Genomic DNA, 57671 nt, shown 5'->3' on the forward strand with positions numbered 1-57671 from the left:
CATAACTATTGTTACTTGATAATTGCAGTGTCTAGTCTGATGTTCAAAAACTTGTCGTCAAAATATCTACTGTTCAACTAGTTGTTTTAAACGAAAGTATGCTTCTTCTGGTGTCAGCGCTTCTGATTGACTTTCATTAGGTATATAAAATATCCAGGTATCGGGAAAGTAATGCACTACAAAGCTGGGAATCAAACCTAAGCTTAGTGCTTGCTTTCCGAGTTTTTCTGTTTGTTCCTCTAAACTTAGTTGGTCATGAAATAGATGTTCAGCCATATTTTTTATCTCTCTGTACTTTTTTTGACTCTGAAAGAACCTTCAATACCAGCATTACACGAATCACCTAAAGGTGATTTACCATTTACTATGTTCCAGAATAAACTTGAGAATCTTTTGGTAGTAGACCTAAATAACTTCAAATATGCGTCTCATAAAAATCATAAAGCTATTTTGGATTTTAACGCTGAATTTGATAGTCGCAGGGGACAAGGAACAGGGTGCAACGTCACTTTCGCTACAGTTTACTAGTCAAAACCTTAATTGATAATTGAGAACCTCTGTCTTCTTGTAGTAGCTTTCCCTCTTTAGTGAGCTTTAATTGCTGCCCCCGCCACTCTATAGTGTTCCCAATAAAGCCAAAACACCAAATAATAAAGCTTAACAAGTCGTACCCAGGAATGAGCCAGAGAAACTTTTTGACAATTGGATCTTTCAGACTAATAGTACCAACGACCCAAGCCATTACCAATCTTGTTATCCAACAGATACATAGTCCTACCCATCCTAGTATTGAACCATCTGTAGCAATCAGCAGCAGCAAACTAGTAACGACACCGTAGGTAAAAATTAGTCCTAGATAACCCCAAGGACGAGAAACTCGTTTACCACGCGCCCAACGGATTTGACGCTTGATAGCATCAACTAAGTTGTTGCTTGTCTGTACATGTTCAACTACATAGTCAGAAAGTACAACCTTGTAACCTGCTTGAGCAGGTAGATAGCCAAGTTGGAAATCATCTGCTAGATAATCGGCAATTGCTTCAAATCCACCGATGGCTTCTAGTACTTTTTTAGAGATGGCAATGGTGGAACCAAAGGCGTATTTTATACCATTTTCCTGGATATTGCTGACTAAAACTCCCGCATGAAACTCAGTAGTAGTACCAATAGCCTCCAATGTTGATACCCATCCTTGAGCTAAGGATCGATACATACAGGTAACGACACCGACGCTTTTATCTTGCAACGGCTGGATAACTCTTTGCAAATAGTCTGTTCCAACTCGGATGTCACTATCAGCAAGGACTAAAATTTCGTATTTAGCTTTGGCTGAGGCATTTGCCAAGTTGCTAACTTTGAGGTTTGTACCGATGACGCGATCGCTTACTATTAGGAGAATATCCAAATCTGAATAATTATGGATGATTTTCTCTACAACCTCTATGCAAGGGTCTTGAGAATTTCGCACAGCAAAGATGATTTGATACTTTGGATAGTCCTGCTGACAAAATGAAGCTAGGTTTTCATAAGCATCGCTATCAACTCCGCAAAGAGGTTTGAGGATACTAACAGGTGGATGAAACTCTGAATCTGTTGGCTGGGAATGATTAAAAAAGGTTATTGCTGCATAAATTGCATAGCAATAAAAGCAAACAGAGAATATGCACAAAATTATGAGAGAGTCAATGGTAATCAAATGAAGAATTCTTAAAAAGTTAGATACAAACATGGTTATTAGACCTATCTTTTAAATAAGTTTTGTGGGAATATAAGTAGGTAGGTGCTAGTATATTAAGTTTTGTCGTATTCTATTTTTCCATAGTCAAGTTTGATAATTCGATCTGCTAAATGAAAATAGCGATCATCGTGGCTAATTACCAGTACTGTTTTACCCAGCGATCGCAGTTCTGGTAGAAGTTGAGTATAGAATATTTCTTTGAATACTGGATCTTGATCAGCAGCCCATTCATCAAATAGATAAATTGGTCGATCTTCCAAGTATGCTGTGAGTAAAGCTAGTCGTTTCCGTTGTCCTTGAGAAAGAGCAGTGGTAGAAAGTTGACCATTTTCAACTTTTACCTTATGGTCTAGTTGCAATTTTTGTAAATATTTTTTAGCTTGAGCATCCAAGTAAGAATTTTGTAATCCGAGAAGTTCTTCAAATAAATAAAAGTCGGAAAATACAACGGAAAAATGCTGACGATACCATTCTCGATTCGTTTCGTTAATTAAGTTGTCATCAAACCAAATCTCGCCGTTGTTAGGGATATAAAGTCCGGTAATTAGTTTGACTAATGTAGATTTACCGCTACCATTACCGCCGATAATAAAAACTAATTCTTGAGGATATAGTGTCAGGTCGATGGGGCCAAAAATAAAGCTATTGTCTTCTTCAACTGTATAGTAAGTGTGAGTAACATTTTTAAATGTTAAGCTGTGCCAATTAGATTTAATTGCAAGTGAAACAGTGGATATTTCAGTTCGGCTAGCTAGAGATAAACCCAATGACTCAATTTTTTTCCAGGCAATACTGGCTTGACTCAATAGGGGAAGTTTGCTGATGATGTTATCCATTGGTAACACCAAGTAAGTAAAGGTCAAAATGTAGCCAGAGAGGGTTTCGGCATTGATAGTGAGCAGATTAGGCAACACGAACATCACAAAACCGAGGGCAAAAAAGAATACGAGTTGTCCCCAACTAGAAGTTGTGGCAAATAGGGTTAGACCTTTAACATTGTGATGGCGGAACTTGTTAGCAGTTGGGTGAAGTTTTCCTTCTAAAAAATCTTCACGCCGCCTGTGGTTTAGTTTGAGTTCTTTAACTCCTTCGGTAATAGTGCGAAAATGTTTAAACAGTTGATCTTCATCTTCACGAGCTAAAGCCAGCAATTTCTCTCCTCTGTTGAGTAGCCATTGACAACTAGCGATCGCTACTATTGAAATACCACAAACTAGCACCAATACTAACCAAGAAAGCCAGGTTATATATGCTATGCACCCCAGGACGATGGCTAAATTAATAAAGATAAAAGGCATCTGATAAACAGCATTAGCAACCGCCTGAATATCTTCTGTGAGAGTTGCCAATAATCGAGGATTCCCTAACCCTTCTAAATGAGTTAACTCAGAAGTGAGAATTTGCCGACTCAAACGCATCCGTAATTGCAAAACTGCATTTTGGGAAAGGTGAATCAGCATCACTTGAGAAATAATACTAGTAATTAATACAACTATCGCCAGCCCCGCAAAACCCCAAATGATGGATGTGAGACGAGAACCACCACTGCTACTTGCAGCATGGCTAATTAAGGCAATCAAGCCAGCACTACTACCGCCACTCAAAAATCCAGTAGCGATCGCGATCGCTACCATCCCCCAAGAAGAACGCAAAAGAAAGTAAATCAAATTCATGATAGATGCCTATGCCCCATGCCCCATTTTCAAGATAGTTATTGCAAATCAATTTAGGTTGCGCTTCTAGGGTGAATTTTCCATCCTCACAGTTCAAAACTTCTGAAAGATCACGGTAAGCTAATTACAATTACACTGATAACGGATTCGCCCAGCGTCTCGTACACTGTGCGTAGAATTATATATTGAGGAAATATACTTGTGAAAAAAACTTTATTTCTCAGTCCTCCTTCCTTCGATGGATTTGATGGGGGAGCCGGTTCACGATACCAAGCCAAGCGCGAAATTACTTCCTTCTGGTATCCGACATGGCTGGCGCAACCAGCAGCACTTGTGCCTGGTAGCAAGCTAATAGATGCACCACCACACGATCAAACAGTAGAAGATGTAATCGAAATTGCTCAAGATTACGAGCTAATTATCATGCACACTAGCACGCCTTCGCTACCTAATGATGTGAAGTGCGCCGAGACAATCAAAGCTCAAAACCCTAATATCAAGATTGGCTTCATTGGAGCGCACGTAGCAGTGTTACCAGAGCAGACGCTGGCTGAAAACCCAATCATTGACTTTGTGTGTCGTCATGAATTCGACTATACCTGCAAAGAACTAGCAGAAGGGAAGTCTTGGCAAGAAATTACAGGTCTAAGTTACCGCGATCGCCAGGGTAATATACATCATAATGAAGACCGCCCCTTAATTCACGATTGGGATTCTCTGCCCAGTGTATTGCCGGTTTATCATCGTGATTTGGATATTACTAAATACTTTATTGGCTACTTACTGCATCCATACATTTCCTTTTACACTGGGAGGGGCTGTCCGGCAAAATGTACCTTCTGCCTTTGGCCACAAACAATTGGTGGACACCTATACCGCACTAAAAGCCCGGAAGCCGTCGGGCGCGAAATGGAAGAAGCTAAGGCGCTCTTTGGCGACAAGGTGCGAGAATATATGTTTGATGACGACACCTTTACCATTGACAAACATCGAGCGATCGCAATTAGCGAACACATGCGCCGACTCAAACTAACTTGGAGTTGCAACGCCCGCGCCAATCTCGACTATGACACCCTGAAAAAACTACGCGATAATGGCTTACGCCTACTTTTAGTCGGATTTGAATCTGGCAATCAGCAAATTTTGGATGGAATTAAGAAAGGAATCAAACTGGAAGTAGCGCGGAAGTTTATGGAAAATTGTCATAAACTTGGCATTACCGTACACGGTACATTTATCATTGGTTTACCCGATGAAACTCAACAAACAATCGAAGAAACAGTCCGCTTTGCTTGCGATATTAGTCCTCATACAATTCAAGTTTCCATCGCCGCGCCCTATCCTGGAACAGAACTTTATCGTCAAGCACAAGAAAATAATTGGTTTAGCAACAATTCCTTAGTTGCTAGTTCTGGAATTCAAATGTCTACACTGCAATATCCAAATCTTTCTAGTGCTGAGATTGAAGACGCTGTTGAGAAGATGTATCGGAAGTTCTACTTCCGTCCCAGAGCGATTATCCCAATTGTCACTGAAATGCTCACCGATCCCCAAATGTTAGTTCGTCGGCTACGTGAAGGGCGGGAATTTTTCTCTTACTTGAAAGATCGTCGCACCCAAGCAAGTGCAAAAGCAGCATCAGTCGTTGTTAGTTAATGATTGTAAATTCAAGGCTTTTAAACCATAAGCATTACATATAGCATCAGTTACCAATTTTGAATCTTGAATTGTTAATGGTTATTTTTGTGGAGGAATTGACGACAACCCAGCCAAATAAGTAAATGAACATAAATATTTACAGTAATTGCGATCGCAATTACATCATGTAATTAATTCTGTCCGAATACTTATCAAAAAAGTCAAAAATTTTTTCAGCCATGAAAATAGGAAGCAAAGAACACAAAGAACTTTTTTGCCGTAGCTTTATTGAAAGTCACTTAGAGTACGAGCCAGCACACCTCCCTTGGCCGACTCTAGACAGTGTAGCTCTCGAAAGCTTGCGTAATATTCCTTTTTGGAGAGAAGCACTAAATACAGAACAAGAAGCAGGAGTGATGGTGAACGCTTTCGCAGCAACAATTAGCGACCCTTTATTAAAAGACGCGATCGCTCTACAAGGTATGGAAGAAGTTCGTCATGGGAGACTCATTAAATTTATGATTGATCGGTACGATATTCAAATTTCTCCACCTCCTGCACCTGTACTTATTAGTAATATCAAAACAGCCTTCCTTGACTTTGGTTTTGGTGAATGTCTAGACTCTTTTTTAGCCTTTGGTCTGTTTGGACTTGCTCGCCGTCATGTCAACTACATCCCAGAAGCATTATTTGATATCTTCGATAAGGTTCTAGATGAAGAAGCCCGTCATATCATGTTCTTCATTAATTGGGTTACTTACTTGCAAATTCAGGAGGGTTTTACAGCTACCGGCGCTAGTAACTTTATAGATAATTTAACCCCAGAGTTATTGTTATCTACTTGCTTGAAAGAAAATAGCCGACGACTTGGGGTATTTGACAAAGAATTACTCCAACCGCAGCTTGTACCAAAACTGGCCAAAATGGCCTCGGCGTCAATCTCGCTCATTAGCTCAATTATCAGAACCTTAAAAATAGAAACTTATGCCAGCACAGCGATTCGCCATCATTAATGGTGATGACTTTGGTTTTTCTCAAGGAGTTAATCAAGCAATTATCAAAGCACACATACAAGGAGTGCTAACTAGCACCAGCCTGATGGTGAGCGCTGATGCTGCAAAAGAGGCTGTCGCCTTGGCAAATTCCCACCCTAACCTGGCTGTTGGGTTACATCTTGTCTTGATATGTGGACGTTCTGTGTTACCGCCAGACCAAATTCCTCATTTAGTTGACAAAGAAGGTAACTTTTCTAACAGTCCGTTCCTGGCTGGGTTGCGGTATCAATTTGTCAAGGAAACCCATCAAGAACTACGACAAGAAATTCGCGCCCAGTTAGAAAAATTCCGTTCTACTGGTTTGCCTCTTTCTCATGTAGATGGACATTTGCATTTGCATATCCATCCAATAGTTTTGCGTATTTTAGTTGAGCTAGCACCAGAATTTGATATTAAAGTAATTCGGCTGCCAAGTGAAGAACTGGGGTTGACCCTTAGAGTTAATCGCAGTAATTTACTCACAAAGCTAGTTTGGTCAGGAGTATTTGGCAGACTACGCCGCTATGGCGAAAGAATACTAGAGTCCGAAGGGATTAAATTTACCCAAAGAGTTTACGGTTTATTGCAAACTGGTGGTATTACAGAGGAATACTTACTTGGGTTGATACCCCAAATCCAGGCAGACTTAGTAGAGATTTACTCTCATCCAGCGATGCCTACGGCGGGCTACGCTAACGCTATTCCTGGCGATCCTTCAAATGAAACACTAGGAGCAGGTGAAGCAGAACTTGCTGCCTTGTTAAGCGATCGGGTACGCAAGGCACTCCTTAGTAACGGCTTTGAAATTACCAACCACCATTTCCTATCCCAGCGTAGCATCTAAATGGATTTATCCCCCGCTAAGACAACCGCTAGAATCGCCGTCAATTCAGCTTTCGAGGAACAGGGCCACGAGTGGTATCCAATCCCGACACACGAGGTAGAGCGATCGTTTTGCCTGTTTGTGCAGCTTCGTAAATCAACGCGATCAGTTTTTGGTCTTGCAAACCTTCTTCACCAGGCGTATGGGGTTGTTTATTCTGAATCACACAATCTGCCATGTGATCGATTTCTAAAGCGAACTGGTTCTTCTCACCTATCCGCACTTCGCTAATGTTTTCTGCCATGCTGTTTGTTGGTGATTTGCGTGAAACCATCATCCGCAAACCGTTGTAGGAGAACGCCGGATCGAGTTGTCCCCAAGCATCAGAGCCGAAGACGCGAAACCGACGCCCTTCGTGAAAACCGTAGCTAGTGGAGCAAATCCCTAGTATCCCACTGGGAAACCGCAGCTGGAAGGTGACACTTTCTTCTACTTCTTTGAAACGCGGATCGCCAGGAGTACTGAAGATTTGGGCGCTAATTGCGATCGGTTCCTCTCCTGTCAAATAGCGAGTTGCATTCAAGCAATAAATTCCGACATCTGGTAAAGATCCGCCTCCAGCTAAGGCGCGTTTCAATCGCCACTGGTTTAAGTCACCTCCCTGGTTTTGTCCGTTATCTGCCTGAATCACCTTCACAGTTCCTAATTCTTTACTGCGGATCATCCCAATCATGGCGCGATGGTGCGGCTCATATTGGCAACGATAAGCAATCATCAGCTTGCGGTTCGCTTGTTTGCAGGCATCAATCATCTGCTGACAATCTTCTACTGTGGTTGCCATTGGTTTTTCACACAGAATATGCTTTCCAGCTTTTGCACCACGTACTGTATATTCCCGATGCATACTGTTGGGCAGTACAATATAAATCACATCAACGTCAGGATTATTGCGAAGATTATCGTAATTCTGATAGTTGTAAACGTTCTGCGGTTTGATGCCGTACTGCTGTGCAACTTGATTGGCTTTGGCAGCATCACTACTAACTAATGCAGTTGGCTTTGCTAGTTTACATTCTGCAAACGCAGGCATAATTTCTTCCAATGCCAGTCTACCCAGTCCAACGATCGCAAATCCCAAGCGTCGCTCTGGTGGCAGTGCAGTCGGAGGCCCACCTGTATCGACCTCAGTCTTTTCTGAAATAGGCGGAAACTGAATCTGAGGCGGCAACTCACCTCCGCGTGGAGTGGCTTGCACAGTTGGCTCTTGAGCAGCAACTTCTTCGTCCATACTACCAAGTGCGGCAGATGAAATAGCTCCTAACCCAGCAGTAGTCAGTATCTGACGACGAAAAAATTTTCCTTTAAAGAATTCAGGCATTGTGGTTTATTAATAATGAAATGATCAAATTTCGGACTTAGTACAGCAATTTTTAGCAAATTAAATTTGGTAATACCCTGCAATGCCAATGCATTGGCTGACAATGCCAATGCATCGGCTAACAAAGACGTAAAACGACTTGCCGTAGGCTACCGCCAACTCTTAGAGATGCTAGCGTAGCTTGCTTTTTTGTAACAGTACGTGCCGTGGACGCAAAAGAAAAGAAGAAATGTTTAACTGAACTGTATTACCTACGGAGTACTAGTTGAAGTTGGAGTGCTGGTTGGAGTTGGGGTGCTGGTTGGAGTTGGGGTGCTAGTTGAACTGCCAGGATTAGCAATGGCACGAACCTGTTGCAGATGTTCTTGGAGGGTTGGTAGCGCTTGAGCCGCAAATGCTTTCACATCTGGATCTTGTCCTTTTTGAGCTTCATTCTGAAATGCGGAGACATCTTTTTCATGACCTTGAAGCATCTCTTTTATATATTCGCGATTAAATTTAGCACCAGAAAGTGCAGATAAGCGTCGCAGGGCTTTCTGATTTGTGCTACCGATAGTAGTTGGTAACGTGACATTTTTTTGAGCCGCTAACTGTTTGAGTTGATTATTTACCTGGGTATGATCTTGAACCATACGCTGTCCAAACTGTTTTACGGCATCAGTGGTTCCACGCTGTGATGCTAGTTGTCCTAGTTGGACTTCTGCTAAACCATCTTGAGCGGTTTCAATCATGAACTTTCTGTCTAAAGAACTGAGGTTATTTTGCCCTGATGGAGTTGGTGATGTAGTCGGCGATGCAGTTGGGGATGCAGTCTCAGTCCCTTGTACAGGCACAGCAGATGGAGCTTGCGATGTAGTTTGGTCATGGGGAGTAGTTGGTGTGCAACCAGTCGCCAGAGATAAGGCGATCGCAACTAAACCACTAGAGAGTATTTTGAAGTTGGACATAATTAATTTTTTCCTTAGATCAAGCTGTATATTAGAATGCAGAAGACTAGCGATCATTAATGCTGATGACGAGTTGAAATCACAAATTATAAACAAAGCTGATTAATGTGATCTAAATTCCGTCGGGATAAATTGTACAAACAGATTCAACATTTCCCGATTAAATGCAGAGATATCATCTGGTTGAAGCCTGTTAGTACCTCTCTAAAACATTAAGGTTTTGAAGATAAATACATCTTCCAATCGATAGACTCAGCAGTAATCAATAACTAGATTTTCCATAATTGTCTCCTACAAGCAACAACAGGAATAAGCCGTATACTATCACGGCAATCTGACACAGAGACTCTAACTAAGGTGTGTTTTGAAACCTACTCCGCAAGATGCATTCATAATGCAAGCTCAAGCGGTAAGAAGCATAATTTGTTCACCACGCTAACACAATACTTTTCGGATAAACCCAATAATCTCTCTTTTGGTCTGGGGAAAGGTAAATTCAAACCCTTTCCCTTTCCCCCTTAACCGAAAAGTATTGCACGCTAACACTCTTAGAAAAGATAGATTGAAACTATTGCTGCATAAGCTTTTTAGCTATTATTTTTTGATAACTTCTCAAACAAACAGTGGTGGCTTTCAGACAGTACTACTGTCTAATACCAATTCTGTATGAGGATGCACATAATAAGACTTCCCTGTAGTCCCCCCTTGATAAGGGGGGACGGCGTAGCCGGGGGGTAAATATATGCAGCTTCACAAAGAAACGGTATAAGGGTAGAAAGGATTGCTCCCAAATAAAACTGAAAATGCCATCAGAAGAATAAATTGCAAAGTATCAATGCATTTCCGGAAAAGAAATTGTGGCATGTGTAGTCAGAGAACAAATATAACTTGATGCAAAACTATAACTCAAGAGGGACTAATGATTGATCGCTTTGTGAACTTTATTTTTATCGATTCCTTTGCTCTAGCAATTAACCTGATGTTTGGTACATTGCTTCGCACTAAAATCTGTAACTATTCATGGGAGGGAATTGTAGATAGTGAGCTTTCAACACCAGAAAGTAGCGCTAGTTCTTTGGAATCGCCACCATCCTTAGATGAGGTAGATATAACGACTCCTATTTCATAAAGTTTACCTGTCCCAATTGTCGAGAGCGATCGCAATCGGGGGAGTGTCGTTATGCAAACTTAAACTGATAACTGCAAAAGCTTTAGGGTGTGAAGGAAGTAGCAAAAGTGGTTGGATTGAAGAGGGTTTTAGCCTCGTTCATTTTTGTTAACAAAGATGAACGAGGTTTGGTTTGATTATTTTTTGGCATGAACATAGTCTACAAAGTAAAATTTAGGGACAAGCCAAAATTTCAGCCAAGTGTAAGCTGCCAAACTTAATAGTGCCGTAATAATTAGTGTTAAACCAAGCTTGACTCGAAGCGTATCTGGAAGGATAGCAAGTCCTGAAATAGTAATAGCAGAGTATGCCAACAGTACTACTTGCAAACGCTGGATCGCTCTCAGCGCCCCTCGGCAGCTACTACAGTGCTGAGTATGTTGTTTGTAGCGATCGAGTATCACAGAGCGATCGTCATTAATTTTCGAGTTTTCTAAAGTACTAATTCCGACTTCACTCCACGGTAAATGCCCGTGACAATATTTATCAAACCAATTTCTAAACTCAATTACTAAACGATCTGCACTTGCAGGTAGCTTGTAAGCAGTTTTCCAAGTTTCAACAGATTGTCTCTGTTGAAGGAAATGCTCTTGCTGATGTAAAAGAATCATATCTCCATCAAGAACCGGATTACGCATCATGATGTGAACCCACCAACGAGGTATCAGATGATGAAATGTTTTAACAAAATTAATCGGAAACTGAGCTACAATTCTTGACTTACCTGGAGATACTGGAATACAGTAAGTAACAAGTCCTAACTGCTTTCCAGAGCTGCCAAAGCTAATTGCATACTCTAAGCGGCAAGGGGGTTGAAAAGTAATTATTGTTCTTCCCAAGTCTCTTTCAAGAAGTACTTCAATCATATCTATTGTTGATTTCTCAATAGTCATTGGAATGGGTACTGCTTGTTCTCGATTCCCCTGCAACCCATGATGAGCAAAAGGAACATGAGCAGGATCTGTCACGTTTTCAACAAGGGTTTGCCAATCATATTCTAAATCGCGCACAAAAGAATCCCAAACGAAACCTTTGTTAGCATCTATTTGGGGTGACAGAGGTAAAGGTGTAACAGATGCTAGTTCTGCTGACTTGGCATCAGGCCAAACCCAAAGTAAATCATTTTCCTGACGAACTGGAAATGTAACTGCACACAGATTTTTTTCATTCTTGGTAACAATTTCAGAATTCTCTATTTGAGGAATATGAGTACAGATTCCTTGAGGATCAAACTGCCAGCCATGATAACTACACATTAAATTATCTGTCTGCGTATCAACACGCCCTTCACTCAAAGGAGCAAGACGGTGTGGACATTGATCTAGAAATACTTGGTAAGTTGTAGATGACTTAGGCTTCCAGATAACTAAGCGCAGTCCTAGAATAGTTACTGAGGTGGGCTGCTTTGGATCAATATCTTGAACGGGAGAAAGAGGATACCAATGTTGAAAAAAGTTGAACTTAGATTGTATTTCTGTATTCATTTAAACAAAAAGTAATTCTACGTTTAGTTTCCTGTTGGTAAGAATGAAGAACTCGCCAAATATTCTGGACAGTGTTTTTTTTACTTTTTAGTATAATTTCTAACTTATAAAAGTAAAATTATTTTAACGTCTCACCGATGGTTTTTACGTAGGTTTCCGAAAGTTTACAATTTATTGAAATTTCCCCTCCAACTTACTTAATTATCATTGCACAGTTCGATAGCAGAGGGCGATAGTGAATGATGCCGCAGCCGCAAGCGCCGTCACTGTCCGAATATGATTCCATATTGTCCAGTTGGTAAGGTAGCTAGACCATAAAGAGAGTTCGATAGCGCTACCCGACTCGACTTTGGCCAGCGCATCGTTGAGTGGCACATTGAAAACAATAGTCACGCCTAAAGTGCCAACGAGATAAAGCAGGCTACCGACGAGCAAATAGACAGCACCAGGTTGATGCCACCTTAACAGTGAGAAGATAAATAGAAAAACGCAAGCCGCACCCGTTCCGAATAGCGCCGTCATAAACAACGGATTGATCGCCGCGATATTGATGGATTGCATGGCAATAATGCCCTGTGTTGGCGGTATTCGGGCAAGAGCGTTCATTACAAAGGTCGAAAAAGCGAAGAAGACTCCAGCAATCAACCCACAGCCGAGTGCGGCCAAAAGTTTCAATCCGAAAAGCGAGTAGTCAAATGTCAACAAATTTCTTTGGGAGTAAAGGTCTTGAATGAAAAGGTAAGACGAAAGGGGTCATTTCCCTCTCTCTCTTCGTTGAAGGTTTTGGAAAATTAGGGCAATATCCTTTTAGTGGAGCATTCAGTGTTGAGTTGGTGTACAACAATGATTGGCTTGGTAGGAGTGATTGTCAATCCCAACAGTCAAATCTGCTAGACTGGCTGTGGAAAATTAGTTTGGATTGAATACTTAATCCAATATTAAAAAAATTTTCACTTTTGACAGGCTAACTCAAAAATCTCTCCTTTGCTAGATCCCAATTAAATACTTAATTAATAAAGTAAATTATATTATATAATAGATAATAAGTAATAAATGAAAGTTGGCATCCAAAATACAATAGAAATCCTGGATAAAATTCACCAATTAGAGTCTACACAAGGTCTTAAAAATGAAGCCTGTCGTTCAAAATTTTTAATTCATCCTTTCTTAACGCCAAAAGTTTTTTTGTTTTTGCATGGTTTTACAGCAGGCCCTTACCAGTTCGAGCCACTGGGTAAAGCTTTCTTTAACAAAGGATATAACGTTCTGATTCCTTTACAGCCTGGTCATGGACGCTCAGGCAACTGGAATCGTAAAAATCCTCCACCACTACCAACAGATATTCAGATATATCAACAATTTCTGCTCAAATGGTTGGAGATTGCAAAAACACTAGGACAACAAGTTGTAATTGGTGGATTGTCAACAGGTGGAACTTTAGCTGCTTGGTTAGCTTTAGAGCATCCTCAAGAGATTGACCGCACTTTATTGTTTACGCCTTATTTAGCTAGCCGTTACTCACTATTAGATCAACTTATCAAAATCCTGCCAATTTACTTTGAGTGGTTCAACAAAGATGCATCTGGAAATTTTGGTTATAAAGGTTTTTGTCTCAAGGCATTACGGATATTTCTTCAATTGGCAGAGGAGGTTTTAGAAAAGGCTCAAGACTGTGTTTCTGCTCCTATTTTAATGGTATGTAGTGAAGGAGATCATGCTGTTAACCGCTCCAAGCAAAAGGATTTTTTCCGAAGGGTAGTTAATCAGCAACCAAAATCCTGGTATTACTGTTTCGATGATTCGCTTCACATTGAACACCGGATGATGACAAAACTGGAAGACAATGATTATGAGGAACTAGTAATCACCCTTGCTAAGGCTTTTGTTGAGAGTCATTTGACTTGGGTAGAGTTTGAGCAAATGGCAAAGCTGATAGCGCAGGGACAAGCTTATGACCAAATCATGCTCAAATTCAACCTCGATGGTCAATCTCAAGAGCTATCTGCAATGATGACTCAAGCTTTTGGCTGTGAGCATCTCAAGTGCATCAATCCATACGAATAATACATAATGTTTGATTACTAAGTACAAGATGCCCTGTCTCCTTTCCAATGTCTAAAATCTGATGAAGAGAACTACTGGAAATAGAATTATCAACCAGTGGGGGAAAATCGGTAATTCAATCTAGAGCGATCGCACTCAGATTTTTTGTCCACAGTTACACGCTATTTAAAGGTGTTAGGGCTAAAGTTTTCGTCAAATCACTAAGGAGAAAACGATCGCAGAGGTTAAACATTTCTACCTCGGTAGAAGTCTGTCGCATCAGTCGCAGAAAATCACCTTCAGTGTCAACACTTAGGGCAACGTAGTTAAGAAACATTTTAAGGTAGCCTATGCGCGATCGCTCTGGCATAGTTGTTGCTGTGGGGGTTTGCCATAAACGCTCAATATAGTTGCGTACTTCTACTAAAGGAACGGGCGCGATCGTCTCGAAGCGCAAAGCCTGCCGAATTTGATTAAAAAGCCAAGGATTGCCGATCGCCCAGCGTCCCACCATCACACCCGCCGCGCCCGTTTGAGAAAGCACTTTAAGGGCAGTTGCCGCAGAGTGGATATTGCCATTGGCAAGCACTGAACAATCAACCCGTTTCACCGCTTCAGCGATCAAATCATATTTCACTGCTCCGTGGTACATATCTTTTACTGTGCGACCATGCAAACTCAGCAAATCAATGCTGTGGCGATTGATCATATCTAGAATTTCGTAAAAGTTATCTGTATTTTCAAAGCCTAAGCGCATCTTGACTGTTAAAGGTCGATCGTTCACAGCAGAACGCAGTTCTCCTAAAATCCGATCCACTTTTTCTGGTAATAGCAGCAATCCACCCCCAACGTTTTTACGATAGATTCTAGGTGCTGGACAGCCCATATTTAAGTCAACTCCAGCAATATTATACTTGCAGAGTTCCTTCGCTGTTCTTACTAAATCTGGAATGCTTTCGCCAATCATTTGAGCAAAAACGGGGCGACCCGTGTCATTTTCGGTGATTGCTGCCAGAATGCTACGATTGAGCCTTGAGGTATCATTCACCCGGAAATACTCGGTGAAAAAGTAGTCAGGGCTACCGTAGTGGGCAATCACCTTCATAAACCAGAGGTTTGTTACATCCTGCATAGGCGCAAGAGCCGTGAAGGGTAGGTCTGGATGCAGCGATTGGGGGAGCGATACCTGGGATGACATAGAGATGAAGAGCGTTCGACAAAACTTCACTCTATCAAAAAATGCTTACCGAAGAAAGGCAGAGGGCAGAAGGCAAAAAATATAAGCCTAAGAAAGTTTTTGAGTTTTTTGAGCCAGGCAAAGAAGATTTAATGACCATAATGGGCTGCTGTGGGGTTAAAACCAACGGCGGCGATTTGGTATCCTAGAGGCGATCGCACTAATAATACCCACAAGAAAACGGCTAATATTAACGCAAGTATTATGCCTGCATGTGCATAAACTTTGGGATAAAATAAAAGGCAAGTGTGCGTTCTTTGGCAATTAATGGCGAATAAGGACTAGGTGCGCCTGGTGCTTTTAAGGGGTTCTGCACCAAGTAGCTAACTAAATTCACCGCGATGTAATTTAGTAATAGAGTAGTGATGACTTCATTTACTCCTCGAACAGCTTTTAGATAACCAGGTATCCAACCCCAAAGCACATCAAAGAGAAATCCAGCAACAAGTGCTAAGGGAATGTGTATGACAGCAGGTATTCCTTGCACATATAACCCGATTAAAGCACTACCCAACGCACCGAGGTAAATTTGTCCTTTACCATCGGTATTAAATTGACCAGCCCGCAATGCGACTAATATCCCTAAACTGGTGAATAATAGAGGTAGCAACTACCCAAATTACACCAACAACAGACTCAATACTATTAGTAAAAAGGATTGCCAATTGAAGAATTGCTACATAAAACCTTCTGAGACTGGGCTAGGTGTCGAATTGGAATTTTAATGACAAATTCTGCTCCCTGACCTGGATTAGAAATACAGGTTAATGAACCACCATGTTGTTCCTTGATGATTTGATAGCTAATTGACAGTCCTAAACCTGTACCTTTACCCGCAGGTTTAGTGGTGAAGAAAGGATCAAATAATCTTTTTTGAGCTTCTTCTGATATTCCTAAACCATTATCGATAATCCTAATCACAACATATTCTGCTTCCAAAACTTCCGTGTGAATTAAAATGGTAGGAAAAATAAAATATTTATCATTAATTATTAACTCTTCTAGAGCATCGATTGCATTACTAAGAATATTCATAAATACTTGGTTCATTTTTCCTGCACAGCACTCGACTTGTGGTAAAGTCCCATATTTTTTAACAATATTAATAGATTGATTATTTACTTTTTCTTTCAGACGATATTCAAGAATATTTAAGGTGCTATCAATGCCTTCATGAATATCTACTATTTTAAGTTCTGATTCATCATGGCGAGAAAAACTACGGAAAGATTTGACAATATTACTAATTCTTTGCGCTCCCATTTCCATTGAAGAAAGTAGTTTTGGTAAATCTTCAATCAGAAAATCTAAGTCAATTTCTTTGATATTATTTTCAATATCTTCAGTAGGATGAGGATACTGAACTAGATAAAGCTGTATTAGCTTTAGTAAGTCATGAATATACTGATTAGCATGATGGATATTGGCATAAATAAAATTGATTGGATTGTTAATTTCATGAGCAATACCTGCGACTAACTGACCTAAAGTAGCTAATTTTTCTGCCTGTACAAGCTGAACTTGAGCTTTTTGTAAAATTTGGAGAGTGTGAGCAAGTTCTTCAGTTCTTTCTACTACACGCTGCTCTAAATCCTGAGTCAGATGCTGTAAGGCAGTTTCTGCTGCAATACGCTGCTCATTTTCTTGTTTTAAATGGATATTTTGTTGCTCCATTGCTATGGTTGCATTTCGCAGCTGTACATGAACTTGAACACGAGCTAGTACTTCTGCTTGTTGAAATGGCTTGGTGATATAGTCTACAGCACCTAGTGATAACCCTCTGACTTTATCTACAGAATCACTAAGAGCTGTCATAAAAATAATGGGTGTATCTTTTGTGTTGGCATTAGCCTTTAATCGACGACAGGTTTCAAATCCGTCAATTCCTGGCATCATTACATCTAACAAAATTAATGTTGGTATATTGTATTCAACTTGTTTGAGGGCGCTTTCTCCATTAGTTGCCACTGCAACTTCAAATCCAGCATCTGTTAGAGCGTCGGAAAGCACTTCTAAATTAGCAGGAATATCATCAACAATTAAAACTACAGTTGTATCGTGGAGATGCATTATTAAGTCCTACCAGACAAATCCTTAATTAAATTTAAAAAAATCCATTTATAAAATATTAAAATTAGTCTATTTTAATAAATTCATGAATGAATTCTTGAATTTTTTCAATTTGAAATTCTTGAGATAATTGATAAATCATTTTTGAGAACAAAATAAACTCTTGATTATTTTTTGTTAACAAATCTAATTCTTTTTTAATAGATTGAATTCGTCCTTGTAAAGCTAACCTATATAATTTATACAGAACATCTTCAGGAGGAGCTACTATTTTACATTCCTGAAATGACAAATTATGTTTTTCAATCTCTAAAGTACAAATATCTGCTGTTTTATTTTCATCTTGTTGATCATAAATCCATTGCAGGTTTAAATGCTGTTGGAGTTTTTCTAGCAAATCAAATGCTTGTATAGGCTTGGCAAGAAAGTCATTCCCACCAGCATCTAAACTTTTCTGTATGTCAGTATTATAAACATTGGCTGATGAAACTATAATTGTTACGTTTTTTAAAGCTGGAGAACTACGCAAATTTTGTATTAATCTTAATCCGTCTGTTACAGGCATAAGAATATCAGTAATTATTAGGTCAGGTTTAAAATTAAATACTTTTGCTAAAGCTTCTTGAGAATCACTGCATTCTACAACATAAAATCCAAGATGTTCTATTAAATTAACGACTACTGAACGACTTTCCCAACGTTCATCTATGATTAAAATTTTTCGTTTTGATCCCTGGAAGCCAACAATAGTTCCTTGTGAAAATTTAGATTTTTCCGTCCATTCTTTGGCCTCAGGTAACTCTATATCAAACCAAAAAGTACTGCCTTTATTTAATTGCGTTTGCACTTTCAAATTGCCACCCATCATAGCGACAATTTTTTGACTAATCGTTAAGCCTAGTCCTGTTCCTTCCGATTGCTTTTTAATATCACCAACCTGCTCAAATGGTAGAAATATTTTTTCTAGTTCCTCACTCGTCATACCTACACCAGTATCTTCAACTTGAAAACGAATCCGATACAGTGGTGATTTTCCCTGATTGTTACTTCCCAAACTTTCTTGTTTAACCATAAATTTCACTGAACCTTTGTCGGTAAACTTGATAGCATTACCTAACAAATTAATTAATACCTGACGTAATCTTTTTTCATCAGCATGTATACCTAGAGGTAACTTATTATCAGCTTGATATATAAATTCAATATGTTTTTGTTCAGCCTTAATCAGAAAAATTTCAGAAACATCTTGCAGAAAAGAATAAAAATTAAAGCTCGTTGGATATAGTTCTATCTTCTGAGCTTCGATTTTAGCAATATCAAGAATATCATTGATTAAAGTTAATAGATGTGAGCCACTTTGATTAATAACACGTATCCCTTTTTGCTGTTTTTCAGTGAAATTATTGGAATTTTGGAGGATTTGAGCATAGCCCAAGATACCGTTGAGAGGAGTACGAAGTTCATGGCTTATATTAGCAAGAAATTCGTTCTTGGCTTTGCTGGCATTATCAGCCGCTTCTTTAGCTGCCTGTAGTTCAGCTGTGCGTTTTTCTACTCTAAATTCTAACTCTTCATTTGTTTTTGCTAGAGCAGTGAAAGATTCTCGCAACTCTTGGGCCATTTTGTTAAACAAATATGCAAGACGACCTAACTCATCTTGTCGTGTTACATCAAGTGCAATATTCAAATTGCCATTAGCTATACTTTCAGTTGCTGCCATTAATTTAGTTAATGGAGAGGAAATTTGGTAACCTAAAATCAAAAAAACTACGGCAATTTCAATTAATAGTGAGGTTATCCCCGAAAAGATTATTAATCTCACAGTTATAAATGCTTTCTTTTCTAAAATTGATTTAGGCAATACAGTAACTAAATACCAATCCGGCCCTTCAATCTTAGTGATTGCTAAATACTCATTATTATTTGGGTTATCAATAACAACTTGATTACGAGTTTTTTTCTTAACTAGTTCAAAAATATTATTTAGATGTTCATTTTGAGATTTGAGTATATTGAAGTTACCATTTTGTTTTTGAATACTTTTCATTAGGTCGGGATGAGCTAGCAAACGCCCATCTCCCCGAAAAATCATGTTGTAAGTACCTTCTAAAGCATCATTAATTGTGCGGTTTTGCAAATCACCAATTAAAATATCATGTCCAATTGTAGCAATGTGTTTGCCATCCATATCAACAGGTGTAACACAAGAAGTCATCCAAGCCTTGGCTACTTTATCGTAATAAATTCCTGTCCAGACAGTTTCACGTTTTGGATTATGGACTTTATCAGTAATGTAAAAAGACTCATCATCTGTGACTCGAAAAGATTCATCATGTGGTGCATTTTGTACCCAAGGATAACTAGGCATATAGATAGCAATTCCATTTTCAGGAATTTGCATATAGGTATTGATAAAGCGATTTCGCCATGCAGGCCCATAAGCACTAAGTTCATCAAAATAAGCCATGACACGTTGCCTAATATCAGAATTAATATCGACGTTTTTACCAAGAAATACTCCTGGGTGTCGTTGAATATCAAATTTATTGGGATCATTGCGAATAGTGCCGTCTGCCATTCTCACAAATAGCTGATTGAATTCAAATTTAGGATCTCGACTACTATTTGCTTTTAGCCTTTGTAACAAAGCCTGCTTAAGTAGTCCATGATTTTCTTCAGCTATAATAAAAATTACCTTTTCGCGTTGCGCTCGAAGTTGGACATATTTCTCAACCTCAGTTAATGCCTCAGCCGTAATTTTAGAAATCATTTGGAAATAAGCAATTCCAGTAGATACAACAATCACCCCTCCAATGCTGATTGCAGTTGTGATGAGCGTTTGTTGTGTGAGCGAAGCTGTATACTTACCTTGAGCATGATTACTGGACTGAGGTACAGATATTCGCATTTTTAACCAATTCATCCAGTTTTTGCTCATTTTCACAGTTTCACATCCTTATTTTTTAAGTAGTGTGTATGTTAGCGACTTTGATGATCGCACTACGTTTAGAATTTACTGACTGACACATTCAGATTTTTTAAGTTTTCAGAAAAAACTAAATGTTTCCATTTACTACTTGATACAGGAGCTTGTAAATAACCAGTTTGGATGAAATACGAAAAGTAAGCCTGTAGTAATTCCTCGTTTGCTGGGGGACAATAAATAGAGTTGTTATTCAGTTCATTATGGGTACTTTCACATTTAAACTGAAATACTCCTAATAATTTTTGAACAAAATTAGGTGTTAAAACACTTACTAGAGGAGATAATGAATTTTCTGAATTGCATTTGATGAGTTGTGATAATCTGTCATACCAGACTTGATAGGAAACTCTTTGTAGTGAGTAACCTATATTTTCCATCCAGTTTACAAGCTGTCTCCACTCAATAGGTTCAGGATTAACTATGTATAAAACTTTACCACATATTTTGTGTTGGTGTGATAGATGTGCGATCGCCTGACTGACATAATCTACTGGTACAAGGTTTAATACTGCCTCTAGTTCAGGAACAATACCCATTTGAATGCAACTATTAATCATCCTTGCTAAGAAACTTGTTGTTGAGCAAATACCTGTTTTACTATGTCCCGTAATGTTGCTAGGTCGGTAGATGGAACAGGGCAAGCCTCTCGAATGTGCCATCATGACTAACTGTTCAGCAATATATTTGCTTTGTGCATAACCACTATGAAGATGCGTGTCACAAGCAACAGTATTCGTATCTTCTTCTCTGACTATTGCTATACCATTCTTCGTTGATGACAGAACATCGACGGTAGAAATAAAATGCAAAGGCTTAATTTTATTTTGACTGGCTAGACGCAAAACTTCCTGAGTTCCTAAAACATTCATACTTTCTAAGGCTGAATAGGGATACACCATATTCACAGATGCCCCACAGTGATAAATAATGTCTATTTTTTCTGCTAACCTAGAAAACTGTTGTGCTTCTAGCCCTAAAAGTGGCTTGCTTAAATCTCCTACAACCGGAATAATTCTATCCCTTAGGTCTTCTTGCCAGAGTTGATAAAGCTTCAATCGGCTGATAATTCTGACTCTAGCTTCTTCAAGACTGCTAGCACGAACTAGACAATAAATATCTGCTCTAGTTTGTTGCAGCAGATCGTAAAGTAAAAAAGCACCTAAAAACCCAGTAGCACCAGTTAAGAAAAAATTTAGTACAGGTTCGCTCAGAGTGTTTCGTGGCTGAATAGAAGAGTCTAGTAATATTTCTTTTTCTAAAGGGTTGGTTGGCTGAATTACGATTTCTGTTTGACTTAGAGCTGTAATGGTTTGTGCAAGACCTGCAACTGTTGGTAAATTTAGAAAGTTTTCTAAGGTGATATCTAACTGAAATGTTTGTCTTAGTTCAACAATTAGTTGAATAGTTAATAAAGAGCTTCCTCCTAATTCACAAAAAGTATCGTCAATAGAAATTAGCTCTATTCCTAGCAAATGAGTCCAAATTTCAGCTAGTTGTTTTTCTAATGAGGTACGGGGTGCAATATAATTTTCTGACTCTCTTTGAAAGTATTTAGGGACAGGTAAGGCACGGCGGTCAATCTTGCCATTGAGAGTCAAGGGTAACTCATCCAGCAGAAAAAACGCTGAAGGAATCATATAGTTAGGTAACTTCTGACGGAGAAAACTACGCAGAGCTTTGGGGCTGATATCTTGTAGTTGTCTATCTCCAACAGAATTTGGGACTACATAACTAATTAGTCGCTGGCTACCAAGTACATCTTCACGGGTAACAACGATCGCTTGATTAACTGCTGGGTGTTCATTCAAACGCGCCTCAATTTCTCCTAGTTCAATCCGAAAGCCACGAATTTTGACTTGATGATCGATGCGACCTAAAAACTTAAGATTACCATTGGGCAAATAAACAGCGAGGTCTCCTGTTTTATAAAGTCTTGACCCTGGTTCATTGCTAAAAGGATTGATGACAAATTTATCATTTGTTAACTCTGGAGAGTTAAGATAACCACGGGCTACACCTGCTCCAGTAATATAAATTTCACCTTCAGCCCCATCAGCTACAGGGTTCAGTCGGGAGTCGAGTAAATAGATTTGGGTATTTGCAATTGGACGACCAATTGATGGAATTTGGTTTCCCCCTTTCTGTATTAAGGCAACAGTAGAATAAGTGGTATCCTCTGTAGGGCCATAAAGATTGAATACTTGTTGAATATGTTCTAGCTGATAAAGTTGTTGCACAAGGGCATTTTGCAATGGTTCACCTGCTAAGTTAATGGTATTCACCGATGAAGGAATACCATTCATTCGGAGTAATGCAGAAATCACCGAAGGTACCGTATTAATCAACGTTACTTGCGATGCTGCTGGCAAATTGGGTAACTGTAGCGCATCTTGAGCCAAAATTACTTTACCACCATAACTCAGAGTCACAAATAATTCAAAAATCGATAGATCAAAACATAATGATGTTGAGCATAGTACTCCCTTTAATTGTTCAGGAGTAAAAAGTTTTCTTGCCCAGTTAATTAGGGCAACTGTATTACGATGCTCGATTGCTACGCCTTTAGGTTTACCTGTAGATCCAGATGTATAAATTATATAAGCTAGATTGTGAGGTTGGGTTTCACATATTGGGTTATCTACAGACTGTTGTGCAATTTTTTGCCAATTATCATCTATACAGACAGTTTGTGCTTGATGTTGAGGAATTGACTCTAGTAAATGTTGTTGCGTTAATAAAATAGGAATTTGAGTATCTTCAATCACGAAGGCTAAACGCTCTTTGGGATAAGTAGGGTCAAGGGGAACATACGCTCCACCAGCTTTTAAAATACCTAGTAGTGCAATAACCATGTCTAGCGATCGCTCTACACACACTCCAACTAAAACTTCTGGTTTAACTCCTAGTTTCCTCAAGTAGTGTGCGACTTGGTTCGCTTTTTGGTTAAGTTCTTGATAGCTTAACTTCTCATTTTGAAAAATAATTGCTGTCGCATGAGGAACACTAGCGACTTGAAATTGTATGAATTGATGAATCAAAGCAAAATCAATTTTTTCCATAGAACTATCTCTAAAGTTTAGATTTCAATGAAGTATTAAGATCGGCAAAACGTTAATGTGTTATTTACTCTAGAATTGGCAGATAACCAGAGATATTTTTACTAAATTAAATGTTTATATATTTATAGATTAGTGCTAAAGTAAAATTAAAAATTAATTTTATATAAATTACAATGTTGTCTAACAAATAATCTCTAAACTGCCTATGTGCAAATATAAATACATCAACAGATAAGCTAATATTTCATCCATCATTATATATAAAGTTATTTTTGGATGATAGGGTAATATTTCTATATTTTATTATTTATAAAAATCAGATATTTAGTTCACATGAAATATTATTTTTAAGTAATTTTCCTGATTGATTAAAATATATTTATAAAATTCAAGTAAAATTAAATATATTTTTTATAAAAAACAGTGGTAATAAACAAACAGATTATAATTTACAATGTCTTTGTGAACTTGAATGTAACTCTATAAAAGGATTGTAAAATTTTTGCAAGGCTTGAATCAAAATATAAATTATACGATTGTATCAAGCTTGTAAGGCACACTTTTGTCGATTTTAAATGATGACATTAATCAATTAGAACGGTTTATTAATTCTGGGGCTGCGGAAATTCTGCAATTTATCACCCCTATATCAGAAGACTGAAACTAGAAGATTTGACAGTTAAGGGTTGCAGCAACTGCATATATCCAGATGTTCATAAATGCGATCGCTAGGCAGTATGTAATCCCAAGATTGCCAAAAGCCCTACTGATGTAGAGCAATTCTATTTGAGTTGTGAAAAATATAGATTAGGAAACGAACCGCCAAGGATGCCTTCTCTGCGAGAAGCTTCCGCCAATGCGTAGCGTCTTGTAGAGAAGGACGCAAAGGAAAGAAAAAAGAGAGATATAATTTCACGAATGATTTAGGACTGCTATAGAGGCTATTGGAGCGATGATAAGTAGCGTGTTGGTGGGAAACCTAGCGTGAAGATTCTGGAAGTGCGATCGTCTGCTGTTTTTTACAGTCATAGATAACCCAAGATAACAGAAGCTTGTACCCTATAAATAGATTGTTGAGGCTGCTATTAAAAAAAGTACAATCACATGGTTGATTCTGATAAATTTCTGTACTATCGGAGCGTGCGCTCTATCGATATGCTCCAAGGTGTAATTATTTCTATCCTATTGCACTCAATTTTATTAATAGGGAGCAAATATTGGTACAGAGCTTTGATACGTGAGCCGAAGCAAGAAATTGCCCAAGAGACTCCAATCGAGGTAGTTGAAGTTCCTGCTAATAAAACAGATATACCTCCTAAAACCTCATTTCGGGCTACCAAAAACTCTATTGCTGGTGGTAAAGCTTTGCCAAAAAGACCTGTTTCCGCGATGAAGTCAGCGAATCCTACAGAATATAAAGGCTATAACAATCGTTCTTCTGACTTAACAGCCTCATCTCCAGCAGAGGTATTCCAAACAAGACGGCAGCAGAAAAGAGAATTACCAAATATATCTCGTCAACAACCACAATTTAAATCTCAAAAAACAATATCAGCATCAGTAAGCGAGGCACAACTACCTAACTCTAAAAAAATTGCAGTAGCACCAATGGCTAGACCATTACCAGTTCCACTTCTTAAAACAGCGCCCAACCCAAAGCCAATACCTTCAGCACATACAACCACAGTACAAACCCCTGATTTTAAGAAAATTGCAGTAGCACCACTTTTTAAAACAGCGCCTTTGACAAAACCTTTAGCGCCTAGCCCAAAGCCAATACCTTCAGCACGTACAACCACAGTACAAGCCCCTGATTCTAAGAAACTTGCAGTAGCACCACTTTTTAAAACAGTACCTTTGACAAAACCTTTAGCGCCCAACCCAAAGCAAACAGCCTCAGCACGTACAACTACCGTACAAGTGCCTAATTCTAAGAAAATTACAGTAGCACCAACGACTACACCATTACTAGTAACACAGGGAAAAACAGCGATTGAAAGAGCTACGACATTACCAGTACCCAGCAACCCTAAGAAGTTAGGGCAATCCACAACTAGATTAAGTGCGCGAACACCTACCCAAGCTCAGTCATCTCTAAAAACAGGTGCAGCAAGTTTGTTGGGTGGTACTGTGGGTATATCTAGTCAGAATTATCGTGGTGATGATCTGGCAGCCTTGCCTAATTCCAACCGCGATCGCCAAGCTACTTCTGGTATTGATGCCCACAGTCAAGATGTAGACCTCACCGCTTACTTAAACCAACTAAAGCAACGCGTTCGGCAGCAATGGCTACCAGGAATGAGCCAATCTAATCGGCGAACGGTGCTTAATTTCACTATTAACCGTTCAGGTCAAGTTAGCAATCTCAATATTGCACAAACCTCTGGATTCAGTGTAACTGATGAAGTAGCACTCAATGCTATACAGCGATCTGCACCTTTTGCACCTTTACCCACAGAATATCCTAAGAACCATCTTGATATCGAATTTACGTTTGATATCAATGTTTATGGCGAACTAAATTTATGGAGAGATGGCGGTTAAAACAATTCGCAATGGGCTTCGCCCCGCTACGCTAACGCAATTCGCAATGGGCTTCGCCCCGCTACACTAACGCAATGGGCAACTCTTGGAGACGCTAAAAGCGAACGCCCCGCTACAATAACGCAATTACGTTTTGCGTTAGCGAGTCTGCGAGCGTCCGGGGATTTAGACCCCGACCCAAAACGGGCTGCCCTTCTTAAGCAGGGGACTTAAATCCCCAAAGTTCGTTAATAGCAGGCAAATAGAGTGCTGGCTGGCGATATCAAAGCTTGTCGGGTTTAGTGCTGCCTAGTCTTGTTGGCATGATGCAGCCGCCCTGCCTGCAACGCTAGCTTATCCTAACCGTGTCGATGGGTACATAATTATATATATATATTTGGCAATTTTTTTTGTAACGAATTTATGCAAAGCTGTAAAAGAAAAATGCTTTGTTAAACGTTATCTATGAAGATCCATAAAGTTTCTACTACTCCTTTAAGCGACCAAAAGCCCGGTACTTCTGGGCTGCGGAAAGCAGTTAAGGCTTTTCAGCAGCCCCACTACCTAGAAAATTTTATCCAATCCATCTTCGATTCTGTAGGCGACTTGCGTGGGCAAACCCTAGTCCTGGGCGGTGATGGTCGTTATTACAATCGCCAAGCCATTCAAATCATTTTGAAAATGGCTGCGGCCAATGGCATTGGGCGAATTAAAGTTGGTCAACACGGGATTTTGTCTACTCCTGCAACTTCCGCTATTATTCGCAAGTACCAGGCTATTGGTGGCATCATCTTGTCTGCTAGCCATAATCCGGGCGGGCCAAATGGTGACTTTGGTGTGAAATATAACATTAGCAACGGTGGGCCAGCCCCGGAAAAGGTGACAGAGGCGATCTACGATCGCAGCAAAGTAATTGATAGCTACCAAATTCTAGAAGCACCAGATGTAGATTTAGAAACTTTAGGTGAGTCACATTTGGGAGAGACGGTAGTTGAGGTGATTGACTCCGTGCATGATTATCAAGAGTTAATGGAGTCCCTGTTTGATTTTGATCGCATTCGTGAACTATTAACAAAAGGAAATTTTCAGATCAGTATCGATGCTTTACATGCAGTGGCTGGCCCTTATGCCCATGCTATTTTCGAGGAACGTTTGGGCGCACCTGTGGGAACTGTACGTAATGGTACACCCTTAGAAGACTTTGGCGGCGGACATCCTGACCCAAATCTGGTTTATGCCCATGAGTTAGTGGATATTTTATACGCAGAGGATGCGCCAGATTTTGGTGCAGCTTTTGATGGAGATGGCGATCGCAATATGATCTTAGGGCGTAAGTTCTTCGTCACCCCTAGCGATAGCCTCGCAGTGTTAGCCGCAAACGCCAAACTAGTCCCTGGTTATAGTGCAGGTTTAGCTGGGGTAGCGCGATCAATGCCTACTAGCCAAGCAGTAGATCGAGTTGCTGCTCAGATTGGGATTGAATCCTATGAAACACCTACTGGCTGGAAGTTTTTCGGCAATCTTTTAGACGCCGGGAAAGCGACTCTCTGCGGTGAAGAAAGCTTTGGTACTAGCTCTAACCATATCCGCGAAAAAGATGGGCTATGGGCTGTGCTGTTTTGGCTGAATATCCTAGCAGTCCGACAACAATCTGTTGAGCAGATTGTCCGGGAACACTGGCAGACTTATGGACGCAATTATTACTCTCGCCATGACTATGAAGAGATACAGACAGGGCCTGCTAACACTTTAATAGAAAGACTGCGTTCTTTGTTGCCAACTCTCAAAGGCAAGCAATTCGGTAACTATCAAGTTGAATACAGTGATGACTTTAGTTATACCGATCCTGTTGATGGTAGCGTTAGCGATCGACAAGGTGTTCGCATTGGCTTTACCGATGGTTCTCGAATTGTGGTGCGACTTTCTGGTACGGGTACTCAAGGTGCAACCCTAAGGGTTTATATAGAAAGCTACGAGCCAGATCCCAGCAAACATGACCTTGATCCACAAGAAGCGCTTGCTTCTTTAATTACTATTGCCCAGGAGATAGCCCAGATCCGCGAACTTACAGGACGGGAAAAGCCAACTGTAATCACCTAGTGTCGCAGGGCGGAAGTCAACAGTCAACAGTCAAAAGTTTTGGCGTTGCTGATTTCATGTATAAAAATGATTCTGCATGATATCAAAATCCTTGTAGAGACGTTGCAATTGCTAGTCTCTACATCTGGATTCATATTGCAATTTAGCAACGCCTATTTTTCAATAACCTTAAATTTTTTAGCCCTCATGAACACGAGGGAGACACCATTGCTTTAAAAGCGATCGCCTTAAGTCTGCATTGCAGACTGGAAAGGCTCAAGATGGCTAATATTTTAAGACAAAACCCTTTTTTTCGAGTTCTTGCTCTCGTGCTACAATAATTATTCAATAAAAGTAAATAGTCATTAAAAAGCTGTTGGCAAAATTTTCGCTGTAGGAAATGTGTAGATGGGAGATGAGTGGAAGGAGAAAAATACCAAAATTATTACTAATTGTAGATTGATTTCCCATTAAGACTGTAGCCAGAGGGAGTAGTTTTGCAAGACTACTTAAACAATGCAATAATAAATTTCACTCTTTAACTAAGCCGATGGTGCAATGACGAGAGTTTATCAATTCAATTAATCTATTTACACATATTATTAGTTCCTCGCTAATTTCTGAATTTGAGAACTGAATTTTTACTATACTTTTCAAGTATTACTTGTTCATTTAGGTACTCCTATGAAAAAATTGATTAAAGGTTTGCGCGAGTTTAAAAGTAGTTATTTTTCTGCCAATGAAGAACTGTTTGAACAACTTTCTCATGGTCAAAAGCCCAGAGTACTATTTATTACTTGTTCCGATTCGCGTATCGATCCAAACCTAATTACACAAGCTGGCTTAGGGGAATTATTTGTTATCCGTAATGCGGGTAATATTATTCCGCCATTTGGTGCGACTAATGGCGGTGAAGGGGCAACAATTGAATATGCTATTCAAGCATTAGATATTCAACAAATTATTGTCTGTGGTCACTCACATTGTGGCGCTATGAAAGGGTTAATGAAGTTAGATAGCTTGCGGGTAGAAATGCCTCTTGTACATGACTGGCTCAAGTATACAGAGGCAACGCGACGATTGGTAAAAGACAATTATAGCCACTACGAAGGGGAAGAACTCTTAGAAATAATTATTGCTGAGAATGTGCTTACCCAAATCGAAAATTTACGGACTTATCCGGTGATTCACTCTAAGCTTTACCAAGGAAAACTCAATATTTATGCTTGGATTTATCAAATTGAGACAGGAGAAATTTTGGCATACGATTCAGAAAAGCACGCCTATGTCTTGCCTCAAAATCAGCTTTCTCCATCGGAGATAGATGAGACGTTACTTAGTCCGCCTTTAACTAGCAATGTGGAAATACATTTCACTAAAACTCAACAACGGGAATTTCAATCGTCCCCGGAACTTCCTACCGTACATGAATGGTTTCCAATGACAGTGCTTTCTCCAGAGCAAATGGAGCGAATTTATCGAGGCTCAACAAAAAAGTAAAACGGCAACAAGCAGTCAGTAATGGGCATTGCAGGAATAGTTACCCAGGCAGAAGCGCGTAGTACTGTTGCTACCTTATGCTGCGTGGATGCCAATTCTACTGCTTTGTTTATGCAAGAATTTTATAAAATCCTGAACAATAGACCTGCCTTGAAAATAGGGACTGGAAATTGAGGAATGGGGACTGGGGAAAAAATATTTTCATTCCTTCGTTGTGAACCGTGTTCATGGAGTCTCTTGCATAAATCAAAAACGAGGTTATTTAACGATACCTACGGCGGCAAGCTACGCACCGCTTGTAAGAAATGCGGGTCACACAGCGCAAGCGATTTATGACAGTCAATCTTCGTCACGACTGCTAGTGTGAATGAGCGTGTTCGCGTTAGCGTACCGCAAGGAAGGGGGCAAAAAAGTTCTTAAACTTTGACTTCCGCCTTGCGGTACTAGTTCTATCATGTCCGGCTAATTAGTTATAATTCCGGCATCTATACAAAAACTAGAAAAACTTTTTTCACCCTGCTCCCAGCAAGAACTGCTCCCTTGCGGTCTTAATGATAAGTCTTTCACCGAACATGATATTCGCTGTTAGTTCGCTAATATATAAAACTCCTATTTTATTTCTGAAAAAACTCCTTATAACTGGAAAAGGCTGATTCCCAGCTATCTACTCCCTTAAATACTACAAGACTATAACAATAAACGAATTGAGTTAATGAGGCAGCTTGAACTTGTGAATGTAGTTACGTAATATTACTGATTGACACCGCGTATTTGCGGTGATCATAATATGATGTTGTTTCCAATACATAACTGATAAAGTCTATAAATTAAACACAAAATTCATCAATAAATTTAGAGGTTGACAGATTGAACCGTCTTCATTCTGGCAAAGTGCGTTTGCCTTTCTATTTAGTGGAATTAGAGTTCGCAAACAAGTATGTTACTAAACTTTATAACAAGTATACAATACGTAATTTTGTTGAGGAAGTTGATGACAGTCCAAAAAGAAATCCGTCAGTGTTGACTCCCTTAAATCAGTAATGGAACCTTCAATAAAAATATTACTGAAGCAAAACTCATCTCATTAAATATCTAGAGATATTGCCGAATAGATTCATGTCAAAGAGTAACTTTTAAGGAGTAACCGATGAGCCTAGATCAGACAATTACAAATGTCGATTCTGAGACTGTCTTTAACACGTTGTATGATGTCGTCATCGTAGGAACGGGGGTAGCTGGAGCCATTGTTGCGAAAGAATTGAGTCAACAGGGCAAGAGGGTTTTAATCCTGGAAGCTACAGTAGAAAAGGATTTCACCCTTGCAGGCTTTCAAAGTTACGTCGAGACTTTCTACAAAGCGGTGGAGAAAAATCCTAACTCTCCCTATCCTGCTAATGCCAATGTTCAAAGCCCCACTGATTACAAAGACTATTTTATAGAACAAGGCCCCATGCCCCTTTCGGGTTCCTATACACGGGTTCTGGGTGGGACAACAATGCACTGGGAAGCAAAAACCCCACGCATGTTACCGGAAGATTTTAAGTTGTACAGTAACTACGGCCAAGGTCTTGACTGGCCGATTGAGTATCAAGACCTTGAGCCGTACTACCGCAAAGCCGAGTACGAAATGGGGGTTTGTGGGGACGTAGATGAGCAAAAACAACTAGGCATCGAATTTCCAGATGGCTATGTTTTTCCTATGGAAAAGCTTCCCCCCTCTTACTTGGATCAAAAAGTTATTGAAAAAGTTAATGGGACTACAGTTGAACTGTATGGCAAGACCCATAAATTAAGCTTCTCTACTTTTCCTCAAGCTCGCAATGGAGTACCGAATCCTAAATACGATGCAGGTAACCGCTTTGTTCCTAACGGCATAACCAGTTTCCCTCCTGTTCAGTATGGGGAACGTTGTCAAGGAAATGCTAACTGTGTTCCTATCTGTCCGGTTCAAGCGAAATATGATGCTCGCAGAACCTTAGGTAAAGCCTTTGAAACCGGTCGAGTTCATGTACTCTACCAAGCGGTAGCTTATCGGGTAGAATATAACCGCGAAAACGGTCACATCAATGCCATTCACTATAAACGTTATGAGAATTCCAATTCTAGTGAGTACACTACAGGAATCGCTAGAGGAACATTATTTGTCTTAGCGACTAATGCGGTCGAAAACGCTCGCCTATCGCTCGGTTCTGAGTTGCCTAATACTAGTGGAATGATTGGGCGGCATTTAATGGATCACCCTTTCACTTTAGCTTGGGCTTTGATGCCTGAAGTAACCGGCACGATGCGAGGGCCTCTTGTTACATCAGGAATTGGAACATTTCGTAAAGGGGAGTTTCGGAAATTACAATCTGCCTTTGCTGTAGATATTCACAATGATGGTTGGGGATGGGCAACCGGATCGCCCAAAGGTGAAGTCGAAGATGCGATCGACAACAAAAACAAATATGGCCAAGAACTGCGCCAGACATTGATTAGTAGGATTTCACGCCAACTGCTGCTGGCTTTCATGTGTGAATTACTCCCCGAGTACGGTAATCGAGTAACCATCGATCCAAGGCATAAGGATAAACTGGGTAATTATCGTCCCGTTATTAACTTCAACCTACCTGACTACAGTCGCAGAACCCTTGCCTACACTAGAAAAGTCTCTCGTGTAATCTTCGGGCGTTTAGGAGCAGAAGATTTTACCAACTACGATCCTAAAGACCCCGCATATTTTGAGTTTGAGGGTGAAGGTTACGTATACAAAGGCGGAAACCACTTTTCGGGAACTCATATCATGGGAACGGCGGCATCCAATTCAGTTGTTGATAGTCATCTGCGTTCTTGGGATCATCAAAATCTTTACCTAGTCGGCGCAGGAAGTATGCCAACCATTGGTAGTTCAAATACAACATTGACTGTTGCCGCGCTGAGTTTTAGAGCTGCCGAGCAGATGCTTAAAGAATTAAATTCTTATAATTTGCAAACCAGTAATTTGCAAACAAGTAATTTGCAAGCTATCTAAGGGCGTGTTATCAATTAAAATTACGCTCATTAAAGAAAGAAAGGCTTTGGGCGCGGTTTTAATGCAAAATTTATGAGGGCTGAATTTCAGCCCTAAATAGTGTTCTACGGCTATTTGATGATACGCGCTAGTACCCCTTACACAGTTTAAAAAACATTGCGAGTAGACATTATGACTACAGTCTCCGATAGCTTAAAGTTGATTACAACGGTCGATCAATTAAAGTACTATCTCATACAGGCAATGAAGATAGAACATGCAACCATTCCCCCTTATATGACAGCGCTTTATTCCATTAAACCCGGAACGAATTTAGAAGCTTTCCATATTATCCGGGCGGTTGCTGTAGAAGAAATGCTACACCTAACTCTTGTTGCTAATGTTTATAATGCAGTGGGAGGAACGTTTGATTCAGGAGTCCTGACGGCATCTGATTTTGTTCCAAGATATCCTAGCTATCTACCTACAGGCTCTACAGATTTTAAAGTAGGTTTAAGCAAGTTTTCCGAAGAAACGATAAAGACCTTTCGTCAAATTGAACGGTCTCAACACGTTCCAGAAAGTCAAGCATTAGTTGCATCTCGAAGCTTAGAAGAATATTTGTTGGAAGTTATAGGCTTCGATCCGACTAAGGCTTTCTACAGCATTGGCTTATTTTATGCAGAGATAATTCGTGGTCTGAATGCACTCTATAGAGATAATCCCAATCTATTTTGTGGCGATCCTAAGCGACAAATTACCCCCGAATACTACTACAACGGTGGTGGAGACATCATCCCAGTAACCGATCTGCGTTCAGCCATACGAGCCTTAAAAGTGATTCAAGATCAGGGTGAGGGGTCAAGAAGCGAAACTATCTATGATGCAGAGCGAGAACTAGCCCATGACTATCGTTTTCAGCAAATACTATTAAAGCAATATTATGTAATAGACAAGGAAGATCCTACAAAATCTGATCTGCCCGATAAGCCTACAGGTAAAGACTTTACCGTAGATTGGGGCGAAGTTTATCCAATTAAGGATAATGCCAAACTGAGTGATTATCCAGAAGGATCGGAAGTGCGTGCAGCAGCCTTAGAGTTTCACTCTGCTTATAGTGACTTCTTAGCCAAGATTCAATACGCTTTTGACGGACATCCCGAGCATTTAATTCCCGCAGTTGGGGGAATGTTCCGCCTTAAAGAACAGGCTAATAGTTTAATGCGTAACCCCATTCCAGGCAAACCAGGGGTCAATGCAGCTCCTCTTTTTCGGTTGGACTAGCCTTAGTTAACTTTGACTTAGGGATCTAAACTTTTTGTGGAGGTAAATAATTAATGGATATTAATGCACCTGAGTTTTTGGACTATTTCCTGAATCTATCAGTGGTTCTTACAGGTTTTTCTAAGTTTCACTTGCAGGGAACAGGTCTGGCTACTCTTTATTTTGAAACCATTCGAGACATCATTGGTGGAGATATATTTGCAGAACTATTAACAAGTTTTCATCAGTTGGAGCTTGAAAAACAAGAAAACAACCACGAATCAATCACGCAGATTTTAGCGTCTCAAAAATTTGGCCCCATCGCCCGCAATATCATCAAGGTTTGGTATGTAGCTACTTGGTATACACTACCACAATCCTGGCGGGATGTTTACGGAACCAAAGAAAAGGATGGAACCTTTATTATCAGTCCACATGCTTATCCAGAAGGACTTTTATGGGTTGCGATCGGTGTTAACCCACCTGGCGCGAAAGGTCAGGGATACGGAACTTGGAGCGAACCCCCTTTAGTCAGTCTGGCTAAAAGCTAACATCTCTTCTGGGTATCACCTTACTCAATCTCTAAAATAAGACTCATCTTTGAGCCTGACAAAATTGCAATAATTCCTAGTTTTAAGACCAAACATGAGTATTACATCTTGGTTTCGTAGGCTCTCTACTATTGCTTTCTCTATCTTCCTTAGTTTAGCCATCTTTACTTTACCCGCTAACGCTTTCGTTGCGACGGATTACCAAAAGTTGCTTTTGACAAACGCCTGTGTTAATTGCGATCTATCAAAAGCCGATTTATCAGGTAAAGATTTGTATGCCAGCGCACTCGATGGAGCAAATCTATCAGAAGCCAATCTCTCTGGTTCCCTACTTAATGACGCAAAACTCAAAGGAGCTAATCTAAAAAAAGCCAATTTATCGGGAGCCATCCTCATGGGGGTAACCTTGTCAGATGCCGATCTAACGGAGGCCAATCTTTCTCAGGCAGATTTATATAATGCGCTTCTGAGTAATACAAAATTGTTAAACGCAGATTTAACCGGTGCAGATTTCACAGAGGCCATTATCTCTGATGCAGATTTGTCTAATGCTGTGGGGAAAAATGCCAAATTAAAGGGAGCAATTTTCTCTCGAGCTATTCTATCGGGAGCAGATTTGTCCAATACCTTCATGAGAAATACAAGATTATCAGCAGCCACGCTTAAGGGAACTAAGCTATCTGGGGCAGATTTGTCTAACTCTGTGATGCCTGACGGGACTACCTATAATGGAGATGTCACTAAGTTTGGTGCTTTGCAGTGAGACTTGAGTCCTGCTGAAGCAGGACTTGAAAAGCTGAAAATTCAAAAAAATGTAGAGTGGGTTAGTACAATTTCATAACCCACCATCCGCTAACATTATTGTAAAGCATTGGCAAAATTTCCTCATATAGGCAGATTTGAGGGAGTTTGACTCAAAAAAACGAATTCTCGTCATTCCAAAGAAAATCTTGATAAGGGATTAAAAATAGGAAGACAATCATAAAGTAAAAAAGCGGAGCGATCGCCAAAATTCTTCTGCAATTTTTTCCAAAATAAAATTTTGTTAATCCTCAGTATTGCTAGGCAAGAATTATCCCAATTTATTCATCTTTTTGAGCCAATGCGATTATTCATATCTATATGGTTAATAAATATATCTTTGGATTTATGAAAAATTGAGATCAAATCTATAATGTAAATCTCAATTAAAGATATGTTTTTATTACCAATAAGTTTAGTTAAGAAATACTAATTCCCAGCTATATATATTCTTTTTTGGTAATTAAATAAGTATGGAAAAATAGTAATCAGTTTCATAACAATTATAAAAAATTTCTTAAGCTATCAGCTGATTACTAAAGTATTAATTAAAATGATTTCAAATATCTAGATAATTTTAGTATTTTCAGCAGTAGCAGTTAAATGTGCTCGTTAGATTTTTTCTAAAATTAAGAGCTAGTTAATACTTTCCTTCACTTTAAAGAATGATAATCAGTCTTTATCTTATTTAGTTGAATACTGCTTTTTAAAAGCACACTATTGACTAATTTGGCAAAATTTGAACAAAGTTACATATATTTGGGATAACCAAACTATGTTGAAACAACAAGGTAAGTATAAGATGAATAACTCTACAGGTTGTAACCAATTCAAATCTATTGGTCGCTTATTGGTTGTGTTAGTGGCATTAATATTTTTTGGGATAACTTATTTTAATTCTCCCGCCACTGCCGCTACAAATAACGACAAAAACTCATATTTAGTGTCTCTGGTTCCGCCTTCAAAGACAACACCTATATTCGATCCAGCAAAAGTTTCTTTGGGCATTACACCCACAGGTTGGAGCAATGGTGACGATCCTAGTATTGATCTCTATCCTCGTATCCCTTATCAGCAGATTCTGAGTGAAATGGCACTAGCTGGCTTCAAAGGCTCGCAAACCTCAGGTAAGTATCCGGAAGATATCGGAGTTTTGAAAAGAGAGTTAAAACTTCGTAATTTGACTATTTCTGAACCTTGGGTGGGGACTGAATTCACAGTAGGAAAGACAGATGAAACCTGGGCTGAATTCAAGAAACAGGTGCAATTTATGAAACAAATTGGTGGCAGCAAAAGTATTGTAGTAGCGGAATTGGGTAACGCAGTTCATCAACAGCCAGTTGCACCTTTGCCTAACAGACCAAAGTTTACTGACGAGCAATGGAATGCTCTGACTCAAGGGTTGAATCAACTTGGTAAAAAAGCAAAGGAGGAAGGTATGCAGATATCGTACCATCCCCATATTGGTACAGGAGTGGAAAACTTGGCTGATATAGATCGCTTGATGGCAAATACTAATCCCGAATATGTTAATTTGCTACTCGATACTGGTCATTTATACTACGCAGGAGTCGATCCTCTGGAAGTGACCAAGAAATATGGCGATCGCATCAAGCACGTTCACTTAAAAAATATTCGTAAGCCTGTTTTAGATGAGTCCATCAAAAAAGGTTGGAGCTTTTTAGGTTCGATTAAAAATGGTATATTTACTGTTCCAGGAGACACCAAAGAAGGTGCAATTGAATTTAAACCGATTTTAAATGAGCTTGCTAATGCCAACTATGAAGGATGGCTCATAGTGGAAGCAGAACAAGATCCTAACAAAACAAATCCTTTGAAAAACGCGCTAATAGCTCGTAGTTATCTACGTGATGTGACTGGCTTATAAGCTATTTCAGCAAGTATTCAGTAGGTCAATTCAAAATTCATAATCTTTATCTTTTGAATTTTGAATTGATTTACCACATCCTTAAGGCTTTTATAGTTATTTCATCAGCAAATTTGTTTTGCAGTGTCATATTCTCTATTGCAAATAGCGAAATATGATTGATGGAGTTTGCCTGCCCAATTGTTAAATACAAATAAGATAATTAAACATTATTTCAATGGAGAATAGCAATGAAATCGAGTGATAAAGAAAAGATCAGAACCGTTTTTGAAGAAGTATATGCCGCTAATGTTAAATCTGAAGATTTGTGTGGTTACGGGGAGATGTATACAGAAGATGCTCTTTGGATGGCGCCGAATGTCCCCGATCGCGTCGGCATTAATGACATTGTTGAAGGCTTTAGCGAGCAGATTGCTAGCAACAAGATCGATCCAATTTTCACTGCCGAAGAAATCGAAGTCATTGGCGATTTTGGTTATGTCTTAGGAATTTCTCTTGCTACAATTTACCCAAAAGATGGTAGTCCATCAAAACTGGTTAAATTTCGCGCATTATGGTTAATGAAAAAACAGGATAACAACTGGAAAATTAGTCGTCAAATTTGGAATAATAAACCCTTGTAATACTTCGATTTTACAACTTTTGGAGAATTGTAAAATGAACAAATGTAAAAAGGGCAAAGAAGAATATCGTGAGATTATTGACTATTATTTCCGCTCCTTTGGAACAGGCGATTTTTTAAAGGTACAGTTTTCTTCTGAGATTCAATTTCTTAGCCCGATTAGTGAAAGGACTATCAATGGGCGTGAAGAAGTTGTGCGTTTTGTTAGCGGTGTTGCAAGTCGTGTTTCTGAGGTGAACGTATTATCTATTACTATTCAATATCCGAGAGCAAGCGGTGTATGGCAGATGAAGACAACAAAAGGAACTTTATATACTCTGCACAACTTCTTCCGTCTTGATGAGGAAGGGATTGTGTATATATGGCCTATGTTCGATCCTAAAGCTATCATAGATAATCCTCAGGGTTTGCTTCAGTGGCTTACAGGCAATGGATACTAACTTTGACGAGAGTTAATAGGTAGATAAATTGGTTGAAATTATCAATTTAAAGTTCATAATTTTTGGATTTAGCCAGCAATCAACGCAAATTTTAATATGAGCAACTTCTCATCTTTACCTGATATTTACCTGAGCTTCTTCCTGTTTACCGTCAATTTGAATCCTGGTGATTCAGAATATCGGCAAACAATTCTAACGCATATAAAAGAGCTTCAAAAGTTTGGTTACACTGGCTTTGAATTTCCTATTGCGCTTAACGAAGATAAAAATTACGAAAAAGACATTGAAGATTATGCTAGTTTGCGATATAGTCTGGACTCAGAAGGGTTAGAAGATGTAAAAATTGCTACTAATGTCGGGGCTACCCGTTCCCTCGATCTAAGTTCTCCCTACTATGAACAAAGACAAGCAGCACTAGAGTACCTTAAGTCAAGAATTGACATAACAGCTGCACTTAGGGGTGAAATTATGATGGGGCCGATTGTCATCCCTTATGGTGTATTTCCAACTACTGACTTTAATGTTCCAATTTGGAGCGATCAACTTCAAGAGCATTTAGCAATTCGCTATCGCAATGCTCAGACAATCTTTGATGAATTAGGTCAATACGCAGAGCAACAAAATGTTAAATTAGCAATCGAACCAATTACTCATTGGGAAACCCCTGGCCCTAACAAATTATCGCAACTAATTGATTTTTTGGATGGAGTTGATAGTAAACAAGTAGGAGTAGTGATTGATAGCGCTCACGAAACTCTTGATGGCGATGGGCCTGAGATATTCAAAGCACAAGTAGCGTATCTTGCCGAACAGCAAAGACTTCATTACGTACAAGTCTCTCCTCCCGATCGCGGCGCACTTCATACAAGCTGGATTCCTTGGCAATCATTTTTAGAACCAATTTTACAAGTCTATGATGGCCCGATCGCAGTGGAGATTTTCAATGCCATTCCTGCTTTTATTAACTCACTTCGTTTGACTCGACGTAAGTTTTGGATTCCTGGAGAAGATCCTGAAAATAAATATCCAAGTGCCTATGATATTGCCAACGAAGCCATCAAAGTTACTCGAACAGAATTGGATAAAGTCAAGTATTCATGTTAAGAAATTATCCTATTCTAAATTATTGAAGGCATTTATCTTGACTGAGCAATCGTCAAATATTTAGATACTGACTTTCATAACTTGTGAATCCGATTGTTTCTCTTTTCCTTACCATCATAGGGAATACAAGGGGTTAAATGATAAATAAAATATTTTTCATTTAAATATCATTTAACCTCTTTTATCTTGAGCAATTCATTTTGCATAGGTACTTAAGATTTCTCGATTATTATGCTATTTAATAAAAATCGGATCGTCTCAGTTTTTCTGGCTTCTATTCTAGCTGTAGCTATTACTATCTCTGGCTGGGAACAGGCGATCGCCCAGCCAATAGCCGATTTAAAAAAAGAAGAAATGGGTGCATGGGAAACCATTCCTATGCCTCCTAAAGAAAATTTGATGCAATCTGTCCATACTTTACTACTTCCCAATGGCAAGGTATTGAGCGTTAATGGTAGTAGTTTTCGCAACACTGTAGTTATTAACAATGGAGAACCCAATCCTAGCTTTATAGAAGGAGTTAATGTCACAGATTATGATGTCATCAACAATACTGCCCTTTTAGATCCTGAAACTGGAAAATTTGAACGCATTGCTTCACCACCATTCCAGCAATATGGAGAAATCAATGATTTATTTTGCTCCGGTCATTTGCAACTAGCCGATGGTAATGTTCTTTTTGTCGGCGGTACTGGACGATACTACCCTGGAGGAGCTTTTACAGGCTCTAGACAGGTCAATCTTTATGATTGGAAAACAAATAAGTGGTCTGCTGTTGGACAACTTAAAGAAGGACGTTGGTATCCTAGTTTAATTTCACTAGCTGATGGGAAAATAGTTATTTTTTCCGGTTTAAAATACGAGTCTCCCAATCAAGTTAATCCGAGTCTAGAAATTTACGATCCTAAAACCCAAAAACTCCACTATATTGACCTAACAACCGTAGAGAACAGTCCCTTCAATACCAAACTCACAGATGTTGGTGCCTACGATACTATAGACCTGTATCCTCGCGTTTTCCCAACTGCTGACGGCAAACTTTTGATAACTGGAGATGACGCTGGAATTGGTGGGGTTTTGGTCACCCAGTCCAGCAAAAAAAGCTATTTAATGTCTGTCCATGAGAACGCAGAGGGTAAATTATCCGTCAGTTTTGAAGTAGTAGCCGATCGGGGAGAGCCGTCTAAAGCTTATGGAACTGCTGTGCAAGTTCCTAATTCTGAAGATGTTTTATTACTCGGAGGTATTATCGGCACCAACGACATCAATTATGGCCGAGGAGGTAATACAACAGGTTTTCCAAACTGGTCAAGGGTTTCTACTAGCCTACAGCATTGGACATCCCCTCGTAAGAGTGGAGAAAAGAATGGCAAGTGGGAAATTGTCAACAACTTTCTTGATAAGCCAAGAGCTAACCTCCAAACAGTGATTTTACCCAATCAGGAACTCTTGGTAGTTAATGGCGGTGAATATCCAGAATACAAGCCAGTCTATGAACCTTTGCTAATGACTCCCGATTCCAGAGCTATAGGGGGTTACATTACCAAATCTATGAATCCGGCTAAATTGCCCAGGCTTTATCATAATGGGGCAATTTTGTTACCGGATGCTCGTGTTTTGATTATTGGGGGAAATGCCAATCGAACAGCACGGGAAAAAGATGGCACACTTCACGTTAATATCCAGCGAGATCCCCTGAAATATTATTATAAGTTTCCCAAACTGACAGATAAATCAGGTAAGAATGAAAAGACATTCAATCTTGAAGAATATTACCAATCTCCTCAAAGTTATTTTATTAAGGAAGACCTTGATAAGGGAGATAAAGAACCCTTCGTCCCTTCTGAAATTTGGCAAGCAGAAATCTTCAGTCCGCCCTATTTGTTTAAGCCGGGTACTCGTCCTGAAATAGCTAAAGCTCCTGAAATACTCAACTATGGAAAATCTAGCAGTATCTCAGTCAAGGATGCCACAAAAACAGGTTCTGTGGTTCTGGTTAAGTTGGGTTCAGTTACTCATTCTTTCGATTATGGGCAACGATTAGCAGATTTGCCAGTCGAAAATGTTGTTTTAGGAAGCGAGTCTGCTATCAAATTTAGAGCGCCGAAAAATGCTAATCTTTACCCACCAGGTTACTACATGATGTTCTACCTCAATGAATTAGGTAAGCCGTCCCACGCCAAGATGGTAAAGCTTGAAGTTTAAGGAGACTCAATCAAATATTAAAAAAGAAGGTTTTTTTACTATGAAAAAATCGATTTTGTAACTACTTCTAACAAATCACATTCTCTCAACCATTGGCGAAATCAATAAAATTTTACTATGAAAAATTTACGCGATCGCCTAGAAGTCATAGCAGAATTACCGATTGCCCCCGGTAACATCACTGTCACACCAGAAGGTCGAATTATTCTTAGCCTTCACCAGTTTTATAACCCTGAAATCAAAGTAGCGGAACTGACCAAAGACGATATAATACCATTTCCTAAATCGTCAAAAGTAAAAAATATTACTTTTGATACCGTGTTAGGAATTAAGTCTGATGCCAATGGAACTATTTGGATGTTAGACAACGGCAATCAAAGTAAGTCAGTTCCTAAACTGGTGGCATGGGACACTCATAAAAATGAACTGGCAAGAGTGATTTATCTACCACCGCCCATAACATTAGATAGTTCCTTTGTTAATGATTTGGCAGTGGATTTGACCCGTAATGTTGTCTATATTTCTGATCCAGCAGATGGAAATAAGGCGGCTTTGATTAGGGTTGATTTGAAAACAGGATTAGCTTGTCGCATTTTACAAGGACACCAAAGCGTAGTGCCAGACGATATTGATTTGGTGGTTGACGGGATACCAGTGCAGATTAAGCAGCCTAATGGGACTTTAATTCGTCCTCACTTAGGTGTGAATGGGATTGTCTTAGATACATGCAATGAATGGCTGTATTTCTGTCCGATGCATGGTACTAGTATGTACCGCGTGCAGAGTGCAGACTTGAGCAATCCTGATTTGAGTGAAGCTGAATTGGGCAGCAAAATTGAACGATACAGCCAAAAACCAATTTGTGATGGCATTACCATTGACCAAGAAAACAATATCTACTTGGGAGACTTAGCAAATAACGCGATTGGAGTGATTACACCAGATCGCTGCTATCAAATTCTAGTTACTGATCAGAAGTTGTCTTGGATAGATTCGCTGACTTTGGGTTCAGATGGCTGTATATATTTAGATTGCAATCAATTACACCGTTCGGCTCCTCTCAATGCAGGAGAAAATACTTCTATGCCACCCTATTATATTTTTCGTTTGAAATCTTTTACTTCAGAAGTTGCATAGTGTTAAACCAAATGTCTTAACTAAGACGATCTAAAATTCTTGATTTTAATCTGCAACGGTTCAATTGTAACTTTAACAACAAGAGTTAAACAATGGCACTAACAGAAGAAGATTTAAAAACCATACTAGAAGATGGCATCGATCCAGAAAACCCTGGTAAATACCAGACTTTGCTAAATGATTTACAGGGAAACATTTTAAATGGGCATGGACGAGATCATATCGTACATCTGTTTTTACAATTTAAACCTGGTCAAGTAAATGCAGTCAAACGATGGATTCAAAACTTTGCCCAGAAATATGTCAAATCTGCCGAGCAGCAGTCAAATGAGGCCTGCGAGTACCGAACTAAAAAGATATCAGGTGGTATATTTGCTAGTTTATATTTGTCTTGTCAAGGTTATGAATATCTACAAATAAAACCGTCGAAAATACCTGGGGATCAGCCATTTCGATTAGGTATGCAGAATGTTGATATCAAGAACTCATTAAACGATCCAGCACCGATAGATTGGGAACCAGGATTTCAACAGAAACCAGATGCCTTGCTACTTATAGCAGATGATAATTTGACAGACTTATCCAAAGCAATTAACGATATCTGTTCAGAATTGTCTCAACTGTCCAAAATACTTCACAGAGAAGATGGTTTTATCCTCAGAAATGCTCAAAATCAAATTATAGAACACTTCGGTTATGTTGATGGTGTTAGTCAACCTCTATTTCTGAAACGAAATATTGCTAGCGCCAAAGCTAATAACTCTGACTTCAGCAAATGGGACCCTCGCGCTCCGCTAAGTGCGATCTTGGTTAAAGATCCTAACGGTAAGACTGAAGATAGTTATGGCAGTTACTTAGTTTGTCGGAAACTTGAACAAAATGTCCAAAAATTCCGTGAAGAGGTGCGGAATTTAGCTAAACAATTAGGTATCAATGAAACTTTAGCCGGAGCTTTGGTTGTGGGACGGTTTGAAGATGGAACTCCAGTAACTCTTTCAGATTTACCGAGCCAAAGTGCGACAACCAATTACAATTACTTTAATAATTTTAATTACGACTTGGATACGGAGGCAACAAAGTGTCCATTCCATACTCATATCCGCAAAGTTAATCCTAGAGGCGATACAGGTAGAGTAGAGTCTTCACCAGGTTTTGATGAGGCTTTAAAGGTGGAGAGAAGGCATCGAATTGCTCGTCGTTCTGTCAGTTTTGGAGAGCAAGATTGCAGTAAAGAGCCGACAACAGGCTCAGGATTGCTGTTTCTTTGCTTTCAAGCAGATATTGAAAATCAGTTTAATTTTATACAATCTAGATGGGCAAATCCTAAGAATTTTGTTCAAGTAAATGCTGGCCCAGATCCGCTAATTGGTCAACCAGAGGGAATTCAGAAATGGCCAAAAGAATGGGGCGGATTAAAAACTGAAGAATATGGGTTTAAATTGCCGGTAAAAATGAAGGGAGGGGAATATTTTTTTGCACCTAGCATAAGTTTTTTAAAAAATTTGGCAAGAACTTAATCTTAGCTTATAAATGAGTTTAGTTAAGCTCTGTTGCTTGAGTAGGCACTATAGCAATCCTGTTTAAGTTATCAAATTAGTCATGTAGATAGGCAATAGATAACAGATTTTTTTCAAATGATTTAGGATTGCTATGTATTCAAAAACTTTTACCAGCTATATAGACTTGGAGTTAATAAAAGTTATTGATGTGGAAACCAAAACTGAGAATATTGGTGACATAATTAGGTCTATTTATGAGCATCAACTTTGGACGGGAAATTTGTGGGAATCTTGATGCAGCAGAGTCGCGTGAGTGGTTAGTAACCAATGGTAGCGGCAGCTATGCTTCAGGTACAGTAGCAGGTTTATCAACACGAGGTTATCACGGTTTACTTGTGGCTGCATTGCAACCACCGTTGCAGCGAACCGTACTACTAGCAAAGCTGGATGAAACAGCAGACTATGAAGGCAGCTCTTATCCCCTGTTTGCTAATCGTTGGTCAAATGGCACAATTTCTCCTCAAGGTTACCGCCATATCGAAAGCTTTTCTTTAGAAGGAACAGTACCTGTATGGAGCTTTGCTTGTGGAGGTGCGTTATTAGAGAAACGCATCTGGATGCAGCCTGGAGCTGATACTACATATATTCATTACTACTTGCGACGAGCAAAGCGATCGCTTAAATTATCAATCAAAGCATTTGTTAATTACCGCGATTATCACAGCAGAACCCATGCTCAAGAATGGCCTGCTAAGGATTGGCGCATGAATGTAAAAGCGATCGATCATGGAGTCGGTGTCACAGTATTTCAGGGAGCGCAACCTTTATACTTGTTGACAGATAGCGGTAATGCCTCACTTAATAACGAGTGGTACTACGGATTTGAACTCGCAGCCGAAAAGGAACGCGGACTCAACGATATAGACGATCATCTTCACCCAGCAACTTTTGAAGCCACACTTGAGCCTGGAAGCTCATTTACTTTTGTCGCGAGTAGAGAGCAAAATCCTAATTTAAAGGGTGCAGTGGCTTTAGACTTACGTCACCAGTACGAGCAAAAGCTGATAACAGACTGGCAAGCTAAACGATCGCCACAAGCACCTCCACCTCCTGATTGGGTGCAGCAACTTGTACTCGCTGCCGATCAGTTTATTGTTGACCGACAAGACGGAAAAACCATCATCGCCGGTTATCACTGGTTTACTGATTGGGGTCGGGATACCATGATTAGTCTACCCGGTCTGACGCTTGCCACTAATCGTCCGCAAATTGCAGAGTCCATTCTTCGCACCTTTGGCAAATATATCAACAAAGGAATGTTGCCCAATCGTTTCCCTGACGATAACAAGCCACCCACAGAAGATTACTACAATACAGTTGATGCAACACTATGGTATTTTGAAGCCATCCGCCTTTACCTTGCTACCACTGGTGATGACAAGCTATTAGCAGATTTATTTCCTAAACTGGCAGAAATTATCGAATTTCACCGTCAAGGAACGCGCTACAATATTCACCTCGATCCCAATGATGGGTTGCTTTATGCAGGGCAACCAGGAATGCAGCTTACCTGGATGGATGCCAAGGTCGGTGATTGGGTGGTTACTCCTCGCATTGGCAAGCCTATAGAAGTGAATGCCCTTTGGTATAACGCTTTGCGAACAATGTCTCAGTTCGCCCAAAAGTTAGGAAAACCTGAGAAAGACTACGATGCAATGGCTAATGCCACTCAAAAAGGTTTTAGTCGTTTCTGGAATGATGCCAAGGGATACTGTTTTGATGTTTTAGACGGCCCAAATGGTAACGATGCCTCTTTACGACCAAATCAAATCTTCGCCGTATCCTTGCCAGAAAGTCCACTTACTTCTGAACAACAACGGCAAGTAGTAGAAGCGTGCGAGCGATCGCTTCTAACTTCTCACGGTTTACGCAGTCTTGCACCTGACGATCCGCAGTATATCGGTCACTACGGTGGAGATCAATTTCATCGTGACGGCGCTTATCACCAAGGAACAGTTTGGGAATGGTTAATTGGCCCGTTTGTCTTAGCTCACTTGCGTGTGTTTAACAACCCATCTATTGCTCGCCAATATCTAGAACCTATGCAACATCACCTCTATACTGCTGGAGTTGGAACTATCAGTGAAATATCTAATGGCGATCCACCAATGGAACCTAAAGGTTGTATTGCTCAAGCTTGGTCAGTTGGAGAAGTACTCCGCGCTTGGTTAGCTACGGAGTAATGAGCAGGGGGCAGGGGGCAGGGGAAGCAGGGGAGGAAATTTTATCAAGTTGTTATTATCCCTCGATTCAGCAACGGCACGAATAATATTTAGGTTCGTTTGAAAGTTAATAGCTTATGACTGCTATTAACTATTGCAAATTATTAATCATCGCAAACATTATAAAAGGAAACGAACAATGAACAAGATTCAAGAGACAGCAGAAGGAAAAAGATTAATAGAAGACCGCGATCGCGAGCAAAAAAAATATTGGAAGCGGTGGGGTTCTTATTTAAGCGATCGTCAGTGGGGAACAGTACGAGAAGATTATAGTGCTGATGGTACTGCCTGGGATTACTTTTCTCACGATCAAGCTCGTTCCCGCACCTATCGTTGGGGCGAAGATGGAATTGCTGGGATTAGCGATAATTACCAACGAGTTTGTTTTGCGATCGCTCTTTGGAATGAAAAAGACCCGATTCTGAAAGAAAGGCTATTTGGTTTAACCAACAGTGAGGGCAATCATGGGGAAGATGTCAAAGAATATTATTTTTATCTTGACAACACTCCCACGCACTCATACATGAAATATCTTTACAAATATCCACAAAAAGCTTTCCCTTACACCCAGCTAATTGAGGAAAACAGACATCGAAAATCAACCAATCCCGCAGCTTTAGAATATGAACTAATAGATACAGGGGTGTTTGATGATAATCGTTACTTTGATGTTTTTGTAGAGTACGCTAAAAATTCTCCAGAAGATATTCACATCAAAATTAGTGTTACTAATCGAGGCTCAGAAACCGCCAAACTGCATCTTTTACCAACTATATGGCTTCGTAATACTTGGTCTTGGGGGTATAAAAATCAAACAAAAGAATTTAAATACCTGCAAGCTATCAAAACTGACTCGAACCTAAGCGTAATAGAAACTGTTTATCAAGATAATGAAGAAGTTAAAACTTTACGCAAAGGATGGCTTTATAGTGAAGCTCCTAAAGAACTTCTATTTACAGAAAACGAAACAAACAAGAAACGATTTGGTTGGGGTGAGAATTCCGGCCCCGTCAAAGATGGCATAAATGATTACATTGTTTCTTTCGGAAATAACAAAACAGTAAGTTCTACTCAAAAAGGGACAAAAGCCGCAGCTCATTACGACTTAACAATTAATCCAGGAGAAACCAAAGTAGTTAGACTGCGGTTGAGCGATCAAAATTTAGATTCTCCTTTTGGTAATGATTTTGAAACTGTACTTCAAACTCGCCAGAAAGAAGCCGACGAATTTTATCAAGCTGTTTGTCCTTCTGATATTTCCGAGGATATGCGAAATGTGCAAAGACAAAGCTTTGCTGGTATGTTATGGAGCAAACAATATTATCACTATGTAGTTTATGATTGGCTCAATGGCGACCCCAATCCACCAAAGCCACCAGAACAACGTAAATGGGGCAGAAACCGTGAGTGGGATCATTTATTTAATGAAGATATTATTTCCATGCCAGACGCATGGGAATATCCTTGGTTTGCTGCTTGGGATTTAGCTTTTCATACCATTACCTTGGCACTAATCGATCCAGAATTTGCCAAAAAGCAATTGTATATATTTACGCGTGAATGGTATATGCACCCCAACGGTCAACTACCAGCTTATGAGTGGGCATTTGGTGATGTAAATCCACCTGTTCATGCTTGGGCTGCATGGCGTGTTTACAACATAGAAAAGGACATGTATGGCACTGCTGATAGAAAGTTTTTGGAAGAAATCTTTCAAAAGTTATCTATTTATTTCACTTGGTGGGTGAATCGTAAGGATGCTGAAGGCAACAACCTTTTTCAAGGTGGATTTTTAGGATTAGACAATATTGGAGTTTTGGATAGAAGCAATATTCAGATTCCTAATGCAACCATAGAACAGTCTGATGGTACTAGCTGGATGGCAATGTATTGTCTAAATTTACTAAAAATAGCTACGGAACTCGCTAAAGAAGATTCTAATAGTGAGTCTAGTATTAAGTCTAGTAAAAACTATAGAAGCGAGTATGAAGATATGGCTTCTAAATTTTTCCAACACTTTCTACTCATTGCTGATGCAATGAATAAAGTCGGTGGTACAGGCGTAGATATATGGGATAAAGAAGATAAGTTTTACTATGATATTCTTAAAGCTCCTCCAGGTGTAGTACAGGGTGCAAACAATGAAGGTGTACTGTTAATGAAAGTGCGGTCAATGGTTGGGTTAATTCCGCTTTTTGCTGTAGAAACAATTGAACAAGAGATTGTTGATAAATATTTAGCCTCAGATTTCAAAAAACGGGTTTATTGGTTTATTAACAATCGCCCTCAACTTACTCAACACGAGAATGTTTCTGTCCTCCCCAATCAAAAAGGACTCTATTATTTGTCGCTGGTAAATAAAGAACGACTCAAATCTATTTTGGAGCGTCTGCTGAATGAAGCAGAATTTTTGAGCGATTATGGTATCCGAGCTTTGTCAAAATATCATAAGGATAATCCTTATGTATTGCGGGCAAATGGGCAAGAGTATCGAGTAGAATACGAACCAGCAGAATCAAAATATGGAATGTTTGGTGGAAATTCTAATTGGCGCGGCCCTATTTGGTTTCCTGTGAATTATCTTATCATCGAATCTTTGTTGAAGTTTCATGATTTTTGGGGAGATCAAATCAAAGTTATGTGCGCCACTTCTTCTGGTGAAAAGAAAGAGATGAATCTGCAAGAAGTGGCAAATGAATTAAGCCAAAGGCTGATCAAAATTTTCTTGAAAAATCCAACATCTGGTAAGCGGCCTGTTTATGGCAGCTCAGAAAAGTTTCAAAACGATCCACATTGGCGTGATTTGATTCTGTTCTATGAATATTTTCATGGCGATATTGGTGCAGGTATTGGTGCTAGCCATCAAACCGGTTGGACAGGTTTAGTAGCTGAATTAATTCAAAAATCAGCACAAGACATTACATAATACAAAAAATAAGAACCCCTCCCTGCTCTTCGGGAGGGGTTGGTGATCATGGACGAAATCGTGGTAGCAGCGATCGCTCCATACCTATGAGGTTTTGAAGTCACTTGTTCTGTAATTTGATAACGACAAATTAAGCGTTGAGCAAACGATAAGCTTACCTTGAAGCGTTCGGCTAGTTGTCGTTGCGACCTTTAATACTAGACGAGAAAATAATTCTTTGCTTCTTTATTCTCGGTAAATAAACTTTATTCAAAATTCTGGATTAGGAATTATTACTTTCAAATAACACATACCAAAAGTTATCTCGTAACATTTAACATTCATTCTTCTGTAATTTGCATTCCAAAATGCAAATTTGCCAAGGGCGATAATGCTTACTGGTACAATAACAGAAGCATGAAGTCGTGAATACAAAACTCCTCATTTCTCCTCAAGAACTCACGTCACTGTTAGCAAAAAATTCATCACAGACTGTCATTATCGATACGCGAAGTAAAGAAGATTATTTTATTTCTCATATTCCTCAATCCATAAATATTAGAGATTTTTTCACTTATCTTTTAGATAATTCCTCCCCAACAGGATTGAAGGAACTGCAAGAGTATTTTGCAGAAACTATGAGCAGAGTAGGAATATCTGGTACAGAACACCTAATTGTTTATGAAGATGCTTTAAATAAAGGTTATGGTCAATCTTGTCGAGCAGCTTTCTTGCTGAAGTATTTGGGTTGCGATCAGGTATCTATTTTACACGGAGGATATAGAGCATGGCTCCAAGCAGAATTACCTATTACCGATGAAGTACCAAAGCATGAAAGCAGCATATTTAGATTGCATCCCAATGCTGACATAATAGTGACTACCACCGAGATGTTGCAAGCAATTGCTAATCCAGCAATTATTAAATTAGATGTGCGCGACAGTTCAGAATGGCTTGGATTGAGTTCTTCTCCCTATAATCCTGATTTTTGTCCTCGCAAAGGTAGAATACCTAATGCAGTATGGTTAGAATGGCATCGTCTGATGAATTCTGAATTAGAAATCCCTACGTTTCGCTCACCAGAAGAAATCCGAGAAATTTGTCAATCAATAGGTATTACTTCAGAGTCCATTGTGTACATTTACTGCTTTAAGGGTTCAAGGGCTGCTAATACATTAATAGCCCTTGAAGAGGCAGGAATTTCTGCTAAAAATTATTTTGGCTCTTGGAATGAATGGTCTCGTGACTTTTCATTACCCATTGATAGTAAAGTAATCAGCGTGTAAGGTTGCTGATAGTTAGTGATGTCTACGGCAGGCTACACCTACTCACATCTTGTTCCAATACAGTTCAGTTAAGCATTTCTTTCTTCTCTGTGCGTCCTTGGCGTCCTTGGCGGTAGCCTGCGGCAAGCCGAAGCGTCTACGTTAAAAAAATTGAGTTTGACAAAGAGTTTTAGCCTTAACTGAACCGTATTGCATCTTGTTCATGTTTTCAAGTGCATTTGCCCTGCGCTAGCGCGGACTCGGTTTCGATTATTTTTTATAAAAAAAGATTAGGCACATAATTCATGCATTAAAAATACTGTAAATTTAGTAACTAATCTCTTTTATTTACTGAGCTTTATTGTTTAATCAAACATCAACATTTATTTGTTCTATCTGTCTAGCAGCTTTATCCCAAAGCTTTGCTGAAGTCTCATCTTGCCAATGAGTTCTCAGATTTTCCGCTTTTTTGTGACATATTCGCTCTAACATTTCCAATATTGCGGATAATGTCAATTTATTAATTAATGTTTCTAAAATCTCCATATATTCTTTTTGCATGAGATTTTCCTCCTTAATGTCATCTAATATCTTCTGATAAAACTCGTCTACATGTGTTTTGTATTATCAAACTAGAGATTAAGATTGATTGCAGATTGCTATATTTTACCAGCTTGTACACCCAGTTTAGCCTATTTTAAATACTTAATGTTAATAATTAGTTTTTAACAAATTAAAAAAACTGTCTTAAAATTTATATTCAATTTTTCGTAAGTATCTAGTAGCTTATAAATCAAGTACTTATAAATATTTTAGTCAATGACATTGATGGATATCTTTACTATTAAATATGTTGATAAAGAAACAGGTTATGATTGGCGATCGCTTGTCAAATTGTTGTTGACAAACATAGCGAGATGATAGCTGTAGAGTCAATTTGAAGACAAAAGACAGCGTTGATCCTTTGCGAGTAATATATTTCACGAAAAATCTGATACATATGTAACCCCTGAAAGCTTTGCTGCATCTAAGTTTTTTAATTGTGTTAGCGACGTAGGAGCATCATTGCGAAAAAGCGAATTGTGAATTGGTATGAGTACATCCTCCTATATTTAAGTTAGTTTTGTAGCCAATTAGGGAAAACTATTCTTAGTAAACATGGTACTTAATTAAAAAATTTTGGTGTCTCACTGACTTTTGCTTAACTAAGTATCATTCATGCTTGTCCTATCTAAAAATTTAGGAAATAACACCATTATGATTCACATATCTTCGCTCGACGAACAAATAAAATCCTTAGAATTACCGATCGAGCGCGATCAATTTCTACGTACAATGATTAGAGAATTAGCTGGAACCCTACAAGATGTCGTTGGGATTGAACAGGCAGAAGGCTTCTTGAATGTGGTCGGCTATCGAACAGGTCAACATGTCAATCAGATATACCAGAACGCTTTGCAACTATCAAATCTTTCTCGTAGCCAGGTAACTGCCGTCCTCATAGATTGGAAACGCCGGATTCAAGGCGACTTTTACGTGATTGAAGAAACTGATGAGAAGATCGTTTTAGGCAATCGTAAATGCCCCTTTGCAGAACAGGTAGAAGGACGCGAAGCCATGTGTGTCATGACATCTAATATTTTTGGCGCAATCACAGCCGATAACCTCGGCTACGCTAGAGTCGAGTTACAAGAAACGATTGCTAGAGGCGCACAAGAATGCAAAATCGTCATTCATCTCAAACCTAGCGAAGTATTAGACGAGTTTGTAGCACAAGAATACTTCAAAGTATAGTAGCAGCCTCAAACGGGACATTTGCAGACTATCACCCTCTCCCTATAATATGTCCCGACTGAAGTTGATGCCCCAAAGCCTAGCTTAATACCAGATTAGGATAGAATGTATGATTTAAGATTTCTGAAGCAGCTTTGTAGTTAAAGCTTTTTATCCAAAATCTAAAATCCGAAATTAGTATTAGTCTCTTTACTTTTACCCCGTCAGTGCTATGAACAACGGTAAATATCCCTGGTTTAGTACCTCCAGATCATGATACGCGATCAATTTTTAAAGTTTGCCCAGCTTTTACCAGAACCTCTGCTTCTTGTGACTAGCGCAGGTGAAATTTTAGCAGTTAATCAGCCTGCTGCCAGACTCTTTAACAAGACCAATAAAGCACTGATTGGTCAATGTCTTACCGAGTTTGTTACTGATTCTTCAGAGAAAGTCATCGACTATCTTCGAGCTTGCTCCCAAAGTCGTCAAATGATTTTGGGAGCTTTAACTATCCACCAAGCCCAAGGAGAGGGAATTGCTTGTCGTAGTCAAGGATCTTTGATCGAGCCGCGATCGCCAGAAAGCCCAGCCATTAATTTACTGCGCTTAGAAAAGCGAACGAGCGATCAATTCGTTATACTTAACCAAAAAAATCATGCACTGAGTAAAGAAATTCAACAACGCCAACGGATTCAGGCAGAACTTGCACAATCGAATGAAACCTTAAGACAAACTTTGCTCAAACTGCAAAATGCCCTTGAAGTTGTCCAAACGGAAAAGATGTCTGGGCTAGGGCATTTGGTAGCAGGAATTGCCCATGAAATTAACAATCCAATTAGCTTTATTCATGGAAATTTGACTTATGCTAGCGAATATTATGATGATTTACTAAAACTGATTCAACTCTATCAGCAAGAATATCCTAATCCAAGCCTAGTGATTCAGCAAGAAATTGAAACCCTGGAACTTGACTTTATTCAACAGGATATCAAACAATTACTCCAGTCAATGCGAACAGGTTCCGAGCGGATTAGCGAGATTGTGAAATCTTTGCGAAACTTCTCTCGATTAGACGAAGCAACATTCAAGGAGGTCGATATTCATGAGGGTTTAGAGTCTGCATTGATGATTTTACAAAGTCGTCTCAACCCTAGTAAACGGCATTCTGGTATTGAAGTGATTAGAGAATATGGAGAATTGCCTTTGGTTTGCTGTTCTCCTGGACAACTCAATCAGGTGTTTATGAATCTCCTGAATAATGCGATCGATGCTTTAGAAGAAGCTGAACGAGTGCGATCCTCTTCGACCGACCGTAAGTCATCGCCAGAAATAATGCAAAATGATCCTAGTCGGATTTGGATTCGCACCCAGAAACTAAACGATCGCTACATTGCAATTTTCATTAAGGATAACGGTAACGGAATCCCTACCCAGATTCATAATCAGATATTTAATCCCTTTTTCACCACTAAGCCAGTAGGTAAAGGCACAGGATTAGGATTATCGATTTGTTACCAAATCATCGACAGCCATGATGGCCAAATTAATGTGATATCTGATCCAGCTTGGGGAACTGAATTTAGTATAGAGTTGCCCATTAATTGCTGATCAACTAATAGCATTACTATATTCATCTTGTATTTTACAGTACCCATAATTGATTTTTAAAAACACCTTTATCATTTGCGATCGCGCTCAAACGCGACGCTGGCAATTTGAGTACCAAAGTCAGCTAGTTGGTATTCCCAATCGGTTGGTAGCCGCGCTTCATCAGCCTTTGCTCAAAGTCAGACGGAAAGCTTGGAGTAATAAAGCGGACAAAGGTTAGTCGTTGAGCATCAGTTTAGCAGTATGGCTTGAATCGCCTCTGCATCGAGTGGGTTATCTTCGAGCAAGAGAAACCGGATTTTTATCATTAAGCGCCCCAGAAAGCTACTGATTATTACTTTTTACAAAGTGTTAAGAAAACGCATGAGCAAATGCCGAGTGATAGTATCGAAGGATGTCGGGTATAGTAAGTAATTGTACAGAAAAATTTACACATGAGTTCTTGACTAGATAAGAATTTCAGGTCAAAATTATGTAATTAATTTTGTCTTACATAGGGTTGAATGTATAGCCTCTTACTACTATCTTTTGGCATCTCGGTAAGTTTGATTAGCTATACCCTTATGCCCCGTCTTTGTAATTTTAGCTGGATTTCTGGAAAAGACATGATGCCAGATGTAGAAAACTTCAGATAATATTACTTGAAGCTAAAAAAGCTCAAGAGGGAGCGAAAATATAATTATGGTATTAGTTAAAGAGATAACAGAAGGTAGTACAATCGCAGTTCGTGGATTAGATTTGCAGTTATTTTGGCAATTAAATCAATTACTTCCTAATTCATTAGTCAGTATTTCCGACTTAAATATTAACAGAGGTGAAGGACTTTTCCCTTACTGCCAGCTTCCAGCACGGAATGCCTTAAAAGCAGCATTGATAGCTTACGCACAACCTTTGACTATTAATAGTGCCTATCGTTCTGTCATTGCCCAAGCAATGCTTTATAGCCAAAAGCAGAGGGGATTAATTAATAATCTGGTAGGATATCCAGGAAAATCAGACCACCAAAAGGGTGCATCTTTAGATATAGAAGAGTGGGCAAAAGTGAAATCTCTAATGACCAGTCATGGATGGAGATGGACTTATGGCGATAAAGATCCAATGCATTTTGATTGCACATCTAATCAAATTAGAGATATCCGCCCCAATTCAATCAAAGCTTTCCAAAAGCTGTGGAACAAGGCAAATCCAAATAAACAGATTGCTGAAGATGGAGATTTAGGTAACAAAACCTTAGATTGTATTTATAATTCTCCTGCTGAAGGATTCTCAAACGTCGGGTATCCCAGAGTTTTAAAGCTGACAAGCCCATTACAACAAGGAAAAGATGTAGGCGAATTGCAATTAGCTATTAGAAAAGCTAATATTCAATTACAACAAGCAAATCAGGTATTTGACCAAGCAACAGAACAAGCTGTAAAGGCTTTTCAACAGTCAAAAGGTTTGTCCCCTGATGGTGTAGTAGGCGAAGAAACTAGGAACCTTTTACAGTTAAAGTAGTCTCTCAATAAAGAATTAAGGCTAGTAAACTTTCAACCAACTGTGCGATGGGTATCCATTAAAACGTCTAGCTATCTACCTCTCTTAATTGAAAAGTAGATTAAGCTAATCGTCATTCATTTTTCCAGCCAGAATGATTCCCTAGAATGCAATAGCCCTAGCTATCTAGTACCTCCAAAGATTTATTATTTAACTTCTTCATCCCAGATACCTACCTTCTCAAATTCTGCATAAGCAAGCTTCAAAAAGTTTACTACTCTCTGTCTTCCTATAATTCCAAATTCTTTATTCTCTCTTGCCTCAGCAAAGGTCATTCTGTTTTGGTCTATTATGTTTCTTTCTTTATATGCTAGTTTGGGGAAATCTATAACAATAATTTTATATTTTTTGATTAGTTTCTGTATATTCACATCTGAATCTACATGCTCCCAATCATCACACAGTCCTAAATTGCGTACCAAAATATGAGGTATTTTCTCTCCATAGCTATTTACCGATTGTGCAAACAGATTAAGACTATCATATCCTCCTGTAGAGACAAACCATTTGCAAAAAGTCACTCCCTCAGAATTCCCTAGTTCAATTAACTGATTTCTTTCTATCCAGTCAAAGACTGCTCTATGTGATTGTGCTGCCAAATTCACAACTACTGGCTTATTTGTCGCCATCTCAAATATTCTATCTGCCTTATCAGCCTGCCGCTCATTCTCGCTAAACACTGCATAGTGACATATTCCCTTATAAACTCCTGCCACATCTGGATTTGATCTATCTGTTTCTATTGGTACAAACGGAATTTTCTTATCCAGAAAGTACTGAATCATTGTCCTAGTTACTAAAGACTTTCCTACTCCACCCTTTTCACCATCTACCAAATGAATCGTCGGCATAATACCCACCTTTAATACTGATTAAACTCACTTAATATATCTGAACTAGGCTTAGAAGTTTTTGGCGTTTGTCGCCTAGTAGTTTTAACAGTTTTCTGAGAATTCTTACCGCCTTTTGACAATAATTGCTTCTCTTGTGACTCGTCCGTTAATTGACCTACACATACATCTTTCGGAGTGTTTTGAGAGTCCTTAGTTACTCCTATAACTGCTGGTGTTATCGATGATTCTGTTGGAGTCTGAGTCGAATCTTCAAAAGATAAAACTTGTTTTGGTTTAGCCTTTCGCTGACGAGAACGCTTTTCTTTTTCAATCTCGGTTAAGTATTGCTTAAGTGTTGCTGCTGAAACTTTTATTTCTTGCTTCTCCAGTAGCTGTGATAGGTCTTGATAACTATAGCCTTTCTTCAGTGCCGATTGAAGTTGTTCACGCAGAAAGTAAATACTCTCTCGAAGGGATAATTCCTCTTTAGCCTTCTCTTCTAGCTTCTCTAATTCTCCCAGTGTGGTTTGCAGTTTATCAATTGGAATTTTCTGCCCTGGAGTTGTGCGTACCATTTTTGATATTGACTGAACTGAAAATTTCATTAATCCTATCACCACATGTTCTTGTGTGGGTGATAACCACATACACATTAATGAAATCAAGCTCTCTAGGGACTTCCAATTAAAAAAATAATCAATCGCTGTGTAGGCAGGGAAGCAGGGGGACTTGGGGCCCTTACGGAGTGAGGATTGGGGGAGAGGAGGAAAAGAAAAATATCATCTAAATAAATTAGGTAATTTATTCTCTGGAGTCCCCTACCTCAGGGCGATCGCATCTATCTAATCCGGTAAGGAATTTTGGCTTGGGAGATCATAGTGTAGAAATATTTAAATCATTGTGGGAGGAAAGTTTACTATTGGCAGTGCTATTTTCACGTCATAGATGGATGGAAGGTTTACTCCAGTTTTATTTAACCAGAAGATCATATTATGAGCAAAACCTATATGACCAGGGTAGAAGGAGAAAATACCCGTTTACGTCATTAAGCTAATTACAAGCAAATCAACCTGTAAAAATGAATGGCGATTAGCTTACTTAACACGTTTATATTGTAAAATTTTATGCTATTTTGTTCCAGTATTAATATTTAAATAACTAATTTTGTAGTTATTAATTATACAAGCGCAAGCAAATGTCAGTGTTTACATGATTCGTCCTGCATTTATGCAACGCCAAACTTTTTATACCAATTTAATGTGAATCTAGGTTATTAAGGCTACTTACACGAAGTGAAACCCAACATGAACAAAGATCAAGTTTTGGGATACTTCTTTAGAAAAAACAGTATTTACCCTGACGGCAATTGTAAAACATACAGTGAATATTTATATAAAAATGATGTAACAGTCGTTACATTCAAGCATCGGAGCTTAATTAGATAACTAGTCATGCCAAATAAATTATCTAGTTGGGCAAGGGAAATATTAATAATGAAATCGCGTTAAAAAATGGCTAAGTATTTATGCGTATGTATTTAAATGCGAAGAAAGAATCGATAATTAACTATACGCAAAAACAGCAACTGAT

At 39.2% G+C, this 57671-nt stretch carries 44 protein-coding genes and 2 pseudogenes (2 of these 46 cut by a window edge); 30 read left to right on the forward strand and 16 right to left on the reverse strand.

The window, feature by feature from the left end; translation table 11 throughout:
• From RMZ43_RS02345 to RMZ43_RS02360, 4 genes are all read right to left on the reverse strand, one after another.
• A protein-coding gene (locus RMZ43_RS02345) for an FAD-dependent oxidoreductase (RefSeq protein ID WP_322645989.1) crosses the window boundary here: on the reverse strand, positions 1-3 show its 5' portion. Its footprint begins 1662 nt before the window's first position; only the first 3 of its 1665 coding nucleotides appear in the window; the start codon lies at positions 1-3; its stop codon lies beyond the left edge, outside the window.
• A 63-nt stretch (positions 4-66) separates the two neighbouring features.
• Entirely contained in the window at positions 67-276 is a 210-nt protein-coding gene (locus tag RMZ43_RS02350) for a hypothetical protein (protein ID WP_322645990.1), read from the reverse strand.
• A 238-nt stretch (positions 277-514) separates the two neighbouring features.
• Positions 515-1729 carry a bacteriohopanetetrol glucosamine biosynthesis glycosyltransferase HpnI gene (gene hpnI / locus RMZ43_RS02355; protein ID WP_322655587.1) on the reverse strand — a complete coding sequence of 405 codons (1215 nt, stop codon included), beginning with the start codon at positions 1727-1729 and terminating at the stop codon, positions 515-517.
• A gap of 62 nt (positions 1730-1791) precedes the next feature.
• Complete coding sequence (locus RMZ43_RS02360) at positions 1792-3411, reverse strand: cyclic peptide export ABC transporter (RefSeq protein ID WP_322655588.1); 1620 nt, start codon at positions 3409-3411, stop codon at positions 1792-1794.
• A gap of 201 nt (positions 3412-3612) precedes the next feature.
• Here RMZ43_RS02360 and hpnJ point away from each other — a divergent pair, with 201 nt between their 5' ends.
• From hpnJ to hpnK, 3 genes are all read left to right on the forward strand, one after another.
• On the forward strand, positions 3613-5067 hold the full coding sequence (hpnJ, locus tag RMZ43_RS02365) for a hopanoid biosynthesis associated radical SAM protein HpnJ (protein WP_322655589.1): 1455 nt from the start codon (positions 3613-3615) through the stop codon (positions 5065-5067).
• A 221-nt stretch (positions 5068-5288) separates the two neighbouring features.
• A complete protein-coding gene (locus RMZ43_RS02370) occupies positions 5289-6062 on the forward strand; it encodes a ferritin-like domain-containing protein (RefSeq protein WP_322655590.1) in 774 nt (257 codons plus the stop codon).
• Positions 6034-6927, forward strand: coding sequence for a hopanoid biosynthesis-associated protein HpnK (hpnK, locus tag RMZ43_RS02375; RefSeq protein ID WP_322655591.1), 894 nt, complete (start codon positions 6034-6036; stop codon positions 6925-6927). The genes RMZ43_RS02370 and hpnK overlap by 29 nt, the downstream gene beginning before the upstream one ends.
• Before the next feature lie 40 nt (positions 6928-6967).
• Here the strand turns inward: hpnK and RMZ43_RS02380 are convergent, their stop codons facing one another.
• Both RMZ43_RS02380 and RMZ43_RS02385 read right to left on the reverse strand, forming a co-directional pair.
• Positions 6968-8284 (reverse strand): Gfo/Idh/MocA family protein, encoded by a 1317-nt coding sequence (locus RMZ43_RS02380; protein ID WP_322655592.1) that lies wholly within the window; start codon positions 8282-8284, stop codon positions 6968-6970.
• Positions 8285-8535: 251 nt separating this feature from the next.
• Positions 8536-9231: a DUF4142 domain-containing protein gene (locus RMZ43_RS02385; RefSeq protein ID WP_322655593.1), complete on the reverse strand. Its 696-nt coding sequence runs from the start codon at positions 9229-9231 to the stop codon at positions 8536-8538.
• Between the two features lie 919 nt (positions 9232-10150).
• Here RMZ43_RS02385 and RMZ43_RS02390 point away from each other — a divergent pair.
• A complete protein-coding gene (locus RMZ43_RS02390; protein WP_322655594.1) occupies positions 10151-10360 on the forward strand; it encodes a hypothetical protein in 210 nt (69 codons plus the stop codon).
• A gap of 176 nt (positions 10361-10536) precedes the next feature.
• On the opposite strand, the gene RMZ43_RS02395 is transcribed toward RMZ43_RS02390, so the two are convergent.
• Both RMZ43_RS02395 and RMZ43_RS02400 read right to left on the reverse strand, forming a co-directional pair.
• Positions 10537-11871: a Rieske 2Fe-2S domain-containing protein gene (locus tag RMZ43_RS02395; protein ID WP_322655619.1), complete on the reverse strand. Its 1335-nt coding sequence runs from the start codon at positions 11869-11871 to the stop codon at positions 10537-10539.
• Positions 11872-12087: 216 nt separating this feature from the next.
• Positions 12088-12585 carry a DUF1772 domain-containing protein gene (locus RMZ43_RS02400; RefSeq protein WP_322655595.1) on the reverse strand — a complete coding sequence of 166 codons (498 nt, stop codon included), beginning with the start codon at positions 12583-12585 and terminating at the stop codon, positions 12088-12090.
• Positions 12586-12936: 351 nt separating this feature from the next.
• On the opposite strand from RMZ43_RS02400, the gene RMZ43_RS02405 reads away from it, so the two are divergent.
• Positions 12937-13947, forward strand: coding sequence for an alpha/beta hydrolase (locus tag RMZ43_RS02405; protein WP_322655596.1), 1011 nt, complete (start codon positions 12937-12939; stop codon positions 13945-13947).
• Positions 13948-14101: 154 nt separating this feature from the next.
• Here RMZ43_RS02405 and RMZ43_RS02410 read toward each other — a convergent pair whose 3' ends face one another.
• The gene (locus tag RMZ43_RS02410; protein ID WP_322655597.1) at positions 14102-15124 is read right to left on the reverse strand and encodes a tRNA-dihydrouridine synthase family protein; all 1023 of its coding nucleotides are present in this window, start codon (positions 15122-15124) and stop codon (positions 14102-14104) included.
• A 41-nt stretch (positions 15125-15165) separates the two neighbouring features.
• On the opposite strand from RMZ43_RS02410, the gene RMZ43_RS02415 reads away from it, so the two are divergent.
• Positions 15166-15312 (forward strand): hypothetical protein, encoded by a 147-nt coding sequence (locus tag RMZ43_RS02415; RefSeq protein WP_322655620.1) that lies wholly within the window; start codon positions 15166-15168, stop codon positions 15310-15312.
• Here RMZ43_RS02415 and RMZ43_RS02420 read toward each other — a convergent pair.
• The 4 genes and pseudogenes from RMZ43_RS02420 to RMZ43_RS02435 all read right to left on the reverse strand — a co-directional run.
• Positions 15262-15773, reverse strand: a pseudogene (locus tag RMZ43_RS02420) (ABC transporter permease); the annotation flags it as partial. The gene RMZ43_RS02415 and the pseudogene RMZ43_RS02420 overlap by 51 nt on opposite strands.
• Before the next feature lie 35 nt (positions 15774-15808).
• Positions 15809-17233, reverse strand: coding sequence for a hybrid sensor histidine kinase/response regulator (locus tag RMZ43_RS02425; RefSeq protein ID WP_322655598.1), 1425 nt, complete (start codon positions 17231-17233; stop codon positions 15809-15811).
• A 64-nt stretch (positions 17234-17297) separates the two neighbouring features.
• Positions 17298-20156 (reverse strand): hybrid sensor histidine kinase/response regulator, encoded by a 2859-nt coding sequence (locus RMZ43_RS02430; RefSeq protein WP_322655599.1) that lies wholly within the window; start codon positions 20154-20156, stop codon positions 17298-17300.
• Between the two features lie 83 nt (positions 20157-20239).
• The gene (locus RMZ43_RS02435; RefSeq protein WP_322646004.1) at positions 20240-23278 is read right to left on the reverse strand and encodes an amino acid adenylation domain-containing protein; all 3039 of its coding nucleotides are present in this window, start codon (positions 23276-23278) and stop codon (positions 20240-20242) included.
• Between the two features lie 1104 nt (positions 23279-24382).
• On the opposite strand from RMZ43_RS02435, the gene RMZ43_RS02440 reads away from it, so the two are divergent.
• The 18 genes from RMZ43_RS02440 (at position 24383) to RMZ43_RS02525 (ending at position 50352) form a co-directional block, all read left to right on the forward strand.
• On the forward strand, positions 24383-25822 hold the full coding sequence (locus tag RMZ43_RS02440) for a TonB family protein (protein WP_322655600.1): 1440 nt from the start codon (positions 24383-24385) through the stop codon (positions 25820-25822).
• A gap of 444 nt (positions 25823-26266) precedes the next feature.
• Positions 26267-27901, forward strand: a complete 1635-nt coding sequence (locus RMZ43_RS02445; RefSeq protein WP_322646007.1) for an alpha-D-glucose phosphate-specific phosphoglucomutase — start codon at positions 26267-26269, stop codon at positions 27899-27901.
• 663 nt (positions 27902-28564) lie between these two features.
• On the forward strand, positions 28565-29380 hold the full coding sequence (locus RMZ43_RS02450) for a carbonic anhydrase (protein WP_322646008.1): 816 nt from the start codon (positions 28565-28567) through the stop codon (positions 29378-29380).
• Between the two features lie 21 nt (positions 29381-29401).
• The gene (locus RMZ43_RS02455; RefSeq protein WP_322655601.1) at positions 29402-29554 is read left to right on the forward strand and encodes a CHAT domain-containing protein; all 153 of its coding nucleotides are present in this window, start codon (positions 29402-29404) and stop codon (positions 29552-29554) included.
• A 973-nt stretch (positions 29555-30527) separates the two neighbouring features.
• On the forward strand, positions 30528-32390 hold the full coding sequence (locus tag RMZ43_RS02460; protein ID WP_322655602.1) for a GMC family oxidoreductase: 1863 nt from the start codon (positions 30528-30530) through the stop codon (positions 32388-32390).
• Between the two features lie 171 nt (positions 32391-32561).
• Entirely contained in the window at positions 32562-33653 is a 1092-nt protein-coding gene (locus RMZ43_RS02465) for a ferritin-like domain-containing protein (RefSeq protein WP_322647844.1), read from the forward strand.
• Between the two features lie 53 nt (positions 33654-33706).
• The gene (locus tag RMZ43_RS02470; protein WP_322655603.1) at positions 33707-34183 is read left to right on the forward strand and encodes a hypothetical protein; all 477 of its coding nucleotides are present in this window, start codon (positions 33707-33709) and stop codon (positions 34181-34183) included.
• A gap of 94 nt (positions 34184-34277) precedes the next feature.
• Positions 34278-34946: a pentapeptide repeat-containing protein gene (locus tag RMZ43_RS02475; protein WP_322655604.1), complete on the forward strand. Its 669-nt coding sequence runs from the start codon at positions 34278-34280 to the stop codon at positions 34944-34946.
• 813 nt (positions 34947-35759) lie between these two features.
• Complete coding sequence (gene iolE, locus RMZ43_RS02480; RefSeq protein WP_322655605.1) at positions 35760-36872, forward strand: myo-inosose-2 dehydratase; 1113 nt, start codon at positions 35760-35762, stop codon at positions 36870-36872.
• Positions 36873-37102: 230 nt separating this feature from the next.
• Entirely contained in the window at positions 37103-37495 is a 393-nt protein-coding gene (locus RMZ43_RS02485) for a YybH family protein (protein WP_322647840.1), read from the forward strand.
• Positions 37496-37529: 34 nt separating this feature from the next.
• On the forward strand, positions 37530-37934 hold the full coding sequence (locus tag RMZ43_RS02490; RefSeq protein ID WP_322647839.1) for a DUF4904 domain-containing protein: 405 nt from the start codon (positions 37530-37532) through the stop codon (positions 37932-37934).
• Positions 37935-38030: 96 nt separating this feature from the next.
• The gene (locus RMZ43_RS02495; RefSeq protein WP_322647838.1) at positions 38031-39038 is read left to right on the forward strand and encodes a sugar phosphate isomerase/epimerase family protein; all 1008 of its coding nucleotides are present in this window, start codon (positions 38031-38033) and stop codon (positions 39036-39038) included.
• A gap of 231 nt (positions 39039-39269) precedes the next feature.
• Entirely contained in the window at positions 39270-41243 is a 1974-nt protein-coding gene (locus tag RMZ43_RS02500) for a galactose oxidase early set domain-containing protein (RefSeq protein ID WP_322647837.1), read from the forward strand.
• Between the two features lie 117 nt (positions 41244-41360).
• The gene (locus RMZ43_RS02505) at positions 41361-42380 is read left to right on the forward strand and encodes an L-dopachrome tautomerase-related protein (protein ID WP_322647836.1); all 1020 of its coding nucleotides are present in this window, start codon (positions 41361-41363) and stop codon (positions 42378-42380) included.
• 92 nt (positions 42381-42472) lie between these two features.
• A complete protein-coding gene (locus tag RMZ43_RS02510; RefSeq protein ID WP_322647835.1) occupies positions 42473-43897 on the forward strand; it encodes a Dyp-type peroxidase in 1425 nt (474 codons plus the stop codon).
• 236 nt (positions 43898-44133) lie between these two features.
• Complete coding sequence (locus RMZ43_RS02515; protein ID WP_322655606.1) at positions 44134-46122, forward strand: amylo-alpha-1,6-glucosidase; 1989 nt, start codon at positions 44134-44136, stop codon at positions 46120-46122.
• A 178-nt stretch (positions 46123-46300) separates the two neighbouring features.
• Positions 46301-49087: an MGH1-like glycoside hydrolase domain-containing protein gene (locus RMZ43_RS02520; protein WP_322655607.1), complete on the forward strand. Its 2787-nt coding sequence runs from the start codon at positions 46301-46303 to the stop codon at positions 49085-49087.
• A 404-nt stretch (positions 49088-49491) separates the two neighbouring features.
• Positions 49492-50352, forward strand: a complete 861-nt coding sequence (locus RMZ43_RS02525; protein WP_322655608.1) for a sulfurtransferase — start codon at positions 49492-49494, stop codon at positions 50350-50352.
• Positions 50353-50700: 348 nt separating this feature from the next.
• Here the strand turns inward: RMZ43_RS02525 and RMZ43_RS02530 are convergent, their stop codons facing one another.
• Entirely contained in the window at positions 50701-50892 is a 192-nt protein-coding gene (locus RMZ43_RS02530; RefSeq protein ID WP_109009697.1) for a hypothetical protein, read from the reverse strand.
• Between the two features lie 696 nt (positions 50893-51588).
• Here RMZ43_RS02530 and RMZ43_RS02535 point away from each other — a divergent pair.
• The 4 genes from RMZ43_RS02535 (at position 51589) to RMZ43_RS02550 (ending at position 55209) form a co-directional block, all read left to right on the forward strand.
• Positions 51589-52125 carry a methanogen output domain 1-containing protein gene (locus RMZ43_RS02535; protein ID WP_322655609.1) on the forward strand — a complete coding sequence of 179 codons (537 nt, stop codon included), beginning with the start codon at positions 51589-51591 and terminating at the stop codon, positions 52123-52125.
• 252 nt (positions 52126-52377) lie between these two features.
• The gene (locus tag RMZ43_RS02540; protein ID WP_322655610.1) at positions 52378-53712 is read left to right on the forward strand and encodes a PAS domain-containing sensor histidine kinase; all 1335 of its coding nucleotides are present in this window, start codon (positions 52378-52380) and stop codon (positions 53710-53712) included.
• 49 nt (positions 53713-53761) lie between these two features.
• A complete protein-coding gene (locus RMZ43_RS02545; protein ID WP_322655611.1) occupies positions 53762-53932 on the forward strand; it encodes a hypothetical protein in 171 nt (56 codons plus the stop codon).
• A gap of 461 nt (positions 53933-54393) precedes the next feature.
• The gene (locus RMZ43_RS02550; RefSeq protein WP_322647828.1) at positions 54394-55209 is read left to right on the forward strand and encodes a peptidoglycan-binding protein; all 816 of its coding nucleotides are present in this window, start codon (positions 54394-54396) and stop codon (positions 55207-55209) included.
• Between the two features lie 185 nt (positions 55210-55394).
• On the opposite strand, the gene RMZ43_RS02555 is transcribed toward RMZ43_RS02550, so the two are convergent.
• Positions 55395-56099 carry a mobilization protein gene (locus tag RMZ43_RS02555; RefSeq protein ID WP_322647827.1) on the reverse strand — a complete coding sequence of 235 codons (705 nt, stop codon included), beginning with the start codon at positions 56097-56099 and terminating at the stop codon, positions 55395-55397.
• A gap of 11 nt (positions 56100-56110) precedes the next feature.
• Entirely contained in the window at positions 56111-56686 is a 576-nt protein-coding gene (locus tag RMZ43_RS02560) for a hypothetical protein (RefSeq protein WP_322655612.1), read from the reverse strand.
• A gap of 227 nt (positions 56687-56913) precedes the next feature.
• On the opposite strand from RMZ43_RS02560, the pseudogene RMZ43_RS02565 reads away from it, so the two are divergent.
• Both RMZ43_RS02565 and RMZ43_RS02570 read left to right on the forward strand, forming a co-directional pair.
• Positions 56914-57127, forward strand: a pseudogene (locus RMZ43_RS02565) (IS1 family transposase); the annotation flags it as partial.
• A 479-nt stretch (positions 57128-57606) separates the two neighbouring features.
• On the forward strand, positions 57607-57671 hold the start of the coding sequence (locus RMZ43_RS02570) for a ShlB/FhaC/HecB family hemolysin secretion/activation protein (protein ID WP_322655613.1). Its footprint extends 1726 nt past the window's final position; only the first 65 of its 1791 coding nucleotides appear in the window; it begins with the start codon at positions 57607-57609; its stop codon lies beyond the right edge, outside the window.

The organism is Nostoc sp. CmiVER01 (assembly GCF_034531135.2).
Taxonomy (GTDB): domain Bacteria; phylum Cyanobacteriota; class Cyanobacteriia; order Cyanobacteriales; family Nostocaceae; genus Nostoc.

Bases quoted from the DNA above. Each gene is read 5' to 3' on its own strand.
- RMZ43_RS02350 (WP_322645990.1), bottom strand. From the start codon at position 276: ATGGCTGAACATCTATTTCATGACCAACTAAGTTTAGAGGAACAAACA.
- hpnI (WP_322655587.1), bottom strand. From the start codon at position 1,729: ATGTTTGTATCTAACTTTTTAAGAATTCTTCATTTGATTACCATTGAC.
- RMZ43_RS02360 (WP_322655588.1), bottom strand. From the start codon at position 3,411: ATGAATTTGATTTACTTTCTTTTGCGTTCTTCTTGGGGGATGGTAGCG.
- RMZ43_RS02370 (WP_322655590.1), top strand. From the start codon at position 5,289: ATGAAAATAGGAAGCAAAGAACACAAAGAACTTTTTTGCCGTAGCTTT.
- hpnK (WP_322655591.1), top strand. From the start codon at position 6,034: ATGCCAGCACAGCGATTCGCCATCATTAATGGTGATGACTTTGGTTTT.
- RMZ43_RS02380 (WP_322655592.1), bottom strand. From the start codon at position 8,284: ATGCCTGAATTCTTTAAAGGAAAATTTTTTCGTCGTCAGATACTGACT.
- RMZ43_RS02385 (WP_322655593.1), bottom strand. From the start codon at position 9,231: ATGTCCAACTTCAAAATACTCTCTAGTGGTTTAGTTGCGATCGCCTTA.
- RMZ43_RS02390 (WP_322655594.1), top strand. From the start codon at position 10,151: ATGATTGATCGCTTTGTGAACTTTATTTTTATCGATTCCTTTGCTCTA.
- RMZ43_RS02405 (WP_322655596.1), top strand. From the start codon at position 12,937: ATGAAAGTTGGCATCCAAAATACAATAGAAATCCTGGATAAAATTCAC.
- RMZ43_RS02410 (WP_322655597.1), bottom strand. From the start codon at position 15,124: ATGTCATCCCAGGTATCGCTCCCCCAATCGCTGCATCCAGACCTACCC.
- RMZ43_RS02415 (WP_322655620.1), top strand. From the start codon at position 15,166: ATGCTTACCGAAGAAAGGCAGAGGGCAGAAGGCAAAAAATATAAGCCT.
- RMZ43_RS02425 (WP_322655598.1), bottom strand. From the start codon at position 17,233: ATGCATCTCCACGATACAACTGTAGTTTTAATTGTTGATGATATTCCT.
- RMZ43_RS02430 (WP_322655599.1), bottom strand. From the start codon at position 20,156: ATGAATTGGTTAAAAATGCGAATATCTGTACCTCAGTCCAGTAATCAT.
- RMZ43_RS02435 (WP_322646004.1), bottom strand. From the start codon at position 23,278: ATGGAAAAAATTGATTTTGCTTTGATTCATCAATTCATACAATTTCAA.
- RMZ43_RS02440 (WP_322655600.1), top strand. From the start codon at position 24,383: ATGGTTGATTCTGATAAATTTCTGTACTATCGGAGCGTGCGCTCTATC.
- RMZ43_RS02445 (WP_322646007.1), top strand. From the start codon at position 26,267: ATGAAGATCCATAAAGTTTCTACTACTCCTTTAAGCGACCAAAAGCCC.
- RMZ43_RS02450 (WP_322646008.1), top strand. From the start codon at position 28,565: ATGAAAAAATTGATTAAAGGTTTGCGCGAGTTTAAAAGTAGTTATTTT.
- RMZ43_RS02455 (WP_322655601.1), top strand. From the start codon at position 29,402: ATGGGCATTGCAGGAATAGTTACCCAGGCAGAAGCGCGTAGTACTGTT.
- RMZ43_RS02460 (WP_322655602.1), top strand. From the start codon at position 30,528: ATGAGCCTAGATCAGACAATTACAAATGTCGATTCTGAGACTGTCTTT.
- RMZ43_RS02465 (WP_322647844.1), top strand. From the start codon at position 32,562: ATGACTACAGTCTCCGATAGCTTAAAGTTGATTACAACGGTCGATCAA.
- RMZ43_RS02470 (WP_322655603.1), top strand. From the start codon at position 33,707: ATGGATATTAATGCACCTGAGTTTTTGGACTATTTCCTGAATCTATCA.
- RMZ43_RS02475 (WP_322655604.1), top strand. From the start codon at position 34,278: ATGAGTATTACATCTTGGTTTCGTAGGCTCTCTACTATTGCTTTCTCT.
- iolE (WP_322655605.1), top strand. From the start codon at position 35,760: ATGTTGAAACAACAAGGTAAGTATAAGATGAATAACTCTACAGGTTGT.
- RMZ43_RS02485 (WP_322647840.1), top strand. From the start codon at position 37,103: ATGAAATCGAGTGATAAAGAAAAGATCAGAACCGTTTTTGAAGAAGTA.
- RMZ43_RS02490 (WP_322647839.1), top strand. From the start codon at position 37,530: ATGAACAAATGTAAAAAGGGCAAAGAAGAATATCGTGAGATTATTGAC.
- RMZ43_RS02495 (WP_322647838.1), top strand. From the start codon at position 38,031: ATGAGCAACTTCTCATCTTTACCTGATATTTACCTGAGCTTCTTCCTG.
- RMZ43_RS02500 (WP_322647837.1), top strand. From the start codon at position 39,270: ATGCTATTTAATAAAAATCGGATCGTCTCAGTTTTTCTGGCTTCTATT.
- RMZ43_RS02505 (WP_322647836.1), top strand. From the start codon at position 41,361: ATGAAAAATTTACGCGATCGCCTAGAAGTCATAGCAGAATTACCGATT.
- RMZ43_RS02510 (WP_322647835.1), top strand. From the start codon at position 42,473: ATGGCACTAACAGAAGAAGATTTAAAAACCATACTAGAAGATGGCATC.
- RMZ43_RS02515 (WP_322655606.1), top strand. From the start codon at position 44,134: ATGAGCATCAACTTTGGACGGGAAATTTGTGGGAATCTTGATGCAGCA.
- RMZ43_RS02520 (WP_322655607.1), top strand. From the start codon at position 46,301: ATGAACAAGATTCAAGAGACAGCAGAAGGAAAAAGATTAATAGAAGAC.
- RMZ43_RS02530 (WP_109009697.1), bottom strand. From the start codon at position 50,892: ATGCAAAAAGAATATATGGAGATTTTAGAAACATTAATTAATAAATTG.
- RMZ43_RS02535 (WP_322655609.1), top strand. From the start codon at position 51,589: ATGATTCACATATCTTCGCTCGACGAACAAATAAAATCCTTAGAATTA.
- RMZ43_RS02540 (WP_322655610.1), top strand. From the start codon at position 52,378: ATGATACGCGATCAATTTTTAAAGTTTGCCCAGCTTTTACCAGAACCT.
- RMZ43_RS02550 (WP_322647828.1), top strand. From the start codon at position 54,394: ATGGTATTAGTTAAAGAGATAACAGAAGGTAGTACAATCGCAGTTCGT.
- RMZ43_RS02555 (WP_322647827.1), bottom strand. From the start codon at position 56,099: ATGCCGACGATTCATTTGGTAGATGGTGAAAAGGGTGGAGTAGGAAAG.
- RMZ43_RS02560 (WP_322655612.1), bottom strand. From the start codon at position 56,686: ATGAAATTTTCAGTTCAGTCAATATCAAAAATGGTACGCACAACTCCA.